This window comes from Roseateles sp. P5_E8 (genome assembly GCF_054177665.1).
This window is the reverse complement of the sequence record NZ_JBGCUM010000018.1, coordinates 1-54,063: the sequence shown is the minus strand read 5'-3', so window position 1 is coordinate 54,063 and position 54,063 is coordinate 1. Positions and strand designations below refer to the sequence as shown.

The 54,063-nt window shown below is 67.0% G+C and carries 58 protein-coding genes and 1 tRNA gene (1 of these 59 only partly in view); 13 read left to right on the top strand and 46 right to left on the bottom strand.

The window, feature by feature from the left end; translation table 11 throughout:
* The 7 genes from ACXRVZ_RS13045 to ACXRVZ_RS13015 all read right to left on the bottom strand — a co-directional run.
* Window positions 1–91, bottom strand: the 5' end (the start) of a protein-coding gene (locus ACXRVZ_RS13045) for a thiosulfate oxidation carrier protein SoxY (RefSeq protein ID WP_457427221.1). It extends 320 nt beyond the left edge of the window; the window shows 91 of its 411 coding nt (coding positions 1–91); it begins with the start codon at window positions 89–91; its stop codon lies off the left edge, out of view.
* Window positions 88–453 (bottom strand): sulfur oxidation c-type cytochrome SoxX, encoded by a 366-nt coding sequence (soxX, locus tag ACXRVZ_RS13040; RefSeq protein ID WP_457427223.1) that lies wholly within the window; start codon window positions 451–453, stop codon window positions 88–90. Before soxX ends, ACXRVZ_RS13045 begins: the two co-directional genes overlap by 4 nt.
* Complete coding sequence (locus ACXRVZ_RS13035) at window positions 453–2,606, bottom strand: molybdopterin cofactor-binding domain-containing protein (protein ID WP_457427225.1); 2,154 nt, start codon at window positions 2,604–2,606, stop codon at window positions 453–455. Before ACXRVZ_RS13035 ends, soxX begins: the two co-directional genes overlap by 1 nt.
* Window positions 2,603–3,097, bottom strand: a complete 495-nt coding sequence (locus ACXRVZ_RS13030) for a (2Fe-2S)-binding protein (protein ID WP_457427227.1) — start codon at window positions 3,095–3,097, stop codon at window positions 2,603–2,605. Before ACXRVZ_RS13030 ends, ACXRVZ_RS13035 begins: the two co-directional genes overlap by 4 nt.
* 101 nt (window positions 3,098–3,198) lie before the next feature.
* Complete coding sequence (locus ACXRVZ_RS13025; protein ID WP_457427229.1) at window positions 3,199–3,885, bottom strand: response regulator; 687 nt, start codon at window positions 3,883–3,885, stop codon at window positions 3,199–3,201.
* On the bottom strand, window positions 3,882–5,165 hold the full coding sequence (locus ACXRVZ_RS13020) for a sensor histidine kinase (protein ID WP_457427231.1): 1,284 nt from the start codon (window positions 5,163–5,165) through the stop codon (window positions 3,882–3,884). Before ACXRVZ_RS13020 ends, ACXRVZ_RS13025 begins: the two co-directional genes overlap by 4 nt.
* A gap of 12 nt (window positions 5,166–5,177) precedes the next feature.
* The gene (locus tag ACXRVZ_RS13015; RefSeq protein ID WP_457427233.1) at window positions 5,178–7,226 is read right to left on the bottom strand and encodes an SPFH domain-containing protein; all 2,049 of its coding nucleotides are present in this window, start codon (window positions 7,224–7,226) and stop codon (window positions 5,178–5,180) included.
* A gap of 126 nt (window positions 7,227–7,352) precedes the next feature.
* Here ACXRVZ_RS13015 and ACXRVZ_RS13010 point away from each other — a divergent pair, with 126 nt between their 5' ends.
* The gene (locus tag ACXRVZ_RS13010) at window positions 7,353–7,505 is read left to right on the top strand and encodes a hypothetical protein (protein WP_457427235.1); all 153 of its coding nucleotides are present in this window, start codon (window positions 7,353–7,355) and stop codon (window positions 7,503–7,505) included.
* Window positions 7,506–7,840: 335 nt separating this feature from the next.
* Window positions 7,841–8,527 (top strand): N-acyl amino acid synthase FeeM domain-containing protein, encoded by a 687-nt coding sequence (locus ACXRVZ_RS13005; protein ID WP_457427910.1) that lies wholly within the window; start codon window positions 7,841–7,843, stop codon window positions 8,525–8,527.
* 14 nt (window positions 8,528–8,541) lie between these two features.
* Here the strand turns inward: ACXRVZ_RS13005 and ACXRVZ_RS13000 are convergent, their stop codons facing one another.
* Genes ACXRVZ_RS13000 through ACXRVZ_RS12985 form a run of 4 tightly spaced genes read right to left on the bottom strand, consistent with a single transcriptional unit; the run spans window position 8,542 to window position 13,335 of the window.
* Window positions 8,542–9,585 (bottom strand): bifunctional nicotinamide-nucleotide adenylyltransferase/Nudix hydroxylase, encoded by a 1,044-nt coding sequence (locus ACXRVZ_RS13000; RefSeq protein ID WP_457427908.1) that lies wholly within the window; start codon window positions 9,583–9,585, stop codon window positions 8,542–8,544.
* Entirely contained in the window at window positions 9,582–11,294 is a 1,713-nt protein-coding gene (locus ACXRVZ_RS12995) for an NAD+ synthase (RefSeq protein ID WP_457427906.1), read from the bottom strand. The genes ACXRVZ_RS13000 and ACXRVZ_RS12995 overlap by 4 nt, the downstream gene beginning before the upstream one ends.
* Complete coding sequence (pncB, locus tag ACXRVZ_RS12990; RefSeq protein WP_457427904.1) at window positions 11,291–12,490, bottom strand: nicotinate phosphoribosyltransferase; 1,200 nt, start codon at window positions 12,488–12,490, stop codon at window positions 11,291–11,293. Before pncB ends, ACXRVZ_RS12995 begins: the two co-directional genes overlap by 4 nt.
* Window positions 12,487–13,335, bottom strand: coding sequence for a cysteine hydrolase (locus ACXRVZ_RS12985; RefSeq protein WP_457427902.1), 849 nt, complete (start codon window positions 13,333–13,335; stop codon window positions 12,487–12,489). Before ACXRVZ_RS12985 ends, pncB begins: the two co-directional genes overlap by 4 nt.
* 123 nt (window positions 13,336–13,458) lie before the next feature.
* Between ACXRVZ_RS12985 and ACXRVZ_RS12980 the strand changes: the two genes are divergently transcribed.
* A complete protein-coding gene (locus ACXRVZ_RS12980) occupies window positions 13,459–14,148 on the top strand; it encodes an NUDIX hydrolase (protein ID WP_457427900.1) in 690 nt (229 codons plus the stop codon).
* Window positions 14,149–14,432: 284 nt separating this feature from the next.
* On the opposite strand, the gene ACXRVZ_RS12975 is transcribed toward ACXRVZ_RS12980, so the two are convergent.
* From ACXRVZ_RS12975 to ACXRVZ_RS12965, 3 genes are all read right to left on the bottom strand, one after another.
* Window positions 14,433–14,509, bottom strand: a tRNA-Arg gene (locus ACXRVZ_RS12975).
* 10 nt (window positions 14,510–14,519) lie between these two features.
* Window positions 14,520–16,499, bottom strand: a complete 1,980-nt coding sequence (locus ACXRVZ_RS12970; RefSeq protein ID WP_458232449.1) for an OPT family oligopeptide transporter — start codon at window positions 16,497–16,499, stop codon at window positions 14,520–14,522.
* Between the two features lie 668 nt (window positions 16,500–17,167).
* The gene (locus tag ACXRVZ_RS12965; protein WP_457427896.1) at window positions 17,168–17,938 is read right to left on the bottom strand and encodes an SOS response-associated peptidase; all 771 of its coding nucleotides are present in this window, start codon (window positions 17,936–17,938) and stop codon (window positions 17,168–17,170) included.
* A gap of 42 nt (window positions 17,939–17,980) precedes the next feature.
* Between ACXRVZ_RS12965 and ACXRVZ_RS12960 the strand changes: the two genes are divergently transcribed.
* Together ACXRVZ_RS12960 and ACXRVZ_RS12955 are read left to right on the top strand one after the other, a co-directional pair.
* Window positions 17,981–18,304 carry a hypothetical protein gene (locus tag ACXRVZ_RS12960; RefSeq protein ID WP_457427894.1) on the top strand — a complete coding sequence of 108 codons (324 nt, stop codon included), beginning with the start codon at window positions 17,981–17,983 and terminating at the stop codon, window positions 18,302–18,304.
* Window positions 18,305–18,313: 9 nt separating this feature from the next.
* Window positions 18,314–18,628 carry a hypothetical protein gene (locus ACXRVZ_RS12955; protein ID WP_457427892.1) on the top strand — a complete coding sequence of 105 codons (315 nt, stop codon included), beginning with the start codon at window positions 18,314–18,316 and terminating at the stop codon, window positions 18,626–18,628.
* Between the two features lie 33 nt (window positions 18,629–18,661).
* On the opposite strand, the gene ACXRVZ_RS12950 is transcribed toward ACXRVZ_RS12955, so the two are convergent.
* The 17 genes from ACXRVZ_RS12950 to ACXRVZ_RS12870 form a co-directional block, all read right to left on the bottom strand.
* The gene (locus ACXRVZ_RS12950) at window positions 18,662–19,450 is read right to left on the bottom strand and encodes a DNA adenine methylase (protein WP_457427890.1); all 789 of its coding nucleotides are present in this window, start codon (window positions 19,448–19,450) and stop codon (window positions 18,662–18,664) included.
* A 211-nt stretch (window positions 19,451–19,661) separates the two neighbouring features.
* Window positions 19,662–20,030: a hypothetical protein gene (locus tag ACXRVZ_RS12945; protein ID WP_457427888.1), complete on the bottom strand. Its 369-nt coding sequence runs from the start codon at window positions 20,028–20,030 to the stop codon at window positions 19,662–19,664.
* Window positions 20,027–20,641: a glycoside hydrolase family 19 protein gene (locus tag ACXRVZ_RS12940; RefSeq protein WP_457427886.1), complete on the bottom strand. Its 615-nt coding sequence runs from the start codon at window positions 20,639–20,641 to the stop codon at window positions 20,027–20,029. The genes ACXRVZ_RS12945 and ACXRVZ_RS12940 overlap by 4 nt, the downstream gene beginning before the upstream one ends.
* Window positions 20,642–20,645: 4 nt before the next feature.
* Window positions 20,646–21,053 carry a phage holin family protein gene (locus ACXRVZ_RS12935; protein ID WP_457427884.1) on the bottom strand — a complete coding sequence of 136 codons (408 nt, stop codon included), beginning with the start codon at window positions 21,051–21,053 and terminating at the stop codon, window positions 20,646–20,648.
* Window positions 21,054–21,062: 9 nt separating this feature from the next.
* The gene (locus tag ACXRVZ_RS12930) at window positions 21,063–21,617 is read right to left on the bottom strand and encodes a DUF4376 domain-containing protein (RefSeq protein WP_458232448.1); all 555 of its coding nucleotides are present in this window, start codon (window positions 21,615–21,617) and stop codon (window positions 21,063–21,065) included.
* Window positions 21,614–26,101, bottom strand: coding sequence for a phage tail protein (locus ACXRVZ_RS12925; protein ID WP_458232447.1), 4,488 nt, complete (start codon window positions 26,099–26,101; stop codon window positions 21,614–21,616). The genes ACXRVZ_RS12930 and ACXRVZ_RS12925 overlap by 4 nt, the downstream gene beginning before the upstream one ends.
* Complete coding sequence (locus ACXRVZ_RS12920) at window positions 26,102–26,560, bottom strand: NlpC/P60 family protein (protein WP_457425683.1); 459 nt, start codon at window positions 26,558–26,560, stop codon at window positions 26,102–26,104.
* A gap of 1 nt (window position 26,561) precedes the next feature.
* Window positions 26,562–27,422, bottom strand: a complete 861-nt coding sequence (locus ACXRVZ_RS12915; RefSeq protein ID WP_457425681.1) for a DUF2163 domain-containing protein — start codon at window positions 27,420–27,422, stop codon at window positions 26,562–26,564.
* 4 nt (window positions 27,423–27,426) lie between these two features.
* Window positions 27,427–28,014: a DUF2460 domain-containing protein gene (locus ACXRVZ_RS12910; RefSeq protein ID WP_457425679.1), complete on the bottom strand. Its 588-nt coding sequence runs from the start codon at window positions 28,012–28,014 to the stop codon at window positions 27,427–27,429.
* A 1-nt stretch (window position 28,015) separates the two neighbouring features.
* Window positions 28,016–30,574, bottom strand: coding sequence for a hypothetical protein (locus tag ACXRVZ_RS12905; protein ID WP_457425677.1), 2,559 nt, complete (start codon window positions 30,572–30,574; stop codon window positions 28,016–28,018).
* 9 nt (window positions 30,575–30,583) lie between these two features.
* On the bottom strand, window positions 30,584–30,772 hold the full coding sequence (locus tag ACXRVZ_RS12900) for a hypothetical protein (RefSeq protein ID WP_457425675.1): 189 nt from the start codon (window positions 30,770–30,772) through the stop codon (window positions 30,584–30,586).
* Between the two features lie 53 nt (window positions 30,773–30,825).
* A complete protein-coding gene (locus ACXRVZ_RS12895; RefSeq protein WP_458232446.1) occupies window positions 30,826–31,158 on the bottom strand; it encodes a hypothetical protein in 333 nt (110 codons plus the stop codon).
* Window positions 31,155–31,913, bottom strand: a complete 759-nt coding sequence (locus ACXRVZ_RS12890) for a hypothetical protein (protein ID WP_457425671.1) — start codon at window positions 31,911–31,913, stop codon at window positions 31,155–31,157. Before ACXRVZ_RS12890 ends, ACXRVZ_RS12895 begins: the two co-directional genes overlap by 4 nt.
* A 23-nt stretch (window positions 31,914–31,936) precedes the next feature.
* Window positions 31,937–32,383, bottom strand: a complete 447-nt coding sequence (locus ACXRVZ_RS12885) for a hypothetical protein (RefSeq protein WP_457425669.1) — start codon at window positions 32,381–32,383, stop codon at window positions 31,937–31,939.
* 12 nt (window positions 32,384–32,395) lie between these two features.
* Window positions 32,396–32,695: a head-tail joining protein gene (locus ACXRVZ_RS12880; protein ID WP_457425667.1), complete on the bottom strand. Its 300-nt coding sequence runs from the start codon at window positions 32,693–32,695 to the stop codon at window positions 32,396–32,398.
* Between the two features lie 17 nt (window positions 32,696–32,712).
* Window positions 32,713–33,042 carry a DUF2190 family protein gene (locus ACXRVZ_RS12875; RefSeq protein WP_457425665.1) on the bottom strand — a complete coding sequence of 110 codons (330 nt, stop codon included), beginning with the start codon at window positions 33,040–33,042 and terminating at the stop codon, window positions 32,713–32,715.
* 83 nt (window positions 33,043–33,125) lie between these two features.
* Window positions 33,126–35,294 carry a prohead protease/major capsid protein fusion protein gene (locus tag ACXRVZ_RS12870; RefSeq protein WP_457425663.1) on the bottom strand — a complete coding sequence of 723 codons (2,169 nt, stop codon included), beginning with the start codon at window positions 35,292–35,294 and terminating at the stop codon, window positions 33,126–33,128.
* Window positions 35,295–35,517: 223 nt separating this feature from the next.
* Between ACXRVZ_RS12870 and ACXRVZ_RS12865 the strand changes: the two genes are divergently transcribed.
* A complete protein-coding gene (locus ACXRVZ_RS12865; RefSeq protein ID WP_457425661.1) occupies window positions 35,518–36,336 on the top strand; it encodes a hypothetical protein in 819 nt (272 codons plus the stop codon).
* Window positions 36,337–36,351: 15 nt separating this feature from the next.
* Here the strand turns inward: ACXRVZ_RS12865 and ACXRVZ_RS12860 are convergent, their stop codons facing one another.
* From ACXRVZ_RS12860 to ACXRVZ_RS12815, 10 genes are all read right to left on the bottom strand, one after another.
* Entirely contained in the window at window positions 36,352–37,974 is a 1,623-nt protein-coding gene (locus tag ACXRVZ_RS12860) for a hypothetical protein (RefSeq protein WP_457425659.1), read from the bottom strand.
* A 21-nt stretch (window positions 37,975–37,995) separates the two neighbouring features.
* On the bottom strand, window positions 37,996–39,486 hold the full coding sequence (locus tag ACXRVZ_RS12855; protein ID WP_458232445.1) for a phage portal protein: 1,491 nt from the start codon (window positions 39,484–39,486) through the stop codon (window positions 37,996–37,998).
* A 5-nt stretch (window positions 39,487–39,491) separates the two neighbouring features.
* Complete coding sequence (locus tag ACXRVZ_RS12850) at window positions 39,492–39,719, bottom strand: phage head-tail joining protein (protein ID WP_457425655.1); 228 nt, start codon at window positions 39,717–39,719, stop codon at window positions 39,492–39,494.
* Between the two features lie 2 nt (window positions 39,720–39,721).
* Complete coding sequence (locus ACXRVZ_RS12845) at window positions 39,722–41,770, bottom strand: phage terminase large subunit family protein (protein ID WP_457425653.1); 2,049 nt, start codon at window positions 41,768–41,770, stop codon at window positions 39,722–39,724.
* Complete coding sequence (locus tag ACXRVZ_RS12840; RefSeq protein WP_457425651.1) at window positions 41,767–42,462, bottom strand: hypothetical protein; 696 nt, start codon at window positions 42,460–42,462, stop codon at window positions 41,767–41,769. The genes ACXRVZ_RS12845 and ACXRVZ_RS12840 overlap by 4 nt, the downstream gene beginning before the upstream one ends.
* Window positions 42,463–42,628: 166 nt before the next feature.
* The gene (locus ACXRVZ_RS12835) at window positions 42,629–43,306 is read right to left on the bottom strand and encodes a hypothetical protein (protein WP_457425649.1); all 678 of its coding nucleotides are present in this window, start codon (window positions 43,304–43,306) and stop codon (window positions 42,629–42,631) included.
* A gap of 211 nt (window positions 43,307–43,517) precedes the next feature.
* A complete protein-coding gene (locus ACXRVZ_RS12830) occupies window positions 43,518–43,922 on the bottom strand; it encodes a hypothetical protein (protein ID WP_458232444.1) in 405 nt (134 codons plus the stop codon).
* A gap of 276 nt (window positions 43,923–44,198) precedes the next feature.
* Window positions 44,199–46,826: a DUF5906 domain-containing protein gene (locus tag ACXRVZ_RS12825; RefSeq protein ID WP_457425645.1), complete on the bottom strand. Its 2,628-nt coding sequence runs from the start codon at window positions 46,824–46,826 to the stop codon at window positions 44,199–44,201.
* A 59-nt stretch (window positions 46,827–46,885) separates the two neighbouring features.
* Window positions 46,886–47,191, bottom strand: a complete 306-nt coding sequence (locus ACXRVZ_RS12820) for a hypothetical protein (protein ID WP_457425643.1) — start codon at window positions 47,189–47,191, stop codon at window positions 46,886–46,888.
* The gene (locus ACXRVZ_RS12815) at window positions 47,191–47,700 is read right to left on the bottom strand and encodes a phage regulatory CII family protein (protein ID WP_457425641.1); all 510 of its coding nucleotides are present in this window, start codon (window positions 47,698–47,700) and stop codon (window positions 47,191–47,193) included. Before ACXRVZ_RS12815 ends, ACXRVZ_RS12820 begins: the two co-directional genes overlap by 1 nt.
* Before the next feature lie 78 nt (window positions 47,701–47,778).
* On the opposite strand from ACXRVZ_RS12815, the gene ACXRVZ_RS12810 reads away from it, so the two are divergent.
* Complete coding sequence (locus tag ACXRVZ_RS12810) at window positions 47,779–48,342, top strand: hypothetical protein (protein WP_457425639.1); 564 nt, start codon at window positions 47,779–47,781, stop codon at window positions 48,340–48,342.
* A gap of 63 nt (window positions 48,343–48,405) precedes the next feature.
* Window positions 48,406–48,627 carry a hypothetical protein gene (locus ACXRVZ_RS12805; protein WP_457425637.1) on the top strand — a complete coding sequence of 74 codons (222 nt, stop codon included), beginning with the start codon at window positions 48,406–48,408 and terminating at the stop codon, window positions 48,625–48,627.
* Here ACXRVZ_RS12805 and ACXRVZ_RS12800 read toward each other — a convergent pair.
* Entirely contained in the window at window positions 48,599–48,865 is a 267-nt protein-coding gene (locus ACXRVZ_RS12800; RefSeq protein ID WP_457425635.1) for a hypothetical protein, read from the bottom strand. The two genes, ACXRVZ_RS12805 and ACXRVZ_RS12800, sit on opposite strands and share 29 nt — an antisense overlap.
* Before the next feature lie 58 nt (window positions 48,866–48,923).
* Entirely contained in the window at window positions 48,924–49,193 is a 270-nt protein-coding gene (locus tag ACXRVZ_RS12795; protein WP_457425633.1) for a YdaS family helix-turn-helix protein, read from the bottom strand.
* A gap of 71 nt (window positions 49,194–49,264) precedes the next feature.
* Here ACXRVZ_RS12795 and ACXRVZ_RS12790 point away from each other — a divergent pair, with 71 nt between their 5' ends.
* Both ACXRVZ_RS12790 and ACXRVZ_RS12785 read left to right on the top strand, forming a co-directional pair.
* Window positions 49,265–49,687, top strand: a complete 423-nt coding sequence (locus ACXRVZ_RS12790; RefSeq protein WP_457425631.1) for a hypothetical protein — start codon at window positions 49,265–49,267, stop codon at window positions 49,685–49,687.
* Between the two features lie 32 nt (window positions 49,688–49,719).
* Window positions 49,720–50,433 carry an autoinducer binding domain-containing protein gene (locus ACXRVZ_RS12785; protein ID WP_457425629.1) on the top strand — a complete coding sequence of 238 codons (714 nt, stop codon included), beginning with the start codon at window positions 49,720–49,722 and terminating at the stop codon, window positions 50,431–50,433.
* A 162-nt stretch (window positions 50,434–50,595) separates the two neighbouring features.
* Here the strand turns inward: ACXRVZ_RS12785 and ACXRVZ_RS12780 are convergent, their stop codons facing one another.
* Window positions 50,596–51,291 (bottom strand): response regulator transcription factor, encoded by a 696-nt coding sequence (locus ACXRVZ_RS12780; protein WP_457425627.1) that lies wholly within the window; start codon window positions 51,289–51,291, stop codon window positions 50,596–50,598.
* Window positions 51,292–51,492: 201 nt separating this feature from the next.
* Between ACXRVZ_RS12780 and ACXRVZ_RS12775 the strand changes: the two genes are divergently transcribed.
* Together ACXRVZ_RS12775 and ACXRVZ_RS12770 are read left to right on the top strand one after the other, a co-directional pair.
* Complete coding sequence (locus ACXRVZ_RS12775; protein WP_457425625.1) at window positions 51,493–51,825, top strand: hypothetical protein; 333 nt, start codon at window positions 51,493–51,495, stop codon at window positions 51,823–51,825.
* A gap of 117 nt (window positions 51,826–51,942) precedes the next feature.
* On the top strand, window positions 51,943–52,443 hold the full coding sequence (locus ACXRVZ_RS12770; RefSeq protein ID WP_457425623.1) for a hypothetical protein: 501 nt from the start codon (window positions 51,943–51,945) through the stop codon (window positions 52,441–52,443).
* A 4-nt stretch (window positions 52,444–52,447) separates the two neighbouring features.
* Here ACXRVZ_RS12770 and ACXRVZ_RS12765 read toward each other — a convergent pair whose 3' ends face one another.
* Window positions 52,448–52,684 (bottom strand): hypothetical protein, encoded by a 237-nt coding sequence (locus tag ACXRVZ_RS12765; RefSeq protein WP_457425621.1) that lies wholly within the window; start codon window positions 52,682–52,684, stop codon window positions 52,448–52,450.
* Between the two features lie 60 nt (window positions 52,685–52,744).
* Between ACXRVZ_RS12765 and ACXRVZ_RS12760 the strand changes: the two genes are divergently transcribed.
* On the top strand, window positions 52,745–53,104 hold the full coding sequence (locus tag ACXRVZ_RS12760) for a hypothetical protein (protein ID WP_457425619.1): 360 nt from the start codon (window positions 52,745–52,747) through the stop codon (window positions 53,102–53,104).
* A gap of 335 nt (window positions 53,105–53,439) precedes the next feature.
* Here ACXRVZ_RS12760 and ACXRVZ_RS12755 read toward each other — a convergent pair.
* Window positions 53,440–54,063 (bottom strand): hypothetical protein (locus tag ACXRVZ_RS12755; RefSeq protein WP_458232443.1); only part of this gene is annotated, 624 nt, incomplete at its 5' end.

The following is a 54,063-nucleotide window of genomic DNA, read 5'->3' as shown; positions in this document are numbered from 1 at the left end:
GGATGGCGGCGCGCATGGCCTCGTCGCTCGCCTGCACCTCGGGCAGCAGCGCGAACGCAGACGCGGCGAGGACGAACTCGCGCCGCTTCATTTCGAGAGCGCGCCAAGGTAGGCCACGATGTCGTCGAGCTGCGCCTCGGTCAGCGCCGCCTTGCCCTGCCAGGCCGGCGCCACGTCACGCAGGCCCGCGGTGGAGCGGAAAGGCGGCATGACGGTGGCCGGGTTGAAGCGGCGCATGTCGGCGATGCGCTCGCGCAGGCCCTTGGCGTCCAGGCGCGCGGCCAGTGCATCCAGCGGCGGCGCGAGATTGCCGTGGTTGGCATCGCCCGCGCTGTGCAGCGAGTGGCAGAGCAGGCACAGGCTCTGCGTGCGGTCGGCCACCAGGGCGCGGCCGCGCTCCACGTCGCCGGCATGCGCGCTGGCCACGACGAACAAGGCCAGCAGCGCACGCATCACACGAGGGAATGCTTGCTCAAGGGCAAGTCGCGTACGCGCTTGCCCGTCGCCGCAAAGATCGCGTTGAGCACGGCCGGCGCCGCGACGGCAATCGTCGGCTCGCCCACGCCGCCCCAGAAACCGCCCGAGGGCATGCAGATCGTCTCGACGGCCGGCATGTGCTCCATCTTCATGACCGGGTAGGTGTTGAAGTTCTGCTGCTCGACGCGACCATCCTTGACCGTGATCTCGCCGAACAGCGCCGCCGACAGGCCGTAGACGAAGCTGCCCTCCACCTGCGCCGCAATCTGCTGCGGGTTGACCGCGTGGCCGGGGTCGGTGGCGGCAACGATGCGGTGGACCTTCAGCTCGCCCTTCTTGTTGACCGACACCTCGGCGCAGGCCGCCACATAGCTGCCAAAGCCCATGATCTGCGCCAGGCCCAGGTGGCGGCCCTTGGCGCGCGGCTTGCCCCAGCCGGCCTTGGCGGCCACCGCGTTCAACACGGCCAGGTGCTTGGGCGAATTGGCGAGCAGCTCGCGGCGCAGCTCCAGTGGGTCGCGCTTGGCGGCGTGCGCCACCTCGTCGACGAAGCACTCCAGGTAGACGGCGTTCTGATTCAGGTTTACGCCGCGCCAGAAGCCCGGCGGCACGGTCGGGTTGCGCATCGCGTGGTCGATGAGCAGGTGGGGCACGGCATAGCCGAACGCGCCTTCCGCGCCGCCGGCGTTCAGACCCTGGAACACGGCCGGGTCCTTCCCGTCACGGATGTTCTGCGGAAAGATGCCCGCGACGATGCTCTGGCCCGAGATGCGCATGTGCAGGGCCGTGAGCTTGCCCGCCGCGTCCAGGCCCGCCGTCAGCTTGCACTGCGTGACCGGGTGGTAGCGGCCATGCGTCATGTCCTCCTCGCGGCTCCAGATCAGCTTGACCGGCGTGCCTGGCAGTTCCTTGGCGATGGCAACGGCCTGGCGCACCCAGTCGTGCACGGCGCCGCGCCGGCCGAAGCCGCCGCCCAGGTGAAGCTTGTAGACCTCGCAGGCCGAAGGCGGCAGGCCCGAGGATTCAGCGGCGGCGGCCAGCGCGGCCTCGCCGTTCTGCGTCGGCGTCCAGACTTCGCAGCGCTCGGGCGTCCACTTTGCGGTGGCGTTCATCACCTCCATCGTCGCGTGGTTCTGGTGCGGATAGCTGTAGACGGCTTCGACCTTACGCGCCGCAGCGGCAAGCGCCGCTTTCGCATCGCCCTGGCTGCTGCCGATGGCGGCGGTGTCGGCGTCCAGCCCGGCCTTCAGCGTGGCGGCCGTGTCGGCGCTGTTCTGCGTGGCGTTGGCGCCCTCGTCCCAGACGATGGGCAGCGCGTCCAGCGCCGTCTTGGCCCGCCACCAGGTGTCGGCCACCACAGCCACGGCGGTGTCGCCCACCTTGACGACTTTCTTCACACCCAGGCGCTTCTCCACCTCGCTCGCGTCGAAGCTCTTGAGCTTGCCGCCAAAGACCGGGCAATCCTTGATGGCCGCGTTCAGCATGCCGGGCAGTTGCAGGTCCATGCCGTAGACGAGAGAGCCGTCCAGCTTGGGCTTCGTGTCCAGCCGCTTCATCGGCCGGCCGGCGAGGGTCCAGTCCTTGGCGGGCTTGAGCTGGATGTCGGCCGGCGCCGCGAGCTTGGCGGCCTCGGCGGCCAGCGAGCCATAGCTGAGCTTCTTGCCCGCATGCAGCACCCAGCCGGCCGCCGTCGTGCACTCCACGACGGACACGCTCCACCGGTTAGCGGCAGCCTGGATCAGCAGCGCCCGCGCCAGCGCGCCGCCCTTGCGCACGTACTCATGCGACTCGCGCACGCCGCGGCTGCCACCCGTGCTCATGCTGCCCCAGGCGCGGTTGCGCGCCAGGTTCTGGCCGGGCGTGGGGTATTCGGTCCTCACCTTGGCCCAGTCGCACTCCAGTTCCTCGGCCACGAGCTGGGCCAGGCCGGTCAGCGTGCCCTGCCCCATCTCCGAGCGCGCGATGCGGATGACCGTGGTCTCGTCCGGCAGGATCTGCACCCAGGCGTTCAGCTCCGGCGTGGCGGTGGCGCCCTGGGCAAGACCCGGCACATGGAAGCCCACCATCAGGCCGCCGGCGGCGGCGCTGGTTGCGCTCAGGAAGTCGCGTCGATTCAGGACGGCGCTCATGCCTTGCCCCCTTCGATGACGATGGGAATCTGCTTGCGCTGCACCTGGCCGGCGGCCAGGTGGATGGCGGCACGCACGCGGTTGTAGGTGCCGCAGCGGCAGATGTTGGTCATGGCCGCGTCGATGTCGGCGTCAGTCGGCTTGGGCTTGGTCTTCAGCAGCGCGGCCGCCGCCATCAGCATGCCGCTCTGGCAGAAGCCGCACTGCGGCACGTCCAGCGCGTCCCAGGCTTTCTGCAAGGGGTGCGAGGCGTTCGGTGCCAGGCCCTCGATGGTGGTGATCTTCTGCGCCGCCGTCAGCGCCGACGCCGGCATCACGCAGCTGCGCACCGGAGCGCCGTCGATGTGCACGGTGCAGGCGCCGCATTGGGCGACGCCGCAGCCGTACTTGGTGCCCGTGAGGCTGAGCTGCTCGCGCAGCACCCAGAGCAGCGGCGTATCGGCCTCCGCCTCGAACTGCATCTGCTTGCCGTTGACTGTCAACTCCGCCATGCCTGCTGCTCCCGTTCCGCCACCGGTGGCGGGCGCGAGGCAGCCTAGCAGGGTCGGTGGCCGCCTGCCAGCACCGTCTCAGTTCTCATGATCGACGCAAGTCAGCGCGGCTCCGCGATGCGGTAGCCCACGCCGGGCTCGGTCAGCAGCACGCAGGGCTCGCCGGGATCGGCTTCGAGTTTGGCGCGCAGCTGGCCCATATACAGGCGCAGGTAATGGGTCTGTTCGGTAGCGTCCGCGCCCCACACGTCGGCCAACAGGCGGCGGTGGGTGACGACCTGGCCGGCCTGGCGCACAAGGCGGGCCAGCAGCTTGAACTCGGTGGGCGTGAGGCGCACATCGGCGCCGTCGCGCTTCACGCGGTGGGCTTGCAGGTCCACCTCCAGGCCAGCGTGGCGGTACAGCGTGACGGCCGGCTGCGCCACGGTGCCGCGGTGGCGCAGCGCCACGCGCAGGCGCGCCAGCAGCTCACCGATGCCGAAGGGCTTGACAAGGTAGTCGTCTGCGCCGGCATCGAGCAGACGGATCTTCTGGCCCTCCACCTGGCGGGCCGAGATCACGATGAGCGGCGTGGCGCGCTCGCGGCGCAGCGCCTGCAGCAGTTCCTCGCCATCGCCATCGGGCAAGCCGAGGTCCAACAGCACGGCGTCGAGGTGGCCGGCGTGGGTGAGCTGGGCCATCGCATCGGCCAGGCTGGCGGCGGTCAGCACCTCGTAGCCTTCGACGGCCAGCGCCTCGCGCAGCGTCATGCGCAGTTCGCGGTCGTCTTCGACGAGCAGCAGCCTCATGGTGCGGCCACCGGCAACTCGGGCACGGCGCGCAGCAGCAGGCGGAACTCGAAGCTGCAGCCGCCGTGGCCACGCGGGCGCAGGCTCAGGCTCCCGACGTGTGCCTCGGCTATCGCGCGGCACACGGCCAGGCCCACGCCGGCACCAGGCGGGCGCTGCGAGAACGCGGCCAGGTCGCCGCGCTGGAAGGCGTCGAAGACGCGGTCGCGCCAAGCCGGCGCGATGCCGGCGCCACGGTCGCGCACGGCGAACAGGGCTTCGTCGCCGACGCGGCGTACCACCAGCTCGACCGCCGCCTCGGCCGGGCTGTACTTCAAGGCGTTGTCGACGAGGTTGTCCAGCAGCTGCGACATCAGGGCGGCATCACACCACAGCAGTGGCAGCGCGGGCTCGACACGCGCCTTTACTCGCTGCCCGTCGGGCCGGCGGCGCACGCGACGCAGCGCAGCGCCAACGATCTCCTCGGCCGACTCCCAGTCGCTGCGCAGCGCCACGCCGGGTGCGCCCAGCCGGGCGAGTTGCAGCGTGTTGTCTGTCAGGCGCACAAGGCGGGCCGTCTCGTCGAGGATGCGGCCGGCCAGTTCCTGTCGTTGGGTGTGCGTGAGGCGCTCGCCCTGCGTCTGCAGCGCGGAGGCCGAACCCATGATGGTGGCCAGCGGCGTGCGGTAGTCGTGCGAGATGGCGGCCAGCATGGCGTTACGGGTGGACTGCGCCTCGGCGAGTTCGCCGGCGCGGCGGGCTTCATCCTGCAGGCAGCGGCGTTGCAGGGCCAGGCCCATCTGGTCGCACAGCGCCTGGGCATGGGCCAGGTAGTCCGGCGCCAGCATCGCCGCGCCCAGGCCGCGCAGCGTGACGGCGCCCAAGGCGGTGTCCCGGCCACGCAGCGGCAGGTAGACGTCCGGCTCCCCGACATGGCGGGCGGTGCCGGGGCCGAGCGCGCGGCAGCTGTCGGCGCACAGCTGCAGGCCGGCCAGGGCGTTGGCGTCGGGGTCACCGAGCACGATGTCAGGCTCGCCGCAAGCCGGCCTCAACAACGCGGCCGTGGGCAGCCCGGCCATCTCGGACAGCGCCTGCAGCAGCTCACGCGCATGCGCCTCGGGCCGGTCAGCGTCGCGCATCTGGTCGCCGAACTCGCGCAGCGCGCGCTCCAGCCGGGCCGCACGCTGCGCCGCGCGCAAGCCCTCCCAGGCCAGCCGCAGCTTCCAGCCGGCCCAGGCGAGCGCCATCAGCGAACCGGCGGCGATCCAGGGGAGAAACTGGACGATCGAGCGAGGGATCATGCGCGAGGCAGTTTAGGTGGCGGCCCTGATGACCTCTGGCTTGGCGAAGCGGTCTTTCACCAGGCCAGCCAGCAGCACATCCACCAGCGTGCCTCCCTGCCCGGCGCCCTGCCCGCCGCCCACCACCACCTCAGGCACCAGCTGCACGCCGGCACCGGCCAGCGCCTGGGCCACCTGCACGATGGCGTAGTTGCCCGACTCCATCGAGCCGATCTTCTGGCGGATGACCTCGGCCTCGGCTTCACCGATCGCCAGCGTACGGCCGGCCTCGGCCTGGCCGGTCACGCGCGTGACTTCGGCGTCGGCCTCAGCGGTGATCTTCTTGGAGCGCGCCGAGCCGTCGGCCGTCTTCACCGCAGCCTGTGCGCTGAACTCGGCAATGGCGACCTTGCGCTCGGCGTCCACCACCTGGGCCTGCGTGCGCGCCAGGGCAGTCGCCTGCTCCAGCTGCTGGCGCACGCCCTGCGCCTCCATCTGGATCGTGAAGGTGACCTTCTCCTGCTCGGCCAGCTTGCGGTCGGTCAGCGTCTTCATCAGCTCGGCGGGCGGCACGATGTCGCCAATCAGCGTCTCCACCGCACCCACGTCGTAGGCCTTCAGCGCCGCGGCGATGGCGGCCTTGGCCTCGGCCTGACGCTCGCTGCGCTTCTTCAGGAAGTCGATGACGTCCGAGTTCTGCGCCGCATTGCGGAAGTAGTTGCCGATGGTGGGCTCCAGCACCTGCGTGACCAGCGCCTCCATGCTGCCGAAGCGGGCGATGACCTTGGGCGCGTCGTTGCGCGGGATGTGGATGATCTGGCTCACGTCCAGATTGAACGTGAAGCCGTCGGCGGAGCGCACGGTGATCGTCGAAAGATTTGCGTCCAGCTTATGAGCCTCGGTCTTGCCGGTGGCCCAGTTCAGCACCACGTTGGCCGTGGGCACGACACGCACCTTGTGGGTGTAGGTGTTGATGGCGTACTTGCCGGGGTCCAGCACGTCCACCCACACGCCTTTCTCGCCACGGCGGACCATGTTGGCGTGGCGGAAGCCCTCGCCGGTCACGTCCACGCCGGCACCGCCGACGAAGGCGACGACGACGCCCACCGACGCGATGGGCACCTCGGTCATGTCGATGATCTCGACGGTGGCGAACATCGGGTTGATGAAGTAGCGGCCGGCCAGCAGCACCTGCTCCTGCAGGCCTTTGGTGCCGCCGGCGTTGACGAAGGACAGCGGGTCCTGGAAGACGTTGTGGCCCGGCACTTCGGGGCCGGCGATCTCGCCCGTCGTCAGGGACGCACCTTCGCGGGTCGTGACGATGCCGACCTTGTTGTCGGGCACGTCGGTCACCTGCACCTGCACGACCTTGAAGAGCCCGGGGTTGACGCGGTACTTGCCTTGCGGGATGACGCTCATCTGCGGGCCACGTTCGCCGCCACCTTCCATGAAGGCGCGGGCGTCCTGGAAGCTGTCGCATGCCACGGCGCGGCCGATGACGCGGCCACCGGCGAGTGGGCGGCCGTCGCGTGCCTCGACGATGCCGATCTTGCCGGGCTCGATGACGGTCATGCGCTCCAGGCGCACGGTGAACAGCAGTGTGTTGATGCGCCAGGCGCCGGGCGGCACCACGCTCGTCTGCAGGCCGCGTTCACCGGCGGCGAGGAAGGCGCGGGCATCCTGGAAGTTGTCGCAGGCCACGTGGCGGGCCAGCACGCGGCCGTCGGGCAGCGGCAGGCCGTCGCAGGCTTCGACGACACCGATGGCGTCGTCCGGCACGACGGTGAACTTGACCAGCTCGACCTCGAACTGCCAAGGCCACAGCCCCACGTGCAGGCCGGGAGCCAGCGTGTCGGCCTGCAGGCCGGCCTCTCCGAACAGCGCGACGATGCGGCCAGGCGGCAGCTCGCGGTGGCTGCCGAACAGCACGAAGCCCTTGGTGACGGTGCCGATGGAATCGTCCGGCACGATGACGAAGCCGAACAGGCGCAGCGTGCGCTTGTAGAACACGAGAGCCAGCAGCACGACGACGGCGAGTGCCGTCAGCCAGGGGTGGGCGAGCGGGAAGAGCAGGATGTCCATGCGGAGCACCGGTGGTGAAGGTGCCCCACTGTGCTCACGGGCGCATGAGGGGCGCATAAGGATCAGCTTCTCTACGTCGCGCCACGGCACCAGCTTGAAGTTCTGCGGCCCCTGCGGCAGGCGCTTGTGGCCGTCCTGCACGACCAGCACGCCCTCGGCACAGCGCCCGCCCAGGTTGGCACGGTGGCGCAGGCGCTGGGCTATTTCGACGGCGCCAACTTCCGCCGCTCCTTCAAGCGCTGGACCGGCATGGTGCCCGGCGCCTGGGCCGTCGGCTGAGGCCGGAAAAAAAGAAACCCCGGTCCATCGGACCGGGGCTTGAAACCGTCTTCCGCTGTCACGGGAGACGCCTGCTCAGGGAGGAACAGCAGGGGGCCTAAGCCCACAGCCAATGTAGCTGCCTGCGCGGCGGTGCGGTGTAGGACTTGCGGCAGTCGTGTAAAGGCCCGGCGTGTAGGACAACGCGCCATCGCTTCAACAGGCGGGCGCACCAGCCCGTGAGAAATCGCATGGACGGCAGCGGCCCGGTGTATCGGTCTGTGAGGGGGCGGAAAAGTGCCGCCTGCCGCCCCTAGAGTCGCGCCTCGCCCAGTTGTACGCAGAGGATTCACCGCATGGTCCCTTTCTTTGAAGCGAGACACAGTTCGCCGCCCAAGCCCTTTGGCCACGAGCCCTTGGCCATGGACAGCGGCTTCGGCGGGCTCGATGGCGACGCCCTCGGCCTCGTCCAACGCCGCTACGGCGACCGCGGGCTGAGCGTGAAGCGCGAGCGCGACAGCGGCCGCAACGAGGCGGGCGATGTCGTCTGCACGGCACGCGATGGCGAGGAGCTCGTCGGCACGCTGTCCGTGCGCTTCGACGGCCCGGGCGGGCTGAACGCCGACCTGCTGTTTGGGGCCGAACTGGACGACTGGCGGGCCAACGGCACCAAGCTCTGCGAATTCGGCGGGCTGGCGATGGACAGGCATTCGCGCGACCCCCGACTCGCACTGGCCCAGCTCTTCCACCTCGGCTACCTGCACGCCCACCGCCGCGCCGGCTGCGACCGCCTCGTCATCGAGGTCAACCCGCGTCATGTGCCGTTCTACCGCCGCTGCCTGGGCCTGGTGCCCTGCACGGCGGCGCGACACAACCCGCGCGTCGACGCGCCGGCCGTGCTGATGAGCATTGACTTCGCCACCGTGCGCGAACAGATCTCGCTGTGGGGCGGCCACCCCGACTCCGTGGCGTCGGCGCGCAGCTTCTATCCGTTGTTCTGGGACGAAGCGACCGAGTCGACGATGCTGGCGCGCCTGCCGTAAGCAACTCGTCGCATTCAGGCCGCGGGCAGCAGGCCCAGGAAGCGGTCCAGCATGTGGAAGTGGTCGTCGAAGAACTGCACTTCCATGGCCGCCAGTTCGGCCACCGGCACCCAGCGCGCCTGCGCCGCGTCGTCCGCACCCTGCACTTCCGGCAGTTCGCGGTCGCCCAGGTCGAAGTGGTGGGTGTGCGAGATCGTGCGGCCGCGCTGGCTGCGGTCGGGGTGGTCGAAGACGGCCACGCCACACAACGCGCGCTCCAGCGTGTCAGGCAGCAGGCGCAACCCCGTCTCCTCCTCCAGTTCGCGCACCGCCGACTGGTAGAGGGTGTCGCGCGGCTCGACGAAGCCGCCGGGCAAGGCCCACAGGCCCTGGCCCGGGTCCTGCGCGCGCTGGATCAGCAACACATGGCCGGCGCAGCGCAGCACGAGGTCGACGGTGACGAACACCGGCGCGTAGGGCGCGCTCGACCAGGCCTGTCGGTAGCGCATCAACATTGCCCACTCGCGCCGCAGCGCGCTCAGGTAGGGCAGATGCGCCCAGGCCTGCACGAAGGACCGCGTGCCCGCAGGCACCTGGTCCACCCAGCTGGCCAGCACACCGTCCAGCGCCTCGGGCGGGGCCTCGAACAGCGCGGCGCGCAGGTCGGTGGCATCGGCGCGGTGCTGGCGCGGCAGGCTCAGCAGCTGCCAGGGCGAGAAGCGGCGCAGGTAGTCGCTGGTGGCGTCCTTGAAGTGGCCGACCAGCGTCACGTCGTCGCTGCCGACGCGCTGCTGCACGGCGGCGCGCACGGCCTGCACCCAGCGCGTCTCGTCGTAGAGGTCACGCAGCGGCACCACCTCCACCCGCTCGCGTTCGGCGGGCGTCAGCGCCAGGCTCAGCATCTCGGCGCGCTCGGTCCAGCTGAAGGGGTGGCGCGGCGAGCGCGCTTGGTGGGCCGAACCCAGCAGCACGACGACGCGCGGCGCACAGGCCAGTGCCTCGCGCAGCAGCGCGAGGTGGCCGTTGTGGACGGGCTGGAAGCGGCCTATCACCACGGCAGCGACGGCAGCGGCGGTCATGACAGCACCCCGGGAAACACCACCGCGATGGGCATCTGCCGACCCTGGCCGAAGGCCCGCGCCCGCAGCCGGATCAGCGGCGGGGCTTGGCGGCGCTTGTATTCGCTGCGCTGGATCATGCGAGCAACCTTCTCGATGAGCGCCCTGCCCTCGGCGCTTGCTCGCAACGCGGCCATGCGGGCCTCGGCGGCCTCGCGTTCCCAGCTGGCCAGGCGGTCGCCTTCGACGAGCAGCTTGAGCATTTCGTCCAGCACCGGGTAGGGCGGCAGGCTGTCGCCGTCGCGCTGGCCCGGCGCCAATTCGGCCGAGGGCTCTTTCTCGATGATGGCCAAGGGGATGAGTTCGCGCCCGGCCGCCTCGTTCAGATGCCGGGACAGCGCGAACACCTCCGTCTTGTAGAGGTCGCCGATGAGACCGAGACCGCCGTTGGTGTCGCCATACAGCGTGCAGTAGCCGACCGACACCTCGCTCTTGTTGCCCGTGGTCAGCAGCAGGTGACCATTGGCGTTGGAATAGGCCATCAGGACGGTGCCGCGCACGCGTGCCTGCAGGTTCTCCAGCGTCAGGCCCTGCATGGCCGCGCCAAAGCTCTGCGCGAACTGGGCCTTCAGCGCATCTACCGCGCCCTGGATGGGATGGTTCAGCAACTCGATGCCGAGGTTGCGGCACAGCGCCTCGGAGTCCGTCACCGAGCCGCTGGACGAGAAGCTGGAGGGCATGGTGATGCCGACGACGTTGTCTTCACCTAACGCTTCCGTTGCGAGCGCCAGCGTCAGCGCGCTGTCGATGCCGCCCGAGCTGCCCACCACCGCCCGCGTGAAGCCGCAGCGGCGTGCGTAGTCGCGCAGGCCCAGCACGATCTGCGCGCGGTAGAAGGCCATGGCGCTCAAGCCGGCCGGGTCGGGGCGGGCCGGGCGTTGCCCGTCCAGTTCGACAAAGCGGCCGTTCTCGAAGCCCAGCGTGCGCACCGATTCGACGAAGCGTTCGGCCTCGAAGACGACGCCCGCCTCGGGCTCGACGGCGAAGCTGGCACCGTCATAGACGAGTTGGTCATGGCCGCCGATGTGATTGACGTAGAGGATGGGCAGGCCGTGGCGGCGCGAGGCAGCGCCAAACACCTGGTGGCGCTGCTCGCGTTTGCCGATGTGGCTGGGGCTGGCATTGATGCTGATGACGAGGTCGGGGGCGGCGTCGCGCAGGCGCTCGAAAGGGTTGAGGCGATAGTCCGCGCCGTCGTCGTTCCAGCCGTCCTCGCAGATCAGCAGGCCCACCTGGGCAGAGCCGATGCGCAGCACCCTGGCGACGTCGGGGCCGGGTTCGAAGTGGCGGCGCTCGTCAAAGATGTTGTAGGTGGGCAGCAGCTGCTTGGCATAGCGCAGCAGCTGCTCGCCGTCCTTGAGCACCAGCAGGCCGTTCTCCAGCTTCTTGCCGGGGCCTTCGCGCACCAACGGCGCGCCGAACACCCAGGTCAGGCCGGGCAACTCGCGGGAGGCCGCACGCAGCGCTTGAAGGCCGGCCTCGACCTGACGCAGGAAGGCGGGTTCGTCCAGCAGGTCACCGGGGTAGTAGCCGCTGACAGCCAGCTCGGGGAAGACCACCAGCTGCGATCCGGCCCAGGCCGCCTGCCGCGCCGCAGCCACCATGCGGGCGACGTTGCCGGCGACGTCGCCGACCGTGAGATTGAGCTGGGCGATGCTGAGCTTGATCATGGTTTGATCCCGAAGACCTGGCGCAGATAGGCCAGGAAGGTCTCGTCGTCGCACAGCGTCTTGCCGGGGCTGTCGCTGAGCTTGGCCACCGGCTGGCCATTCGCGTGGGTCAGCTTCATGACGATGTTCAGCGGCGTGAGGCCAACGTCGTTGCTCAGGTGGGTGCCGATGCCGAAGCCGAGCTGCACGCGGTCGGCGAAGTGGCGGTACAGCGCTATGGCCTTGGTCACCGTCAGGCCGTCGCTGAACACGAGGCGCTTGGTGTGCGTGTCGATGCGCAGCTTTGCGTAGTGGGCCAGCGCCTTCTCGCCCCAGACGATCGGGTCGCCACTGTCATGGCGCAGGCCATCGAAGAGCTTGGCGAAGTAGAGGTCGAAGTCGGCCAGGAAGGCGTCCATGCCCACCACGTCGGTCAGCGCCGTGCCGAGGTCGCCGCGGTACTCCTGCACCCAGTCCTCCAACGCCGCCTTCTGGTGGTCGCGCAGGCGCACGGTGCCCAGGGCCTGGTAGGTCTGCAGGTATTCGTGGGCCATGGTGCCGATGGGCACCAGGCCCAGCTCCTTGGCCAGCAGCACGTTGGAGCTGCCCTTGAAGTGCTGGGGCAAGGCGTCGCGCAGCTGGCGCACCACCTCGCGCTGCCAGGCGCCCGAGAAGCGGCGGCGCAGACCGAAGTCGAACAGGTCGAAGGGGTGGCGCTGCTGAAGCGGCTCGGCGGCGAAGGCCTGCAGCGCGGCGATCTTGGCGTCCAGGCGGCGCTGGCCTTCGAGGCGGACCTCGGGCGTGTCCAGCCGGCGGAAGTAGAGCTCGTTGACGATGGCCAGCACCGGGATCTCGAAGCCCATCACATGCACCTGCGGGCCACGCGCCACGATGTGCAGGCTAGTCCCTTCGGTCGTTACCTCGATGAAGGCGCGCTGGAACCGGAAGATGCGCAGGAAGTCGACGAAGTCGCTTTTGATGAAGCGCAGCCCCTTCAGGTAGGCCAGCTCATCCTCGCGCAAGCTCAAGGCGCAGAGCGCGTCCAGTTCGCGCTCCACATCGGCCTTCAGCTCGCTGAGCGCGTAGCCCGGCTGGTTGCGGCAGACGAAGCGGTACTCGGACTGGGTCTGGGGGTGGCGATGCAGCAGCGTCTGCCACATCGTGAACTTGTAGAGGTCAGTGTCCAGCAGGCTGGTGATGATGGGGGCGGCGCTCATGCCTGGATCTCCGTGCTGTGGGCCAGCTGCAGGCCCGTGGCGCGCATCGCGGCCAGGAACTCGGCCTGCTGCGCCTCGAAGCCTGCCACGGGGCTGATGCAGTCGGTCAACAGCACCAGCTTGTTCAACTGGCGCGAGGGCAGATGGGCGGCCAGATGCTCGACGGTGGCGCGCACGCAGTGGCTGCCGGCCTCGCCGGCGATCAGCACGCGGTCGTAGCGGTCCAGCTCGGCCAGCAACGCCTGGTTGAGCTCGGTGCGCTCGTCGGCGGCGTCGGGCACCTCGGCCTGAAGCGCGCTGTAGTGCTCGGTCCAGGGGTTCTCACCCTTGGTGATGACGCCGACCGAGCGGCCCTGCGCGTCTGCCCAGGCATCCAGCGCCGCTTGCAGGCCGGCGTGCACGCCGTGACCCCAACTGCCCATCTGGCAGTGCACCGGCCAGACCATCAGCGTGTAGCGGCCCGTGGCCTCCAGCGCGTCCAGATAGGCCAGCGTGCGGTCGAGCCGGGCGGCATCACGCGGCAGGTAGGCGCCCGCGCGAACCTGGGCCGCCGTGATGGCCGTGAACGGCTGCGGCGCACGGCCGCTGGCGGCCTCCAGCCAGAAGCCCGGGTGGGCGATGTCGATGCGGTGGTGGGAGTCCAGCGTCACGGTGATCGCATCGAGCCTGCCGCCCAGGCGCTCCACCAGGCTCGCCGCGCGCTGCAGATCGGCATGGGCGCCGGCCACCGGCAGCGCGGGGCGGATGGCCTCGCCGGTCACCGGCGAGCGCGGCAGCCAGTCAGGCGGGAGGTCACAGAAGTCGTTCTGTGGGTCGATCAGCAGCAGATGCGTGTTCACGTTCATGTCCTCCTGTTGTGCTGGCACATGATAATCACACTTAAGTTAACAATGAAACTAAGTGGCTTGAAAACACCACGAACGCGCCGTGGGAAGGCCACCACCCAGCCAGCGTTTATCCTTGCTTAAGTGAATGATTCAACAAACTATCTGACGTCCGCCCAGTTGATCTGCACGGTCGATGTGGTGCTGCTGACGCTGCGCGACGGGCAACTCCAGGTCCTACTGCTCAAGCGCGATCGTGAGCCATTCGCTGGCGCGCTGGCGCTGCCGGGCGGCTATGTGCACACCGACGCGGACCAGGGCTGCGCGGACGCGGCGCAACGCGTGCTGCGGGACAAGGCGGCTCTGGAGAGCCCGTATCTGGAGCAACTCGCCAGCTTCAGCGGCCCGGCGCGGGACCCGCGCGGCTGGAGTGTGTCGGTCGCCTACTTTGCGCTGATCCCGGTGCCGGAGCCTGCCCTGCCTGGCCAGCACTGGCTGCCGGTGGACCGCCTGCCCCAGTTGCCGTTTGACCACGGGCGCATCGTGGCTGCGGCCGTTGAGCGCGTGCGCAGCAAGAGCCAGTATTCGTCCCTGCCCGTCTACCTGTGCGCTGAGCCCTTCTCGCTGCCCGAGTTGCACGCCATCTACGCGGCGCTGCTCGGCGAGGCCATCAACCCGGTCAGCTTTCGCCGCAAGATGGACGAGCTGGGCATGCTGGAGCCCGTGCCCGGCGCCAAGCGCGCCGACGGTGCCCATAGGCCGGCGCAGCTCTACCGGTTGAAGGACGAGTTCCGGCGCACGCTGCGCGTCGTCGGACGCGGATTGAATGCCTGAGCCTAGATCCGGCGGTTGGGCACGCCCGAGGGGCTGGCGAGGCGGGTGGCTGGCAAGCGCGACGACGCAGTGGGCCCCTGCCCACAAGGAGAAGCAACGCGACCAGCGGCCCGAAGCGCCAGACCAGCGGGCGTGCAGCGCTCATCACCGAAGTGTTGAACGTCGAGCCAGGCGCAAGGTGTTGATGCATCGAGGCTTTCGCCAAGTAGCAAGCGGTCAACTGCCGGATCTAGGCTGAAATACAAACACCCAGGCCGCAATGCGACCTGGGTGTTGTTGTTGACTGGCCCGACCGACAGGAATCGAACCTGTAACCGCCCGCTTAGAAGGCGGGTGCTCTATCCGGTTGAGCTACGGTCGGCGGGTGCGGATTAGATCAGCACATTGATGATGGCGTTGCCGATACCCATCAGCGCAGCGCCCGAGATCAGGCCGGCGCAGATCGGCTCCATGCCCTCGACCCAGATGCGGTGGCTCTTGGTGCCCGGCGCCTTGTGCTTGCGGCCCATGACCCAGAAGATCACCGCGCCGACAAACATGCCGATGACAGCCTCCGGCGGCAGCACGACACCCAGGCCGGTCGCCACGGCCGAGAGCTGGAAGCGGCCCTTGCTCTTGATGCGCGCCACCTCCATCGCCACCGCGGCAATGGCGGCAACGGCCATCGAAACCAGTGCCGAGACCGGCAGGCTCTTCAGGCCCTTGGCGATGATGTCGGCCACGCCCTTCCATTGCAGCGCGGCCGGGAAGCCGAACTGGTCCGACACGATGCCGGCCGTGGTGCGCAGGCCCGATGCGTCGGGCTGCAGGAACAGCAGGAAGAACAGCGGCACGCAGACCAGCACGCCGGCGATGTTGCCGATGAGGTGGCCGATGGCCTGGTGGCGCGGCTTGCCACCCAGCATGTAGCCGGGCTTGATGTCGGACAGCAGGTTGGCCGCGTTGGAGGCGATCTCCGCCGTCATGCCGGCCGGCAGGAGGTTGGACGCCGGGTTGCTGCGGTCCAGCGCCCCCATCGTGAACTGCGTGATCTTGGACAGCGCGCCCGTCGGCGTCCACGAGGTCAGGGCCATGGAGTTCGTGCAGATGATGCTCAGCACGAAGATCAGCGGCAGCGAGATGACGGCCATCCACAGCGGCACACCGAAGAACAGGTGGGTCACATAGGCGCCGAGCATGCCGAAGACCGGCACGCCCACATAGGACACCCACAGCGGCACCTCGATGTCCTTCAGCAGGTCGGTGCCCGCATCGGCAGGCTTGGCCGCACGCTTCTTGAACAGCCCCTTGAAGATCTCGGGCTTGGCCAGCAGGCCGACCAGCGCGCCCACGACCATCATCGTGACACCCCACCACAGCGACCACTGGTTGACGATCTCGACGCGGCTCAGCGGCACAAGCACACCGTTGGCGCCCAGGCGCGGCACGATGTCGCCCATCTGGATCATCAGCGGCGCCAGGACGACGAAGTTGATGAAGGCGCCCAGGAAGCAGCTGCCGGCGATGGCCAGGCCCATGAGGCCGCCAACGCCGATGACGGCCACGTCCAGCGTCAGGCGCAGGCCCAGCGTCTTGAAACTGGTGCCGAGGATGCTGGGGATGAGCGCGTCGGCCTTGCCGATCCAGGCGTAGTAGTAGTCGTCCAGCCGCTCGTGCAGATGCCAGGGCTCTGCCAGGCCGGCCCATTTGTCCAGCATCAGCAGCTTGAACTGCACCAGCTTCATCCAGCCGTCACTGACGACGGCCTGATAGAGCGCAGCACCGGCACTGACCCAGCCCAGCAGCTTGGCCTTGAACACGCCCTCGTCACCGCGGCCGTTGTAGAGCGAATCCAGCACGACGCCGCAGGCGCGGCCTTCGGGGAACGGTGCCTGGTCCTCGTTGATGAAGCGGCGCTTCAGCGGAAAGGCAATCAGCACGCCGATCGTCGAGACGACGACCATCCAGATCATCAACTGCCACCAGGGCGGGATGACGCCGGAGACCAGCATGTAGGCCGGCAGGCTGGAGATCAGCGCTGTGGTCACATAGCCCGCCGCCGTGGCGATGGACTGCGTGCAGTTGTTTTCCAGGATGGTGTAGTCCTGGGCCCAACCGCCGGCATGCAGCGCGCGGAACAGCGCGAACGCCAGGATCACCGAGGTCAGGCCGACGCCCAGCGAGATGCCGGTCTTGGCGCCGATGTACAGGCCCGTGGCCGACAGGATGCCGCCGAGCAGGAAGCCGGTTAAGCCAGAGCGCAGCGTCAGCTGAGCCATGTCGCCACGGAAGATGTTCTTGAACCACCATTCGTCCTTTTGGGCGCGGGTCCAGGTGGCGATCTGCTCGTCGGTCAGGTGTTGGAGTGCCATGGGTCTCTCGGGCTCGGCTTGTGGCCATGCCAGGGTTGCAGCGAAGTGCGAGGGATTGTCCCGGCCGACCGCTCGGTCGGACTTTGGGGGATGCCCTCGGGTGGACGCCCCGGATGCGGGGGCCTCACAAAAGAAAACCCGCCGTGGCCGGAGCCAGGGCGGGTTGTCAAAAAGGTTTGGTCGGGGCGGCGGGATTCGAACTCGCGACCCTCTGCTCCCAAAGCTGGACGACATTCTAGCAACCATCGGCAGCGCTTCCAGAATGCTCTAACGGCGCCGGGTCGATTTCGCTCAAATTCTCCCCGGGCGCAAAGGCGCCGTTAGAGGACTCACAAGACGCTCGCAGGCATATTTACTGTATAAACACACAGCTATGTTTGTGGATGTGATCGAGCTGAACTACAGGGGTGGGCGCATCCCCAAGCATGAACGAGGCGGTCTGCCGGTCACGCGTGGCACCATCCATATCGACAAACTCTGGACGCACGACAGGCTAGAGAAGGCCCCGGTGCATGCCTACCTCACTCCGCCCAGTCTTGAGCCGCTGTATGGGGCGAAGGTCCGCTACTGGCGCGGCCGCACGGTGGTGCTTGTCGGGCAGCAGCGTTTGGGGAACGCTAAGCGAAAGTCCGAGACTTCGTACGAGCAGGTCTGGCTATGCCGGATCCTCACAGAAGCTCAAGTTGCGGAGGAGGCTCGGGCCTCTCGTCCGGGCCAACCGGAGCCGATGCGCTGGCCAGCGCTTGATCAGTCATAGCCGCGTCGCTCATGTCGAACGCCTCGACCGGAGGTGGCACCAGAAGCCGCACAGCGTCCTCCTCGCTGCCCTGCAGCCAGGTGTGCCAATCGGCCGGTCGAATGTGGGCCTCGCCGCGTTTGTCCTGTAGCTCGGGAGGCAGCTGGATCTTGGTGACTGGGTCGACCACCGGCTTGTGCAGGCGCCGCAGCAGCGGGTGGCTGTCCACATTGAACGTCACCATTGCGAAGCTGGGCAACACCTCGCCGGTCTCCGGGTCCGTCCAATCGGCCCAGATGCCCGCCACCATCCAAGGCAGACCGTCAGCACGGCGCAGGTTCCACCAGATGTTGCGTCCGGTCTCCCAGTTCGGCTCCCTCAGCCACTGAGCCGGGATCAGGCAGCGCTGACCGCGCTTCCATGCCAGGCTGTACGACGGCTTGTCACCGATGGTCTCAAAGCGCGCGTTGTTGGTGAGGTTCTTCTGCCCGTCGACCTGCTTGCGGGTCCTCATGAAGGGCGCGATCAGCCCCCAGCGACCAACGAAGCCGAGGATGCGCGGCCCGTGCGCGCGGATGAACACGCCTTGATCGAACGGCCCGACGTGGGTCATGTCGTAGTCGGGAAGTTCAATCTGATAGGCGGCCTCGCCGATGTAGCGCTCGGCGTCACCCTTTGGGCTGACGTGGTACAGGTTGCACATGTTGAATGCGACGATATCGCACCCACCCTGGAGACGCCCACGATGAAGGCAAAACGCACCAACCAGTCAATGCTTGGCTATAACGGCTGTGAAATCATGACCGACGAGGTGCCCGGCCCGGACGGCGAACCTATGACGGCCTACCTCATGCGGATCCACACCGTCCAAGCCGCCCCGGGTGGCAAGAGTACCCAAGGTGTCGGTCCATGGATTTTCCTCACCGTGGAAGCTCTCGATGGCCTGGCCGTGCAATTGACGGACATCGTTGCTTCCATCAAGAAGTTGGAAGCCGGGGCCGATCCAGACACAGTTGCAACCGCTGATGGAGTCACGGTGACGCGGCTTCCCGATGGGCCAGCACACTAAAGTCTGCTCATGGCAAAGTCTTCAAAGTCCTCACCGATTCGCATGTACCGCGAGGCCCAGCTTCGCGTCGACGCCACGCCTACCAAAGACGGCGGATTCGAAAAGATTTTGTACCTACGGTTCGCCACCGTCGACCACGACCGGGGAAAGAAGACCGACGGCACGACACCTTGGGTGCTTTTCAACCTAGCGATGGTCGACGGCCTGGCGCTGCAGTTAGCGTCGCTTGCTGAATCGTTGAAGCACTGGGAACCCGGCAGCGCCTTTGAGCCTGCCGGATCAAACCTCGGTGTGGCGCTGCTTGACAAGCCACACGACGGTTGAGGTCGCCGGCTTCGATGGCAGGCGCTGGCGGCCCTAAAACAAACCGGCTGGCTCGGCGGCCTGGTCCCAGCTCCAGATCACCAGCTCGCGGCGGTCGGCCGGCTTGCCGCCGCCGCCCACGGTGTAGGTAATCTCGAGGCTCTCCATGTGGAAGCCGGCGAAGCACTCCCGGATAGCAGGGTGGTCGTTGATGCTGACCATCATCTTGCCTTTGAGCCGGCGCATGGCTGCGGCCATGGCCTCGTACTCGCTGAAGGGGAAGCCGACGCCGTAGCCCTCGGTCTGCCAGTAGGGTGGATCGGCGTACAGAAAGGTGTGCGGCCGGTCGTAGCGCTCCAGGCAGGCGAGCCAGTGCAAGTTCTCGATGTAGGCGTTGGTCAGCCTCAGATGGGCCGCGCTGAGCGTCTCCTCGAGGCGCAGCAGGTTGACCGGCGGCGTGGTGGTGGCGGTGCCCCAGGTCTGGCCCTGAACCTTGCCGCCGAAGGCATGGTGCTGCAGGTAGAAGAACCTGGCCGCGCGCTGCACGTCGGTCAGGGTCTCGGGGCGCGTTTCCTGCTGCCATTTGAAAACGTCGCGGCTGCTGAGTTGCCACTTGAACTGGCGCACGAACTCTTCGAGGTGGTGCTTCACCACGCGGTAGAGGTTGGTCAGCTCGCCGTTGATGTCGTTGATGACCTCGACGTCCGCCGGCGGCCGCAGGAAGTAGAGCGCAGCGCCGCCGGCGAACAGCTCGACGTAGCAGCTGTGCGGCGGAAAGCGCGGGATGAGCTGGTCGGCAAGACGGCGCTTGCCCCCTACCCAGGGGATGATCGGTTGGGCCATGTGACTCCAGGGGGGATACATTGCGCCCGCCTCCCGGGAGGTGGCGGGGCCTTGGCTGGTCACAGGCGCGTTCTGTGGGTGGCGGCTGTCGCCGGCGCTCCAACGCCGGCGGCGGTCGCCTCGTCTTTACTCGCCGAGCGCCGCAGTGCGGCACTTGTCGTAGACCTCGGCCAGCTCGTGCGCCTTGCGCTCCCAGCCGGCCAGCGTTGAGTCAGTGGCCGGCGTCAGAGGCGGGCACAGCGCCTGAACGAGGTATCGCTGCGGCCGTGGCGCCGATGGCGGCATTGAAGCGCTGCAGGCTGTCAGGGCCAGTGTCGCAATCAGGGTTGCGATAGACCTCGCGTGTCTGGATCTCACGTTCTAGCTCCTGGCGCACGGTCTGGTGGCGCACGGTGATCTTTGGGATGGCCGCCGCGATGGCGCTGGCGGCCGCGTCAGCAGCTACTGCTGCTGCCTTGTCTTCACGGGCCTGGGCGGCCGTCTCGGCATCGAGGCCGGCGCCGTAGGCAAGGTGGGCAGCGGCCGCGAGGCTGGCCAGCCAGGCGCCGCCAGCGGCCAGCAACACATACGGCGAGATCATGCAAACGCCCTCACCGCCTGCTCGAAGCGCTGGCGGCGATCAGCCAGTCCAGCAAGGGCCGGGCCGTTGATGGCCTTGGTCATGGCCTCGACGTTGGACGCGTCGGCCATGGTGTTGCAGCCAGCGGCGGCCCAGTACCACCCGGCCGTCATCGCGGCGTGGATGGGCTGGGTGACGAGATCCGGCGAGGCCTTGTAGGGCTGGTTGATGGCCGCCTCGGCCGCCAGGTAGTTGGCACGGCCGGTGAGCTGAATCAGGCCTCGGCCGCGATAGGTCCAGCCGTCGCCGCTCGCCTCGTCGCCATTGCCGTTGCGGTTCGCGTAGACCCGGTTGGCCAGCACCTGCGGTTTGCGCAGCAGCTGGGCGGCGTCGCCGAGGCTGGGCACGCGTCGAGGCCACATCGCGCGCACGCGCTCGGCCGTCGTGTAGTAAAGGTCCTCTTCGAGGTCAACGAAGCCGCCGCTCTCATGCGCGCACTGGCTGACCCAGCCGGCCTCGCGGACGGGCGTGTTGATGCTGAAGTGGCGCGCGGCCGTCGACAGCGCCTCGGCGAACAGCCGGGCTTGTGTCGGCGCGATGCCGGCGGCGATCAGGGTGGCGATGGTGATCATGGGCTTAGCCCTCCTTTTTGTCGGCTTCGGGAACGGGCGCGCCTGGCGCCCAACGGCGCATCGCGAACGCTTCAAACGCAGCGATAGCGCGCGTGCCCATGTGGCCGCACATGCTCACCAGGCACGCAGTGAGCAAGGGCGGCGCGTTGGACAACTCGCAAAGCCAGAAGCACAAGAGACCGGCGAATGCGCTGGTGGTCAACTCACCGATCAACTGGGTAACGTTCAGTGCCATCACTTCGCCCTTGCGGACGCGTGCGTAGAAGCTGACAAGGCCGCCGACCATCGACAGGCCTAGCACCAGCGCGTACTGCTTGGCTGGGTAGCTGAGCGGGTCTTTTGGTTCGGCGGCATCGGCCACCACCGGCAGCAGCAGGCCGATGGCGGTGGCGATGAGGGAACGGATGCGCATGGGTGCCTTTCAGGGGTTGGGCCAGACGACGGCCGCCACGGTGGCGGTGTCCTCGGCGGCGTAGATCTCGGCGCGCAGCACCTGGCTGGTGGCCCACAGTCCGGCGATGAAGGCCTTGCACGCGCGGCCCACCGCGATCTGCTCGGCCGCGTTGAGGGTGATGACGGTGTTGTCGGCAAGCACCCAGTACTGCGCGTATGTTTCGCCGGCCAGCTGGGCAGCCATGGCGTCAACGGCCGCGCCGGTCAGGCGCGTTTGGTCGACGTCGAAGCTGTGGCCACTCCAAGAGAAGGTGCCCAGCTCGCGGGCGTCGCGCTCGGCCTTGATGTCGGTCCACTTGCGCGCCTGCACGTCGGCCAGATCGGAGGGGCGAGGGTCATGCCAGAAGGGGGCACCCTCGTCCCACGTCCAGACGGCCTCGGGGAACGGCGCAACAGGCCAGGCATCCACGGGCGGCACCATCGCGCAGTACCTCATGCCGTTGCCATCGGTAGGCGCCTGTTCGGCGTCGARGAGGCCGACGATCTCGTTGGTGCCGTCGTTGACGACTGCGTATTGGGTCATGGTGGGTCGTAGATCCCGTGAAGCACTTCGACCGAGCCGACGGCGCGAACGCTGAGGCCGTTGGCGTCGGTAATGACGCACTCGATGTACAAGCGGATGTAGGCGTTGGCAGCCGTACCGCGGAAGTAGGCGGTGTTCGTCGACACGCTGGATATCCCCACGGTCGGGATGCCCTCTGTGCCAGTCCCGTTGTCCATCTCCGCACTGACGATGGCCCAGGAATAGCTGTAGGGGGATGTGCCGCCAGATGCTGTGGCCGTGGCATAGCCGTAGTCCCGCTGACCATTGCTCACGTTGGTGTAGGTCGTCGATGTGTCGATGGACCCGCTGGCTGGCGCGTCCGGGCGCACCAGGGCCCAGACGTAGGCGCTGACGCTCATGCTGTCCGTCGGGTTGGAGTCGCTGTAGGTGCCGATGTAGCGCCCCGGCGTCTCGCCGCTGGAGGCCGTGAAAGTGCTGCCGCCGTCGTCGCTCCATTTGATGTGCAGGTAGCTGGATGCCCCGTCGTCGCCATCGGACCCGTCCGCCCCCTTGACGAGCGCCCAGGTGTACGCGCCCACGCTGGTGCTGTCGGCCAGCGTCGAGTCGGTGTAGGTGCCGATGTAGCGGCCCGGCGTTTCGCCGCTGGAAGCGGTGAAGGTGCTGCCACCGTCGTCGCTCCACTTGATGTGCAGATAGCTTGGCGTCCCGTCGGAACCTGCCGTGCCAGGCGTGCCGTTGGTCCCATCGGCGCCCTTGATGAGCGCCCAGGTGTAGCTACCCACGCTCGTGCTGTCGGCCGCGGTGAAGTCGGTATAGGTGCCGATATAGGCTCCCGGCGTCTCGCCGCTCGACGCGGTGAACGTGCTGCCGCCGTCGTTGCTCCACTTGATGTGGAGGTAGCTGGTCTGGCCATCAGATCCGGCGGCGCCAGGCGTGCCGTTGGTGCCGTCGGCACCCTTCACGAGGGCCCAGGTGTAGCTGCCCACGCTGGTGCTGTCCGCCGCCGTGAAGTCGGTGTACGTGCCGATATAGGCGCCCGGCGTCTCGCCGCTCGATGCGGTGAAAGTGCTGCCGCCGTCGTTGCTCCACTTGATGTGGAGATAGCTGGTCTGGCCATCGGCGCCGGCGGCGCCGGGCGTGCCGTTGGTGCCGTCGGCGCCCTTGATGAGGGCCCAGGTGTACGCGCCAACGCTGGTGCTGTCGGCCGCCGTGAAGTCGGTGTACGTGCCGATGTAAGCGCCCGGCGTCTCGCCGCTGCTGGCGGTGAAAGTGCTGCCGCCGTCGTTGCTCCACTTGATGTGGAGGTAGCTGGTCTGGCCATCAGCGCCGGCGGCGCCGGGCGTGCCGTTGGTGCCGTCGGCGCCCTTAATGAGGGCCCAGGTGTAGCTGCCGACGCTGGTGCTGTCGGCCAGGGTGAAGTCGGTGTACGTGCCGATGTACGCGCCCGGGGTTTCGCCGCTGCTGGCCGTGAACGTGCTGCCGCCGTCGTTGGAGTACTTGATGTGCAGGTAGCTCGTCTGGCCGTTCGCGCCAGGTGCGCCTGGCGTGCCGTCGGTGCCATCAGTGCCATCGACCCCGTCGACGCCGGCCGCGCCGTTCTTCACGATGCTGGACACGGTGTAGTAGGCCTGCTGGCTCACCACGCCGCTAGCGTCGCTGGCCGAGGAACTGGCGGCGTAGGCCTGGCCAGGCGCCAGGCCGCGCTGGCCGATGAAGACGTGCGAGACACGGGCGGGCGTCCAGAGTGGGAACGTGAGCCCACCCCCGAACGCCTGCAGGGCGGTGCGAAGCGCCGCGTCATGCGTCGTCGCGTCGCTGCTGTAGAGCGCCACAAGTTGCCCGGCAGGCACGCTGGCCAGGGCTGTGACGAGGCTTGCCGTGCTGACGTAGGTGTCGAACGTGGCCGGCGCGGCACCGAGCGCATCGGTGGCGAGGTTCCATAGCACCAGCGTGTGACCACGCGTGCCGGCGTTGTGCAAGTAGCCGGTGCTGAGGATCTCAACGCCTCGTCCGACGTGGCCCAGGTCGACGGCGTTCTGGTTGTCGCCGGTGACGCGGATCGATGGCGGCACCGAGCTGGCCACCTGCGCATCGAGCGTGGCCGCGTGGGCCCACATGACCGCAGCAGTGACGCCCGGCGGGCTGCCAGGGAAGCCGGCGTCGGGCGCCCCCGTTTCCACAGTGCCGATAAGGATGTGCGAGGCTGTCGCCGTGAACGCGGTCCAGGCGCTGTTGTTGTCGTACTGCCATTGCCCGCCGTACTTGCGGGCCGCCACGTAGGGATAGCCAGCCGCGCCACCCGAGATGGTGAAGGTGGAGGCTGACCTGTCAAAGACGATGTGAAACGCCCCCGGCCCCTGGCTGCCGTAGAGCAACCCGTTAGGGATGCTCACCGTCTGGCCGTTCACCAGGATCTTGCCGGGCGCGTCGATGGCCACGCCACTGGCATCGTGGCCGTGAATCCAGCATTCGTTGTAGTTGAGCGTACCGGCGAAGTCGGCCACGTTGCGCTTGATCGCAAGCGTCGCCGACGGGCTCACGAAGTGTTTGCCAGTGATCGTGTACGTCGTGGCGCTGACGTCGGCCAGGCTCTGCGTGGCAGCACTGAAGACGTTGAAGCTCAGCAGCTTGATGTGGATCGTCTCGCCGATCAGGGCCGGGTCCAGCGGGCCGCTGCGGGCGATGGCGTCGTCGACGCGGGCCCAGGGGGCGCCGGCGTCGTGCGTGACGCTGGCGGTGGCGTAGGCCGCGCGGACCATGCCAGCCAGCGTATAGGCGTTGGGGCCGGTGAGCGTGGCGGTCTCGTAGGCCATGAACTCGCCGGTGTCGCTGCCTGACGGCGCGACGTAGAGCAGCGTTGCGAGGTTGGCGGCGTCGGCGGTGGTGCCGCTGTGCAGCTGCTGGCCGGCGTTGGTGAGGAGGTCGACGGTGCTGCCACCATCCGTCTGCACCGTGCCGTAGCGGCTGTTGGTGCGCAGCTCGGTGAGCTGGCGGTAGTTGTCGCCGTCATAGCTCACCCAGACCTGGCAGCCGCCCCACATCGGGTTGGTGCTGGCGGTGGCGATGGCCAGCTCGAGGCCGGTGGTGGTGAGGGCGCCGGGCAGCTCGAAGATGAGCGGCGCGAGGGCGCTGCCCGGCGAGGCGTTGTAGTCGGGCGCGTAGCCGCTGCCGGCCTGGGCGCCATAGCGGGGCGCGGTGGCGGAGCCGATGGGGGCGTCTTCGGCCACGATGGAGATGCGGCGGTCATCCAGCTCTTCGACCTCGAGGACGCGCACGGGCAGGCGGTCGAGGCCAAGGCTGGGCACGGTGAGCGTGAGCAGGCGCAGGGGCTTTTGCAGGCAGAAACGCCATGAGAGGTTGAACTCGTAGCGGTTGCGCTTTGCAAGGCCGTCTTGCAGCAGCTGCTGGGCGACCTGGGCGCCGATGGCGGCATCCTTGATCTCGGGCGCCGAGATGGCTTCCTTCTCGCGGCGGCCGAACTGCTCGATGCTGGCCAGGTCGTCTCGGCTGATGGGCTGCTCAACGTAGCCGGAGGCACGGTTCTCGATCTTGAGCGTGACGACGTTGAAGCCGACGTCGTCGCTGCTAGCCAGCTCGGCGTCGGTGCCGAGGCCGACGTGGCGGCGGATGCGCACGGGCGGGTCGCCCTTGTCAGGCACGAAGTGATCGAGTGTGAGATCGAAGTCGGGCGTCACCTCGGCCGTGAAGGTGGCGCCGTGGGCGCCGAGGTCCTCGTCACCCAGGGGCACCAGCTCGAGCGCGCTGCCCGTGTAAGCCGCCTTGGTGTTGGTGAGCATCAGCAACTGCTTGAGCCAGTCGATGGCGCTGCGCTGCTCGGACAGCACGGGGCTCAGCCAGAGGCCGGCGGCGCGGCAATAGGCCTGGTAGCGGTCCAGGCCGAGCAGGCGACCGCCGGGCCATCCACCGCCGGAGCGCGTGTCGGTCAGAAGGCGCTCGACGGCCAGGCGCGGGTCGCCGTCGAGCACGGTGCCGGCGCCGGGCACTGAGCCGAGGCCGCCGGCATCGATCTCGAAATTGTGGTTGGGCAGGCTGGCGCTGCCGTCCAGCTCATAGGCCTGGGCGTAGGCGTAGGCCATGCCGCTGTAGCCCAGGGCTTTGGCCGGCGCGTTGGTGGACAGCCAGCTCCAAACGGACTGGCCGAGGTTGCCGAGTTGGAGCGAGAGGCCGCCGGCCGCGAAGCTGGCGAACTGGCTCTTGCCGCGCCACATTGCGCCAGCGCCGACGAGCGGGCCCCTGGCCAGGCCGATGAGTACTGCGGCCTGGTAGGTGTAGCTCACCGTCGTTTGCTTGCCCCCGCCACCCTTGCCGCCGCTCTGGGTCTCGCTGTGCTTGATGGCCTTGAAGCCGTCGTAATCGAGCATGTTGCCGGCGACGCGGCCGCGGCCGGTGAGCAGCCAGGGAATGGTCTTGCCGTACTCGCTGCCCTGGATGCGGACGCCGCCTAGGCTGGGCTGTTCATTGGTGAAGTTGTTGCCGCCCATTCAGGCCACCTCGGCGAAGAGTGAAAACGCGCGCATCTCGCGCTCTTGGAAGACGGCGGCGTCGAGCCGGTCCTGCGTGACTTCGCCGGCTTGAGCGAGCGCATGCACGACCTCGAGGTGGCCGCCGCACTGCACGACGAGGCCGGCGTGGCTGAAGGTGCGACCGAAGCGCCAGACGAGGACGTCACCGGCTTGGAGGGGCTCGTCCGCAGCCATGGGCCGGAGCCAGGCATCGAGCCCCGCGAGATAGACCTCCTCACTGCGGTGCAGGTGCCACTGGGGCGAGTAGGGACGCGGGTCGAAGGCGACGGGCAGCACGCCGGCGGCCTTGAAGGCAGCGACCAGCAGCATCAGGCAGTCGACGCCGGCGCCGTGCACGCAGGCCTGGTGGTGATAGGGCGTGCTGATCCAGCGCTTGGCTTCGTCCTGAAGCAGCGCGCGAAGGTCGAGAGGGGTCATGTCAGATGGCCGTCTCGGGCGCGGGGATGTGGGGCTCGCCGCGGAAGTTCAGCAAGTTGCCCAGCGCGGTGCAGCGGGCCTTGGTGCGGTCGCAGCCAGGCCGGATGGAGAAGGTGTCGCCGATCTCCGGCTGCTGAGGCCATGGCAGCACCGTTTGCACGCCGCCGGCCGCGAAGGCGCGGACGGTGCGCTGCTCGCCCGTCAGCTGGCCGCTCGTGAAGCGGATGGCGCCGAGGTCGAAGAAGCCGGCCGCCTGGCCGAGGCCGGAGGCGATGTAGTCAAGCCGGCCGCCGGAGAGTCCGGTGACCGTGCTGGTGACGGCCGCCGTGACGGGGTTCAGCGTGCAGCGCGCGTCGTAGATGGTGTTGCGGCAGCCGGGCTGGTAGATCTCGGCAGGCACGAGGCGATTGAGCATCGCGAGCAGGCTGCGGATGGATACCTCGACAGTGCCGAGGCCCGTCTCGGCTGGGCCGGTCTTGCCCTCGAACCGGGTGACGTAGCCCTTTTGACCGCCCGCCACGTCGAGGAACAGCCACTCCAGCAGGACGGTGGCGCCGTCGAGCCCACCACGGGCCGCGAAGTGCAGCATGGGCACGCCGGCGACAGCGTCGACGGTGTCGACGTTCAGGGTGAGCTGGACGTCGTCGATCTGGAGGTTGGCGTTGACCTTGAGGCGGTCGCGCTCGTAGGAGGCGGGCACGAAGGTGCGGTCGTCGGGCGTGGTGAGCGGCACATCGCAGTTCGTCCAGCGCAGCGCGAGGCCGGTACGCGTGGTGATGGTGAGCAGGTCGAAGCGCTTGCCCTCGTCGGTGCCAGCCAGCCAGGCTTGCAGCGCCGCGATTTCGGGGTCGGTCATCGGCATGGCGTCAGCTGAACTGGTTGACGGTTTCGAGGGCGAGACCGTCGGCGCTGGCGAGCTGGTACATGAACCGCTTCAGGTCGAGGTTGTCGTCGGCGAAAGCGACGTGATAGAAAAAGCTGCCCGTCCAGGCAACGGTGGCGCCAGTGGCTGCGTCGGCGCTCAGCGTCAGCGTGTCACGACCAAAAGTCGCTGCGACTGGACTGCCGTTGACCAGGGCGACTGGGGCGGTGCCGGTCGTGTCGACGGCGCCGACGCGATCGACGGCGCCGCCTTCGTTGTAGGCAAGGGGGAAGGTGCGCAGGCCTGGGGCACCGAGGCCGACGGTTTGGGCGATGACAGCATGGTTGGTTTCGTCGCGGAAGTAGAAGGGGTCGAGCGCACCCTGGCGCGCCCGAAAGAAGCCGCGCAGCGAGGCCACGTCGGCCACGCGCAAAAAGTTGTAGCGAAGCTGGAAGCGCCACACGGGGAATAGGCGCTCGCCCATCGCCGAGCGGCGGCCGCTGACGGCGCGGTGAACACGCGTGCTGTAGGCGGCGCCGATGCTGCGCTCGGCGGACAGGCCCGCCAGCTTGGGAAAGATGGCTGTGCTCATGTCAGTACCGGTTGCGGGCCCGCTGGGCGAGCGCACGCACAAGCATGTCGCCTTGCGGGCCGCGCAGCATGCGCTCGAAGCTCTTGGCGTCGAGCGCGTTGAAGGTCATGCTGCCGACGCCAGCGCCGCCGGCCAGCTGCCCGCTCATGGCAAGGTCGCCCATCATGCGGATGGTGTCGGCGTGCTTGGAGGGCAGGATCATCTCGTTGCTGTGGGTCTGCACGATGGGGTTCATGCCCTTGGGGATGTCGAAGCCGCCCTCGGCGCTGAAGATGTTCTTCGCGAAGGCCAGCGCGCCAGCCAGGGCGACGCCGGCGGCGATGGGGGCCAATACCGGGCCGACGTAGGGAATTGCGGCGATGGCCGCGTAGGCGCCGGCGGCCGCCTGGTAGGCGCGCATGGCGATGACGCTGAGGCTGACCGAGCCCTCGACGGCCAGCTTCTCGGCGCCGGCGGCCGCCGTGGCCGCGACCTCTTGCTGGCCAAAGATCCACGACATGGCGACCTTGCGCGCGCCGCCCACGATCCAGGCGGCCAGGGGCTTGGTGACCAGCTCGGAGATGAGGCTGCCGCCGATCTGGCGGGCGGTGTCGCGGATGCCGCCGGCGGTGATGCGCCAACGGGCGGCGATGTTGTCGAAGCCCTGCTGCAGCGCCTGCTGGCTGGTGCCCAGGACGCTGCGCAACGGGTCGGCCTGCTCGACGGTCTGCTGGCCCTTGTTCTCGTCGGTGAGGCCCTTGTAGCGACGCTTGATGGCGGCGATCTCGGCCTGGATGCGCTCGACGGCGACGGGGTCGTTGATGCCGCCCTTCTCGGCCTCCAGCTCGGCCTGCTTGGCCAGCAGCTCGATCTCACGGCGTTGCTCGATTGCGCGGGCGCGGATCTCGAGCAGCTGGGCCTGGGTGATGAGGCCCAGGGAGCGGCGCAACTCGGCCTGCTGCTGCTCGGAGGCGATGTCGTCGAGGCGATCAGCCATCTGGGCTTCACGCCGGATGTTGGCGATCTCGCGCAGCTTGGTTTCGTGGTCGCGCGTCATCTGCAGCTTGCGGCGCAGGGCTTCTTGATACTCGCGGCTGTCGACGCCGTAGAGCTGGCCGACCGAGGCGACGTAGTTCTCCATCAGCCGCATTTGCTCGGTGTACTGGCCGGCGGCGGCGTCGATCTCGACCTGCTTAGTGGCCAGGTCGGCGGCGGCCGCCTGTTTGCGCAGGCCACGCTCGGCCGTGAGGTGGCGCTGCGTGGCGCCAAGCTTCTCGGCCTGGCTGAGGTCGGCGCGGGACAGGATCATCTGCCAGAAGCGGCTCTCTTCGGCGAGGCCCCACTCGCTGAACTGCCCTTGCATGGCCATGCCGTCGGCGTAGGCCTTTTTCTGCTCCTCGAGCAGCGCGGCCCACTCAGCGGTGCGGTTCTTCTCGGGCTCTTTGGTCTTGAACGTGTCGCCGAGGGTGCTGCCGTCGCTGCCCTTGGGCTTGGGCGGGGGCGGCGGGCCCTTGGCGTCTTCCTCGAGCTTGGCGATACCTGCCTGCGTGGTGGCCGCCTGGCGCGCGAGATCGGCCAGCTTGTTGGTCAGGAAGGCCATGCGGCGCGCGGCGGACTGGTTGCCCGGGTCGCGGTCGAGCGTGTTCTGCAAGCCGATTTGCAACAACTTGACCCGCTCCATCTCGGAGCCGAGATCCTTCAGCTTCGTGCGCAGCAGGCCGACGTCGTCGGTGCCGGTAATGCGCGCCACGCCCTTGCCAAAAGTCAGGAAGGCGGCCTCGAGAGTGCCAACGTCCTTTGCAGCCTGGACGAAGAAGTTGCTGAACTCCACCAGCGTGGGCATGACCGCGTTGGTAATGGTGGCCCGCACGCCTTGCGAAGCGGTGTTGATGCGGTCCATGTTGTCGTTGAACTGCGCTGCGGCCTGGGCCGAGTCGTCAGTCATGACGCCATGCAACTTGCGGAACTCCTCACGCAGCTCCGTTATGCCGGCGCGGCCGCTGTTCAGCAGCGGCACCAGGCCGGGGCCGATGCGCTCGCCGAACATCTTCACCGCCAGGGCGGTCTTCTCCGGGCCAGCCGGGAGCTTCGCGAAGATGTCGGCCAGGTCGTTGAGCACGGCGTCGGAGCTGCGCAGCTTGCCCTCGGCGTCCTTCGCGTCGATGCCGAGCTGCTTGAAGAGCTTGCGCATGTCGGCGTCGCCGCCGGCGGCCTTGACGGTGGCGTCGCTGATCTTGACCAGCGCCTTGCTGAGCGCCTCGGAATCGGAGCCGCTCATCTTGGCGGCGAAGCCCAGCTCGGAGTAGGTCTGCACGCTGACACCGGCCGCTTCGGCCGCGTCGTTGGTGGCGTCCATCAGGTCGATCTGACCCTTGACGCCGGCGACGAGCAGGCCGCCGCCTAATAGCAGGCCCAACGAAGCCATGCGTGAATGCAGCGACAGCACCGAGCCGGTGATGCCGCTGATGGCGCTCTTCACCTTGTCGGCCGTGCCGCCCACCACGCCGCCAAAAACCGTGAACTCGCGAGTCGCCTGGTTGGCGTTCGCGAGGATCTCTACCCGTGCTACTTGGTCAGCCATGGTGGTGGGTCAGTGAACGGCGCCGCCGGCGGCGGCAAACATCGAAGCGAAGTCGCGGATGGCGTCGTCTTCGTTCTCGGGCGTAACTGGGACAGGGTCTTCCTGCGGCTCGATGCCGAGGTAGGCCTGCACCATGGCCTGCAGCGGCGGAGAGCGTCGCCAGTGCCGACAGAAGGCGGCATGGCGGTGCAGGTCCATCTGGTTCTCAACTTCATCCCACGTCCAGCCGGTGAAGTCGATTGCCTCGACGATCAGGGTGTCCCAGTCRACAAGCCAGATGGGCTCTCCGCCGCCATCTCCCCCGCTGGGGTCTGAGGGAACGACAGGCGAATGACCTCGTTGGCCAGCGCGACGGCGGTTGGCTGGTCGAGCGCCTCGTCGACCTCTTCCAGCGTCAGCTCCGGCACCGTGCGTTGCAGCGATGCGTGGATAACCGGGGCCAACGTGTCGAAGATTTGGTAGGCGTCGGTGAAGCCGCCCACCGTCATGAGGCGGATGTTTTCCTTCTGCGCCTTCAACTGCTTGAAGTTGAGCGGCAGCAGCGGGATGACCCGCCCGCCGACGGTGAGGGTCAGGCCGCTCATTCGAAGCTCGTCAGGCTCAGCTCGCCCACCAGGCCGTTGCCGTCGGCCTGGGCGGCGAACGAGAAGTCGGGCATGGAGAAGTCCTCGGCCTTGAAGCCGAAGGCCAGGCTCTCGGCCACCAGCGCGTTGAGCGTCAGCGTGAGGGTCTTGCCCTGGAACTTCTGGCTGAAGATGGCGCGGAAGGTGGGAGCCTCGCCGGCGGGCTGGTTGTTGATCTGCAACGTCTTGGCGCCGGTGGCCACCGTCTTGTAGAGGTAGGAGAAGGTCAGCGCGTTGGTGTTCTCAGTGGCGTTGAACGTGTAGACGCCGGTGGTCTCGTTGACCGAGTACTGCTTGGCCGCCGGCGCGGAGGCCACGCGGGCGTACGTCTCGCCCGTGGCGGGGTTTTGCACGCCGAGGTCCTCGAGCATGTTGGCGCCGTTGGTCACCGTGACGGCAGCAGCAGTGACCGTGCCAGCTTCGTCCAGCGCCAGCAGCTTGGCCTGGGCCAGCAACGAGCTGCTCGGCTGCTGGAAGAACACCTGGTTCATCAGCGCGCCGTTGAAGCGACCGGTCTTGGCCTTGCCGCTGATCTTGACGTTGCCGCGACCGATGGCCTCGGCGAACTGGTTCTCGCCGAAGAGTTCCTTGTTCGACGCCTTGAAGTCGAAGCTCGTCTCTTGCAGGGTGGCCACGCGGATGGAGGCCGCGAGGGCTGCGCTGCTCTTCGCGAAGAGCACGCCGGAGTGAAAAGAAATTTGACCGCGACCAGCCATGATGGGCTCCTAGGTTGTTGGGTTCAGTGGGTGAAGATGGATAGGTCGCTCTCGCGCACTGCGCAGCGAGCCCGGTAGGTGAGTTCGGCGATGCCGACCTCGCCGACTGCCGCCTGGCGCGGCTGGACGGTGTAGAGGCCCAGCTGGGTGGCCAGGCCGCCGAGGGACGGGTCGCGCATGAGCGCGCCGTTGACGGCGTCGACAAAGGGATCGGCGACGCGTGTGCGCGGCACGCCACGGGTGTGGATGCTCAGCACCACGTCGACTTCCATGTCGAGCAGGTCGTAGCCACCCTCGCTGCCCAGCACGCTCAGCTTGCGCGCCTGGCCGATGGCGATGACAAGTGCGGGGCACTCTTCATCGGTGACCGGCGCCATGCGCTCGAGGTGGATGCTGTTTGCCGGGATGGCCAGCTGGGTGGACTGGCTGGCCTCGACGGCGTCGAGCAGCTGCTGGGCAAAGGTGGGCATGGCTGGGCTGGGCTACGTGCGCTTGAGGGCGACGGTGCTGAAGAAGCCGTCGCGCCCCTTCTGGGCGGGCGCGCGCACGATGTAGGCGACACCGTCGACAGTGATGGGGTCACCGATGCGGAGCGTGGGCAGGTCGGCGGTTTGGAACTCGAGCAGGTAGTCAGTGGCCTGGGCCTCGTCGGCCATCAGCAGCACGTCGGGGCGCTGCCAGCCAGCATCGAAGCCCTTCTCGTCGATGGTGCCGGGCTTGTAGAAGCAAGGGTCCAGCATGCCGGCCGACTTGAAGGCCGCGAAGAAGATCGAGTTGTCCATTGCCGCCCTGCCCTGACTCAGAACGCGGCGTTGAGGCGAATGCGCGCGGTGAGCTCGCCGTTGAGCTTGGCCTTGACGGCCACGCCGACCTTGGTGTTGCCGCCGGCCGTGGTGGTGAGGCGCTTGTTGGTGTTGTCCCAGTACAGGGCAGCGCCTTGAGCGGGCACGTCGGTGCCGAGGGCTGTGACGTCGTAGACGCCTTCGAGCGTGGTCTCGACGTCGGCGCCGCTGAGGGCAGCGTTGGTGGCGATGCCGAAGACGGTGCCGACGAGCAGACCGGCGCCGCTGGCGACGTCGTAAGGGGCCGTCAACGTGATGGTGTTGCCGGGTTGGACAAAGTTCTTCATTGCAGACCTTTCGGGGATGCAGGGAGGTGGGGAGAACTGCGCGGCGGCGAGGCGCCGCGCTGGTCAGGACAGGCGGGCGGCGATCAGGCGCCCGGGTTCTTGAAGAGGCCGCGGTGATCGGTAGCCTTGGCGGCGAAGTCGAGGCGCGCCTTGACTTCCAGACCATCGACATCGAAGCCCATGCGCTGCTCGGTGTAGAGGCCTTCTTCGCCTTCAAGGTAGGCGTACTCGATGGTGTCGATCTGGCCGGAGTCCGCCGCCAGGAACCATTCGAGCGGGTTGACCGCATCGAGGCGGGGCTCTACGACCAGCTCGTAGGCGTTGGCGTAGATGTTCACGTCGCCGGTCTTGCCGGGCACCACCAACGCGCTCAGCAGCTTGCGGGCCTGCACCTCGCGGGCCGCGCTGACGATGAGGTGACGCGCGGTCAAGTTCAGCGGCTGAGCGTTGCCGCCGAAGTCGGTCTGCTTGCGCATGGCCTGGGTGGCTTCGTCGAGCGCGGCCTCGGTGATCCCGGCGCCGGTGCCCAGGTTCTTGTGGTTGGCGTGGAACAGCGTGACGCCGTCGGCCATGACCGGGTTGCCCTTGAGCACCGAGTAGACGGTGTCGCTCTCGAAGTCGGCAGCGGCGCGCCCGAACATCGCCGGCAGGCGGCCGAGGAAGTCGAGGTCGTCGTTGATGATGGCCTGGCGGGACACGCCGACGACCTTGCCGTAGGTGGCCAGGCGGATCTGCTCGCCAGCGTCGCTGATGGTGCCGCGCTTGAACTCGCCCAGCTCGCCGACCTTCTCCAGCGCCAGGTTGGCCGCGACCGCGACGCGCGTGGCAGCGCGGAAGTCGCTGAGGGTGCCCTTGCGCGCCCAGGCCTTGAAGGTCTGGTTGGCGCTGGTGTACGCGTCGCGCAAGCTGCGGTTGACGGTGCTGGTCAGGGCGATAGCGAAGTCGCTGTTGCCGTGCATCGTGCGGAAGCCCATCTCGTCGCTGTTGCCCATGGCGAGCGACACGAGGGCGTTGCGGCTCATGCCTTCGGTGTTGACGCCCTGCAGCTCGAGGCCACGGCGGGCCAGCTCGAGCAGGGACAGGCCACGGAAGCGGCGAGCGGTTTCGGGCAGCGCGACGCTGGGGTTGGCGCGGTGTGCGACGGCGGCCGACATGTCGGCGCGGCGCTGGACCTGCTCGTCCTGAGTGGTGGTGATGGCGGCGGCGCTGCGGGTCGGGCCGGTGCTGTTGGAGCGGGTCTCCAGCAGGCCGAACATCTCGGCGCGCGCGGCGTCGACGGTGATGCCACGCTCGATCATGGCGTCGACCTGCGCGTCGGTGATCAGCTCGCCTTGCACGGTGCGGCGGAAGGCGCCAACGGCGGCGCGGATGGCAGCGGAGCGCGTGCGCTCGGCTTGCACGGCAGCCTCGGTGGCCGCAGCTGCGGCCTGTGCCTGGGCGCGGGTGGCGGCGGCCTCGGCAGCCGCTTGCGCTTGGAGTTCTTCGGGGGTCATGGAACGCTCCTGTGGAGTGGTGGGTGTGACAACAGCGGCTGCTGCTGGGTTGGGGGAAACGTTGGCGGCGAGCGCCGGCTGGGGCGCATCGCGGGTGACGAACTCGCAGGGGAAGCTGCGGCCACCGACGGCACGGGAGGCCAGCTCGCGCAGCTGCTCGAGGGTGTGATCAGCGCCCTCCCCCATTGCCCGCACGCCGGCCAGCGGGTCGGCACCGATGGGCACGAAGGACTGCTCGACGGGCTCCCAGTCGATGGCCTTCCAGATGGGTAGGCCGCCCTCGACTTCGGCGTCGAGCTTCATGAAGCGGTGGACGATGTAGCCGACCGAGATGTGCCGGACGATCTTGTTGACGACGTCGCGCCAGATGGCGTTGACCTTGTCGTCACGGTCGCTGAAGCGGCAGATGCTGCGGCCCTCGGTGGGCTCCATCCAGGCCTTCTCGGTGATGCCGAGGACGCTGGACAGGTCCCACTGCTGGTGGCTGTTGAGCAGCGGCGCGCCGCCGTTCATGCGGTCCAGGCGGACGTGCGCGTGATCGAGGCTCAGCTCCTCGAGGTAGTAGGTGCCGGTCCACCAGTCATAGCGGCGCACGCGCGCGCCGGTGGTCCAGACGGTCTCAAAGGTGCGGGCGTCGGCGTCGACGGTGGCGACAGGCACGGCGCGCGTTTGCAGGGGCAGGCTGCGCTGCTCGGCGGCGGGGGCGCCGAGGGTCAGTGCTGCTGCCAGGGCGATGGCGGTGGCGGTGGGTTGGGGCATTCAGGGCTCCAGAAACGACAAAGCCCGCCGGGGTGGGCGGGCTTTGAGCTGTGGTGGTGGGTCGGTTTGCAGGGTGTACCGGCAGGGGCTGGGTTGGGCTCGCGGAGGGGTGGGAAAGTGGGTGGGGCAAAGAAAGCTGCTTGGCGGGCAATTGAAGTTCCGCAGGGAGTTCTAGGATCGGTGTGTTCGCTGTTTGTAGCGACGATCAGGGAATGGATGACAAATGTCTAAAAAATCAAAAGCACCTGCTAGATGCGTTTTCTGTGGCGCGTTTGGGGTAACCAAACAGCACGTCTGGGCTGATTGGATGAATGATCTAACCGACGAACTGGAAACCGGATCAGCTCAAAACCTAATACGCAGTGATTTCCTGCCAGGCGGAAGAGTCGCCATATTCGCTCCGCAATTACGTTTCCCTCGCGGCCCATTCAGAACAAAAAAAATCAGACGAATGTGCGGGAAATGCAATGGCGGGTGGATGAGTGAGATTGAAAACAATGCCAAGCCATACATTACTAAGCTGGTTTTGGGAGAGTCGCTTACGCTAAATCAAGATACCTGCACAGCGCTAGCGGCATGGTCGTGCTTGTTTTCGATAGTTGCGGAATACACCGACGAAAGAACGCAGGCCATTCCGCATTCAGATTGCCTTCATCTGATGAAATTTAGGACTGCCCCTGCCGGCTGGCACATATGGGCGGCCTCATATGTAGGTGAAATGTGGAAGCGACGGTATAAGCACGCTTCCATTTGCATGCGCGACCTACATACTGGCATTACCGAGTGGAATACCCAGTTCTCAACATTTGCCTACGGCCAGATGTTCATTCATGCCGCCAGCAGCACTCGGGGGTTGATCGACGATCAACTCACACATGAAGGCGCCGCAGTTCACAGAATTTGGCCTTTCGTGGGAATTGACACACTGCCTGTTCTTTCAAGCTCGGAGCCTGTAAGGGATGTGCTTGCAGAAAATATATCTCTCCAAAAATATTTTGAATTGCAGCGTATCAACACCATGAATATGCAAGGCCGCCGGTAGTGCAGCAGACTCGGCTCAAGCCACTTTTCGAATGTCCGGGTCATATACGCGGAGCGAGCCCGCGCCGGTTGCATTGCTGCGCACGAACACATGAATGGCGCAACCCTTGCCGACAGCCGGAGCTTCGATCCCGGTGGAACCCACGTCGAGCTGGAATTTCGGCGAGACCGGCGTGAACGTCTCGCCCGACGGCAAGCCGCCGTCGGATACATAACCCGCATCACCCCAGTCCGCAAAGAGGCTTCCGCCGGCCTGCTTGTAGACGCGATGACGAGTCATGGCATTGGCCACGTTCTGCCCGATCACCAAAGTGGCCCGATGACGCAGCCAATCCCCGTTGGCGACTGTCGCGTCCGGCACTGTGCTGTTGTAGCTACCCACCGAAGCATGGATCTCGAAGCGGATCTGGGCGTCGGTGCCGCTGTCGAGCGCGCTAACCGTCCAAGCGAGGTCCACGTACGGCCTGCCGTTCTCGGAGCCGGCAGTCATCGTGATGCCGGAAAAAGTGCCGCGCACAACCGCATTGGTCAGAAGCGAAGGCACAGGCCAGATCAGATTGGGCCGCGTCGGCAACTCCGCATAAGTGCGCGCACCACGATCAGGGAACAGCCTGCGCATAGCCGCTGCGCGGCCCTTGCCAACGATACGGCCGCCGTGCTGATTGAGGTGAACGCCGTCGAGGAACTTGGACGCGTCACCGTATCCCTGGGCATCGACAAGCAACGCGTTGGCGTTGAAGTACCCGACTCGATCCGCCGGCAGAGTGGCGATCCAGGCTTCCACCTGGGCGTTGATCTCGTTCGTCAGATCCCGCTTGGACGCAGCGTCAGTGCCGTAGCCGGCCTGGGAGCAGTGATAAGTGCTCTCGTGCAGATGCTTGCAGCCCAAGAACAGCTTTGACCTGATGAAGGCCTTGATATCGCTGACCGCCTGATCGCGTTTCGCAGCGTAGGTCGCCGGAACATCGTTGGCGGTGTAGTAGTTGTTGATCCCGTACTGACTTGTGGATCCCTGAGGCGCTGCTGCTGCAAACGCAGCCTGCGTCTTTCCTTGGCTTCGCGCCGGGTTGTTCCAGCCAGACCCCACACCCACCGTGTTGGTGGTGTCGCCGGACACGCCGCAGTTGACGGCTTGCACAAAGTCACCGAGGTAGGCCAGCATCCAGGTGTCGGCCTTGTTCATGGTGAACAGTGAGCCGGTCCCGTCTGGCGTCGGCGATGCCGACTGCGTGCCACCAACGTCGTTCGCGCGGCTGTCACCGTCGCTTCCGAACGTGTACGGCACCAGCGTCGAATTCCCATACTGTGACACCGGGGCTGCTGACTGGCCCGCAGCTTCTGTGGCCACCACGCTCGACACCTGGGAACCCGTGAGCGCGCTGACCAACTGCCGCCAATAGCGATATGAGCTGGTGGTGCTGGCCTGGGCTGCGCCGACGGCTGTGCCGGACGGGGTCAGCGTGGCAATGGTGACCCAGCCGACGCCGTCGTTGCTGCCCTGCCAGGCCACGGTGGCGCTGACGGCGCCGGCGCCCGTGACGGTAGTGGTGAGGGTGTGGTCGCCCTCAGCCGCAAAGACCGGCCCGCCTGCGACGGCGGCGGCCAGGGCGCCGAGGTTGGTGGTGGTGATGTCACTCATGGATTGGGTCTCCGGGAGGGGTCAGTCGGCGCCCTTGCCCGCGACTGCATTGAGCAGGTCGCCGGGCGTGAGCTTGAGGTTGGTGACAGTGGCGTCCGTGTCGAAGACCAAGCCCAGCACGGCGAGGGCGTCGCGCTCGGTCTTGATCTCGGCGAAGACGGTCTCGGGGTCCATGCCGCGCTCGCGCAGGGCCTCGCTGAGGGACTTGAGCCCGGCGCGGATCTCTTCCTTGTCGGCCAGCGTGTCCTTCAGCGGGTCGACGACGGGCTTCTTCGGCGTGGTGATGCGGTCGGGGTTCTTACCGACCTTGATGCCGTTGAGCTGCGCGGCCTCCCGCCACCAGCGGCGGATGGGCTTGATGAACATGGGGACAAAGGCGAGCCACTGCTCGGCTTCGATCAGTTGGTTGAAGGTGACCAGCGCGGCGCGGTGAGACGTGTAGTTGGCACGGGAGGTGTCGCCGGTGAGCTGGTGGTAGGTGACCCCAGCCCCCACGGCGATGGCGTGTAGCTGCGTGGCGGTGTATTCCCCGTACCCCCCCGATGCCTGCGGCGAGCCAAAGGTGACGGTCTCGCCCTGGGTGAGGTATTTGATGAGACCGGGGCTGACCTTCTCGGTGACGCGTGGTGCCGAGGCCGGCGCGCCCTCTTCCTTCTTCAGGTCGCCGATGTGCATACGCGGCGAATCGGTCGTGACGAAGGCGGTGAAGCAGGCCTCGATCTTCTTGCGCACCAGCTCCGCTTCCTCGTAGCCATCGAGGTCGCGCATGCGCATCAGGCTGACGGCCAGGGCGGAGACGCCGCGCACCTGGCTGATGCGGTCCTTGCTGTAGACGTGGAGGATCTCGGTGGCGGGGACGAGCTTGCTTTGCAGTGAGCGGGCCGCCGAAGCAACCTCGCCGGGGTGGTCACTGAAGAGCCAGTAGCCGGTGCGAGCGCCGAGCTTGTTGAACTGGACGCCGGCGATGTTGACGAAGTCGCCGTCGATGCTTGTCTTTCCGTGGTCGAGGTGGTCGGGCTCGAGCAGTTGGATCTGCAGGGGCACCGTGAGGCCGTCGGTGGGCTTGCGCCAGCGCCGGCGCGCGAGGACCTCGCCGCTTTCCTTCCACGTCTTCGCGGCTAGCAGCTGGAGACCGGCGAAGTCGAGCTGGCCGTCGGCGTCGCACACGTCGATCCATTCGGTCCACAGGCGGCGCTCGGCCTTGTTCTCCGGGATGACGTTGATGCCGGTGCTGCCGACGATGCTTGTGGCCAGGGTGCGGACGGCGGCCTTGGCGTACTCGTTGTCGCGCACCAYCTGGCGGCAGCGGTTGCGCACGGTCGCCAGGCCGGGGATGACTTCAGCGTTGGCGCTACCGCTGCCAGCCTTCCAGCCGCTCTGCCGGCGGCCGGTCTCGGCGGCCTCGTACTTGCGCAGCACGTCGAGCTGCATGCGGGCCATGCCGCGTTCGACGGCCCAGGCCGGGGCCACAGCTTCAATCGAACGATCCAGCCAGTTGAGATGCATTGCCATGGTGGTCAGTCCGGGCAGTAAGCCGCGTAGGTGGTGCCGCCGCGCTCGACGCCGCCGGACTGGGGTGCGGCCATCAGGCCGTTGGCGATCAGCTCGCCCTCGATGACGGCCTTGGCCTGGAGCAGCTCGGCCATGGAGCGGTACTGCACTCGCTTGTCGGCGTACTGGACCGAGAGCTGGCCCATCGCGATGGCGGCACAGATGGCCTTGTGGTCGATGAGGGTGAAGGACATGGTCAGTTGAGCCAGTCGTCGGTGCCGTCGAGCCAGCCAGGGGCGGCAGGCTCGGGGGCGGGTTGCTGGTGCGGCGCTGGCACAGGGGACGGTGCCAGCGCTGGGGCCGCTATTGCCGGCTCATCGCCATCAGGACCGGGATCAGCTGGCGCGGCGGCCTGGCTGAAAAGGTCGTGATTGAGAGGCTCGAGGTGCTGCGCGTAGAGAGCCCAGTCGGTGGCGGTGAGCTTGTCGACGCGGACGTGGGGATGGCAGACGGCGGCGTGGCCGTAGACGAGCAGGTCGAGCGCTTCATTGCGGGCGCGGATCTTGTCCCACAGACCGGTCTGCTGGTTGTAGACCTCGGCGGTGACTTCACGGAAGAACTCTGGGCCGAGCTGCTGAGTGAGCCGCACAAGGCGCTGCTCGACGGTGGGGCTGCCCAACGGGTGGTCGGCCCAGTCGGCCAGGCGGAGGAAGAGCGCTTCCTTGGCCGTGTCAGTGCCGACCATCCAGATGGAGAGGCCGTACTTGGCGGCGATGCCGTGGCCGTTCTTCGCTTCCTTCTTGGACGGCTTGCCGAGGATGGGCTGCTTGCGCAGGCTGTGGCCCTTGACGCCGATGACGTTGTCGTTGCGGTTCTGCTGCAGGTACTTGTAGACGCGCTGCGTGTGGTCGCCGCCGGTGTCGATGGCGGTCATAACGATGCGCAGATGGAAGCCGGCGCAGTTCGGGAAGGTCTCGTGGCGGAGCTTGGTGAGCTTTGCCCAGGGCTCTTCGCTTTCCAGATCGCCGTAGATCTTGACGCGGTCGACAACATGGTTGCGCTCGTTCGGTCCCCAGGCGCGGACCATGAAGTCCAGGTGATCGGTCTGGACGTCGACCGAGCCGCCAAGGATGAAGTAACCCGGCAGCACCTGGCGCAGCGGAAAGTTCTCGGCGGCCTGTTCCATGTCCTTCTCGCTGAGCCGGTCAGCGTGGTCATCGAACGGCAGGCCGAGGATGAGGTTCCAGAAGGTCATCAGCTTGCTGCGGTCGCGGCAGGCTTCAAGCCATTCCTTGGCGATCTCGGACCAGCTGCGGCCAAGGCCGAAGGGGGTGTAGAGCGCGTTCCAGTGGTAGCTGAGGTGGTCGGTGATCCAAGGGCGCTCATGGACCCAGCGCGCGGTGCCGCCCATCGCGGCGTCAGCCAGCATGGCGGTCTTGTGGTGCTCCTCGATGGCCAGGCCGCAGCCGTCGGCCTGGCACATGTAGACGGCCGTCTCGGGCTTGTGGCGCTTCACGCCCTTGGCGTCGATTTCCTTTTCCCAGCGGAGGTGCTGGAAGAGCAGTTCCTGCAACTGGTGGCAGTGCGGGCACGGGACGTTGTAGTGGGCCCGGCTGCCGGCCTGGTAAAGGCGCCAGATCTCGGAGCCGCCGACGGCGTCTTCGTCGTCGAGTGGCAGCTTGATGGGCGTGCTGCTGTAGTACTTCTTCGAGCGAACGTAAGTGACCGAGCGCTGCTCAGCCTGCTTGCGGGCCGACCCCTGCCCCTGCACGTTGACTGGGAACTTGTCGATCTCGTCGAGAGCCAGGCGCTCGATGGGGGTTGACGCCAGCGCAGACGCCGAGCCGGCGCCGGCCAGCATGATGAAGCCGCCGGGGAAATACTTGTCGAGGACTTCGTTGGCCGTGAGGATGTTCTTCAGCACGTCGCTGAGGTCGAACATCGGGGCGATGCGCTTCTTGCTGTAGCGCTCGGCGGCCTTCTCGTCGGGCTGCACCACCAGCATGCTGGCGGGAGAGTGGTGCGCGGTGTAGCCGGCCCAGTTGTTGAGGATCTCGCTCTTGCCGTTCTGCGAGCACGCCATGGTCGTAACGCTGCTGGCGGGATGGTGGTCGCTGAGCGCGTCCATCGGCTCACGCAGCAGTGGGTTGCGCGAGGTGCGCCACTGGCCGGGCTCGGCGGAGTCGTCGGGCAACACGCGGTTGCCCTCGGTGTCGGCCCACTCGCTGACGGTAAGCGGCAGCGGCAGCGTCCAGGCCAGCGCGACCGCTGCCATGACTGCGAGGTAGCCGTCACGCATGGTCATGCGGGCACCTCGGCGGGCTGGGCCTCGTTGGCCGGCGCGGCGGCGTTGGCCTGGGCGATCTGCTCGGCGTTGGCCAGGCCACGGGCGGCGTCGACCATGCGCTTGCAGGCCCGCTCGCACTCGACGCGGATCAGCTCGAAGCAGGCGCGTGGGTTGCTCTGCGCGGCGACCAGCTGGGCCAGGCGGTCGGGCAGCTTCATGATCTCGGCTCGGGCGGCGACGTGGGCATCCATGACGGCGCGCAGCGTGGTCTCCGCATCGAGCACGGTGCCGAGCTGCTTGCCCAGCTCAATTTGCGCCATCTGGGCCTGGGCCTGCTCGCGCATGGTCCGGGCGTCGTGGTACGCGGTGTTGCGCGGCGCCTCGGCCGGGCCCGCCGCCGAGACGGCCGCGGGCTGGTCATCGAGCGTGAGTTGACCCGCGTCTGCCAGCGCGACGGGCGGTGCCGGCGGCGCTCCTGCGGCGGTGGCGGTGCCGGCGGATTCCGAGCCAGCCCGGTACGCGGCCCAGCGCTCGCGGACGCCGGCCTTGCTGGGGTCGCTGGTGACGCCGAGCAGCTCGAAGCTCTTCTCTACGTCGACCAGGCGGCCGTCGTCGACCAGCACCAAGCGGCTGTCCTTCACGAGCTGGCTGACGTAGGACTTGCCGCAGCCGTACAGCTCGGCGAAGTCCTTCTTGCTGACGGCCGTCACAACTGAACTCCCGCGCGTTGGGGCTGAACTGAACCGCTGAACTGCGCCGGTTCAGTAACTTCCAGAGGCCATAAGCGCAGAAAGCACGAGGCCCGAATTACCCGCAGGGGGCGGGGGGTGGGGGAGGACCCGCGCGAATCGATGTGGTGCATGAGGGCAGGCATGCTCATGGCCGGCGGGCGGTGGCGAGGGCCTGCTGCCAGGCCGAGGCGAAGTTGCCGGGCAAGCGCAGGTCGATGACGCGACGTGCGATCTCATCCACAGGCAGGCGCACCTTGTAGGTGGCGCTGCGCACGAACAGGAAGACCGGGGTGATGTTGCGGCCCAGCAGCTCACGCTGGTAGACACCGGCATGCAGGCCCGACCCTGGGCGTGCAACGAAGAAGCGGCCACCGGCGCGCTTCTGTGCACGGATGGACGCACGGGCATCGTGGCTCATGTTGCGCGAGTAGCCTGCGGTCATGGTGATCCGCAGCTGCGACAACACTTGCACGATCTGACCTCGGTCCACGTTGCCGTAGCGGTCTAGGCGAGCGCCTTGTGCAGGCACGGCCATCATGCCGGGCGGCAGCGCCTTGGTGGCCTGAAGCGCACGCTCAAGCGCCTTCATGCTGCGTTGGCCACCTGTGACCTGCGCATTGAGGAAGTGCCGGGCGTCTTCCCGAAAAATCACCAGCGCACGCAGGTTGCGCTTGTTGGCCGGGTACAGGCGAAAGCCCGCCCGCGTGTACGCCGTGGGGTTGTCGAAGACCTGAGGCAACTGCCGGTCAATCTCCGCCTTCACGTCCTGCCCCGTGCGTGTCAGCGTCAGCGCAGTTGCAAACGGCACCTGGTCTTCAGCCATGACCCCTGCCCAGCGCACGAGCTGGTCAAAGTTGTGCTGAATTGAGATGCCGGGAAACACGCGCGCTCCAATGCAAAAAGCCCGCTGGCGTGAGGCCTAGCGGGCTTGTTTCTGAATCTCATCCGTGCGGCAGCCGCCAATTGGCAGCTGTCACTCCGAAGAGGTAAGGGATAAGTTGTGAGATCGAATGGTACGAATGTCCATCGCAATGTCAACGCGTCGTTGCGATGGACAGCGGCTGCGCGCTCTGGTGCAAACAGCCATGCGCGTAATACGTCGCATCGTGGATCTGATGGTCATAGTCGTCACGCCGAATCGACAGTGAGCGACACGTCGCCGTCGGGTTGCAGCCCAGCGCGTAGTGAGCCACCAGCAGCTGCCGCCACACCGGAAGGAACGTCGTGCTGCAAATCACCTTCTCCATTGCCCAGGCTTGATCGACGTCCACGGGCGCCTGCGGCACCACCGGTGCATTCATGCCGAGGATCTCGCCCCGCGACCCGGACTGCGCCCCACGGAACATGAAGTGCGTGCGGCGCGAGACGCCAAACCGGGGGGCAGCCCAGCGGCCCCAATTCAACAGCGGCGCCTCAACCGCACCGTCAATTGCAAACAAGTCGATCCGCTGGCTCGCTTCTCTCAAAGTTCCCGTAATCCTTCCCATCTCTAACCTCTCTTTTGTTTCTCTCGTTTCACTACTTGTTTCAGCTCTAAGCCCCGTCGTTGCTTGGTTTCAGCCGTTTCAGCAATTCGGCACACGGGAGCCATTCACTGCGCCGACGAATGAGGGGAGGACCACGACACGCGCACACAGGCGGGTGAGGTGAAACAGCTGAAACGGCGAAACGACAGGGACTTAGCGCGCAACGGCTGGTGAAACCGCTGCAACGCCTCACGGCGCACCGTCCCCGTCGTCGTCAGCGCCGCGATTGCGACCGGAGAAGGCGTACATGTGCTTCCCGAAGTCCTTCACGACCTCAGCCGCCCAGTGGCCTTCCGTCTCCCACGTCAGGCCCCGCCCGACGCACTCTTCCTTCGGCCCACAGCCGCGAGGCAGCCAGATCCGCCAGCTCTTGCGCCGCAGGGGGTCGTCGGGGTGCGGGCCAGTGAAGTCCTTCAGCGTCAGCGGCGACGGCTTCTCTTTGCCCTCGGCATCCACCTCAACCTGCTTGGATGCAAACGCCTTCACCGTCGACGTGAACTTAGAGCGGTTGTCAGCGAAGCGCTCTCCCGAGCGGTCGCACCACAGCCGGTAAACGCGGTACAGCTGCTCAGTGCTGCACGCCACCATCGGCAGGTCCACATAGCCGCCCAACCACTCATGCACGAAGCGTTCAGACGCCCGGTAGCCCAGCTCGATCAGGTCCTGCTTGGCCCGCGTCAGCGGCGGCACGTCGCCTGGGTCAAAGTCTTGCAGTGGGATGTTCTGCAAGAAGTGCAGCCACTTGCGCGCCCCGTCGTCGGCCAGGAAGTCGCGCACCCGTTGATACAGGTCGCCGCGTTCCTTGTTCGGCGTGTAGACCACCAGGAAGCGCCGGTCGCCCTCTTCCAGGGCCAGCGGCATCACCTCGTTCGACAGGAAGATCAGGTTCGCGTGGTTGCTCTCCCAGCGCGTGTCCATGTGCATCGCACGGATGGGGATCTTCGTCGTCTGCGTGATGATCCACTTCAGCCGATTCTTGGCGTGGAACATCTCGCCGCTGCTGACCACCTCGTCGCCAATGATCAGCATCTTTCCCGAGAGCCAGGTGTTGTACTTGTCCTCGATCTCGGTCTGACCCACCATCACGCCGTAGTCGCCGAACAGGTCGCGCAGCACGTCGAAGAACAGGTTTTTGCCCGTCCCGTGCGGCCCGTGGAACACCAGCGCCGACTTCATCTTCACGCCAGGCTGCTGGACCAGCAGCCCGCACCAGCGCAGCACCCAGTCGGCAATGTCCTTCGCCTCCAGGCCTGGCGCTTCCGACGTGGCGCACAGCCACTGGAGCAATTCCAGCATCGGCCCCACGCTGCCTTCCAGCGGTGTCAGCGGCATGCCCGCATACAGGTTGATGTAGTCGGGCCCCAGCTCCACGCCGGGCTCAAACACGACGTGCTCTTCCTCCACCATGCGGCGGTCGTCGTGCGCCATCCACACGCGCACCGCATCGCTGCCGAAGGTGTGCCGCAGGTTGCCGATCTTCACCGGCTTGAGCCGGCTGACGCACCACGCGATGTCTGACCCGTACTGATAGGCGTAGTCGGTGAACAGCGCGTCCAGCTTCGCCGGGTCCACCGGCTTCTGTTTCTTGCCCTTCGCCTTCACCAGCGCGGCGCCGCCCCTACCCTCGGGCGGGGGAGAGTCGGCGTTTTCAGCAGCGCCCTCCCCTCCGTCGCCATCGCCGCCGGCGGGCGAGCCAGCAGCCTCAACAACGCGTCGCGCGCCCTCGCCCGGAGGTTCAGGCCTGCGGCCATCGCCGGCGGAGCCTGCGCCGTTCTGGCGCTTCGGCGGCGTCAGCGTCACACCCACTAGCGGTGCCAACCAGTGCAATGCATCCCGCGCCGTGCAGCCGCGCTCGCGCATCACCAGGTCGACGGCCGTCAGCTTCTCTTCGGTGCCGAAGTCGTTGATGCCGGTCGCCATGATGGCCAGGTCTTCCTGGAGGTCGCGCCCGAGGTCGCGACTGGTGACCCTGTAGCCATCGCCGCCGGCGGCGTTGCGGTAGGGCCGAGCCGCAGGCAGCAGCGTCGTCACCCAGGCGCCTAGGTGCTGCAACGCCGCATCGTTCACCGCGCGAAAGTCCGCCTTGCCGCTGGCTGGCCCAGACGACTGACCTGCCGGGGGAACGGGGCGCGGTGCCGGCGCCGACGGCGGGGCAGCAGCTGCGCGCACCGCATCCTTCTCGGCCTGCTGCTGCGCCTTGCTTTGCTCGACCCACTCGCGCATCGTCTGCAACGCCTCGGGATCAGCGGAGGCTACTTCTGGCACCGGGCCGCACGCCGCGCCGCTGCACGTGAAGAACTGCCGGCCGCAGTACACCTCCAAGCCGATGGGGTCATCCTTGAAGCCCTCGACCTCGCCCGCCAGGATGACGTGAATGCCCGTGCCCGACACGCTCACCTCGGTGAAGCTCGGGCACAGCGCCATCACGTCTTGGCACAGCTGCGACATCTCGCCGCTCTCCGGGTCGATAGCGCCGTCAATGTCAACACCGATCAGGCCATCACCGGGCAGGAAAGCGAAGCCGATGCCCGCATAGGCCGGCTTGCGCTTGAACGCCTCGAAGGCCACGTCAAACGACACCAGTGCTGCGCGGTCCAGTTCGTCACCCTGCGCGACGTTGGGGTGCTCCGGCGTTGGCAGCACCTTGCCGTTCGTGTAGATGATCCGGCCGCTCTCGTCACGCGGCTGCCCGTTGGGCCAGCCGCGCGGCTCACCGTTCACGTAGTACGGCAGCTTGCCCTGCTTGCTGCCGGGTACCCGTGGCGGCGTCAGCTTCCAGAGCAGCCAGTGAGGCCGCACCCGCATCGCCTCGGGCAATGAATCAACTCGCGATACCAGCGCCGACCGCAGCGCCGATGCAGACAGGACAACAACGCTCACCGGGCCAGCCCCTGCCGCCGCAGCGTTTGCACTCGGTCTTCATGGTCCTCGCGGCAGTCGTCGTCGCAATACACGGCCCGGGGCAGGCACTCGCCGCCGCAGTTCGTGCAAACGCCCGGCACGCTGGCCAGCGCGGCCTCGGCGGTGCGCTGATGGGCCAGCTTCGCCACATTGAGCAGCTGCTCGGCATGCAGCGCCGCCATGTCCTCGGCGCCCAAGCGCTCGGTCGCGTCGTGGTCCGTCAGCGGCGGTCTCTCCGGAAGCGTGCGTGCGTCTGGCCAGCTACCGAGGGCGCGACCCATCACGACGCCGCACCCGGGGCTTCAGCCACCCGGTGCTCGGCGTTCATCGCGGCGAGCTGGCGCATCAGCCGCTGAACCGCAGCCACCAGCGCGCCGGCCTGCCGGACCGCTGCGGCGTACTCGGGGTTGGTCACCTTGCCGTCCGCCGTGTCGCGGGCGACCTCTTCCATCAGCACGCCGACCGCGCAGCACACCTCGCCCATGTTCTGCATGCACGGCATGCCTGCATCCAGATCGTTGGGCATCGGCATCGGCGGGAAGTGCCCAAGCTCACCCGCCATCGCGTACAGCACGCGGTAGTCACCCGTCATCTGCATGATGCGCACCGCGTCCAGCACGCCAAGCTTCGCCTGCGACCGTTTGGGGTCCGACGAGAACGCGCCGCCAGGCGGCACCATGCGCACCTCAGCGCTCAGCGACGTGCCGAGCTTGCCAAGGCGCGGGCCGAGGGCTTCGGCACCACCTGGGTAGTCGTGGACGGTGGAGAAGCAGGCATCAGCGACGTTCATCGCAATTCCCTCGTGACGTTGTGATGGTTTGAAATGACCCCGGCCGCGAGACTGCGGGCATGGGAGAAAGACAACTCAATGGGCGAGCGCACTGCCTCGGATACGCTGCGGCTGACACCAACGATCAGTCCAGGGACGGCGGCAATGACTTCAAGCTCGAAGCGGCTGGACCGCGAACTCCAGCGGTCCCTGCTGAACCGTCTCGCCGACGCATACCCAGATCGCATCCTTGGGCCGCAGTTGCTGGACGAGAGCAGCGACGTCGAAGCGATAGTCCGCAACCTCGCGTATCTCCAGGAACATGGGTTGGCGTCGTTGGAAACGGTGAAGCCACTGTTCGGTGGGCTGGCGATCAACACGGCCACCATCACCGCTCGTGGCATGGACTTCCTCGAGGAAGACGGCGGTCTGAGCGCCATCCTCGGCACGGTCACGGTTCGCTTCGAAGCAGACACGCTGCGCGCGTTGATCGAGGCTCGTATCGACGCATCGGACGCCGACCCGTCGCTCAAGCAGAAACTGAAGGAAGGCTTGCAGGACCTCGGTGTCGAGGGCCTCAAAGATGCATCGAAATCGCTAATAGCGCTGGCCTGGCAAAACGCCCCGGCCGCACTGCAAGCGCTGCAAGCGCTGCTGCCGTAAGGCGGGCGCCCCGCCTCGGATACGCTTGCTGTCACCACAACCGCAAGCCCGAGGGGGGCACCCATGAACGAACCGAAGCGCCGAGGTCCGAAGACCATCACGCTGGGCGCGCTGCGCGCGCATATGGCTTTCATGAAAGACATGCCCGAGGACACGCCCATCTTTTTTGGCGGCGGGAACTTAAGCCTGTATCGGCTCAAGAACCGTGGAGGCGGCGAGGACCTCATCCAGTTCGAGTTCAACGAGCTGTACGAAGTCACGATGGATCCGGACGATCTCGACTAGTTCGCTCGGCCGCTTCACGCAGCAGCTCCGGCAGCACGCGCTGCAACAGTCGGCCGGCGCTCATCGGCGCGTATGACGAGTCGAAGCGTCCAGCGACGGTCGAGCTGACCGACATAAGTCCGTCATTGCCGACGGCGATGACGATGCGCACCCCGTCCGGGAAGAACGGTAGGCGCACCAAGTCGCTGCGGCTGACCCCTTGCACGTCGATGCGCACTTCGTCCCGGATCTCTGCCATAACGCTCTCGGCGTCAGTGCCACGCACTGACGGAACGACCATCGGCGGGTGCCATGGCTCACGCGGCATGGCGCACCTGCTGCGTCGGGCCCATCACGTCGATGCACGGGCGCCCCTCCGGGTGCGGCCACAGCGGGTCCGCCACACGCACCCAGCGCACATCGGTTCGCAGCCGCTCCACGGGCACGCGAGCCGAGGTCCCAAGCTCGATCTCCGGGCAACGCTCCTTCGGTATCCGGCCGTTCCAGCCGATGACGCTCGGAGGCTTGATGCCACACATCCGGGCCACTGAGGCCGGCCCGCCAAGTTCGTCGATCAACGTAGACATGCTGATCATCGTAAGGCATGCCTAGCGCTACAGCAAGCCATGCCTAGCGACAATTTCGATAGCCTCGCCTAATGCTGTTAGCCGCCCGCATCGCCGCTTTGATCGCCCGTCGCCCTGGGACGCGGCCTGCCGACATCTCGCGTATATCCGGGGTGTCCACCGCTAGCGTGTCGGACTGGATCCATGGCGTGACAAAGTCGATGAAGCCGGAGCCAGCCCGCAAGCTCAGCGCTGAGTTCGGCTGTGATCAGAATTGGCTGATGACGGGCATCGGCTCACCGAACTGGCGGGACAACCCCAAGCAAGCCGCGCCAGCCCCGCGCGCGGAGCCGGTGACGGTGCGGCAGGCGGTGCTTGTGATCCGCAACGCGCTGCTTTCCGGCGACGACACGAAGAACGAGAAGGTCGGCGACGCACTGAAGCGATTGGCACTTGGACCCGACAGTGACCGAACGTTTGAGCAAGTCGTGTCGCAGCTGAGTGCGCTCAAGTAGCCGGGCAGCTTCCGTCGCTTTAAAGTCCCGCAATGCTCGGCTATCAGGATCTCCTCGACATCGGCCTCTCGCCCGACGCGGAGACACTACAGGGACGCCTTGTTGCCGCGGTGAGGCACTTGGGCTTCGGGCTCTCAGGTGGCACGCTTATTCGGGGCCGCCTGTCATCAGGTGGACTTTGCGCGAGCTTCGGGAATCCGCCGGACGGCTTCTATGAGGTCTTCAAATCGCGGGATTTGGCCATCCGCGACCCGCTGCTGAACGCCATGCAGGGTCAACAGGGCTGCTTTGTCTACGACCAGGATTTCTATGTGCGGGCCGGCGCTGGCGAGTTGTGGGAGCTGCAATCGCCCTTCGGCTATCGGCATGGAATGGCCATCTCGATTCACGAATTTAGCCACGCCGAGATGTTCTGTTTCGGTGTCGACAGCCCTGACCCCATCACCACGAACAAGGGCGAACGCCTGAAGCTGCACGCCCATCTCGGGCTCATCGCCCAGCACGCTCAAGCCGCCGCGACGCGAATTCACACGCCAGCGCCGGTGGTCGACCTGAACGCGGTTAGTCGCGAGGACATCGAGGCGTTGCGCTGGGCGGCCGACGCTCAGTCGATCTCGCTACATCTCGGGAAGGTTGTCATCACCAATCGCGGCGCAACATCGCGCCGGATGTTGTCGAAGCTCGGTGCGACCTCTGCACCGATGGCGGTTCTGCGAGCCATCGAAGGCGGCTTGATCGACGGGTAGGAGCGCCACAACTGGTCAGATTGCCAGCTAGTAGATTTACGCGAGTAGGGCGACAGTGGGGACAGGTCGAAGTGACCTGTCAACAACACCACTGGAGTGAATATGTCCCTGATCGAACTGTTCTACGAAGTCCTCGGCATCCCATACGGCGGCAGCAAGTAATCAACCGGCGCCTTCAAGCCGCCTGACCTCCGAGGGCTCAAGCCAGCCCTCGCTCAAGGCCATCAGCGCAGCCGCAAGGGTCGTGTCGACGCCACAACGCAGCCTGGCCCGGTCGAAGTGACCCTCGACGGTGCGAGCACTGATGCCAAGCGCTTGCGCCGTCTCCTTCGTGCCGTAGCCGTTGACGAAGTAGCGCAGGCAGTTCAGTTCTCTGCTGCTTATCGGGCAAGGTTTGAGCGGAGTGGTGGCGAAACCAGCGAGCGCCAGCTGAGCGGCCAATGACGCGCACGACAACAACTGCATGCGCTCCGCGTCCGCAATGGCCGGCGCCCGCCTGGCAAACAGCACCAGGCAGCCAAAACGCTTATCGCGGGCAAGGGCAGCTGCACCATGGGAATAACCGTCGACCTTCACCTCGTGCTCAGTGCCTGCGCCGACAAACACCGATCGCAACGGAGCGTTGCACAGCATCACGACGAGGTGATCAAAAGCCAGATGCCTCGGCGGCCCGAGCATTTCTTCAACCCTTGGGCCGCCACTGTGGAAGACTTGCACCACCTCCCGCTGTCCAAGGCCCCGTAGCTTCAGCGCAATGAAGCGCTCGGCGCCGGCCTCGACGCAGATGGCCTGCATGGCATGCGAGAACTGCTCCAAAGAGGCGGCAGTCGTTAGCGCCTCGTAGTGGTCCGAAAACATCGACTACCCCGTTTACTCGCGAAAATCTTCCAGGTTGTTTGCGGGGCGTGGCCCGGTCAAACTCGCCGCTAGCGCTGCACCTTGATGGTACGAGCCGCAACCCCCTAGAGAAGCGAACAAGAGGCTGCCAAGCCCCATCGCTTCAAGGGGGTGCCACCTTCGCCCCGCCCTGGGCCGGTGTAGCGCCAGGAGAGGTTAAAAGTGTCAAAAGAAGACAGCGCGGCAGGGCGCGCAACAGCAACCCAAGCCACGCAACTCAAGGGCGCGGTGCTCGCAATGGCCACCTTCGCCGCCGAGGAATTCGAACGCATCTCGGCGCTCAGTCAGACCCTACAGGTGCTGATGAGAAGCCCACGGTTTTACAGCTCGCCGGCTCTCGCTGAAGCCCAGCTCACGTCCATCGCCGAACTAGCGGAGGCTGCGTGCGCCAGCGTCGACCAGATCGCCGAGGGCGTGGGCATCGCCAGAGACCGCACCGAATCGGAAGCCCGTAATGAGGCTCTGGTCGAGTTCAGGCGCAGCCTGGCCAGCTGATCGGGATCTCTTCTTCGCGTCGGTGTTTTTACGCATTCTGAATTTTAGCTAGGCACGCCTATTGACCCAAAAGCTAGGCGCGCCTAGTATTGCCTCCGTACCCAGCCCGGAGGCCACATGCGCCAGCAGACCAGTTCAACCGCCGCGGCGCGCCAGCGCCTTTTCCTGGGCATGGGCCTGATCGGCCTGCACCGGGCCTTCGTCTCGCTGCCAGACGCACTCACCTCGCGCGACCGCCCGCTGCGCGACCGCAAGGTGTTCTTCGAAGCGCCGCTGAACGCCGACCGCCACGCCTACCTTGAGCAGTTGCTGGCCAGCGCCTGGTGCACCGACACCACCGACTGGGCGGACCGGGGCTACATCTACAACTGCGAGAGCGCCTACGACATGGCGAGCGCAAGCTTTGCAGCCGGCGACGACGTGGGCGACCTGTGCCTCTTCGAGACGGGCGCAGGAGGCGACATGGGCGTAGGCCCGGAGCGCATTCACTACGCGCGCGCCGCCGACGTTGACCTCTTCGTGCCACCGCTCACGGCAGACCGCCTGCGCAGCACGCTCGAGATCATCGAGCGCATGTACGCGGCCGAAGCCTTCCGCGCCGAGGTCTGCCGTGCTTAAAGGGTCACTTCAACCAGGAGGGCATCACGGCGCCGCCACGGTCCCCGGGCTCGCCGCGTGGCTCCGAGCTGCCGTCCCGCACGCGCAGCGCGTCGATGACGCCGCGCCCGACCAGTGCGACGACCGCCATGAGCAACCAGATGGCGCACAGCACGCTGGCCACTGCGGTGTTGCCGAACAAGCCGTAGCCGGCGCCCATGGCGCATGCCACGAGGAAGATCAAGAACAGAGCGAATCGCATGCGCGCCTCCCAGCCGCTGACGTAGAGCTTCACGCTAGCACGGCCGCCTTTTGTGCGCGGTTGCGACAACCCCTGATTGGCGAGCTGGACGCCTTCGCGGGGTTCTACTCGTCTGCCGCTGATGGGTTGCCCTGTGTGCCGATGCCGGCCGAGGCCTGCACGAAGCTGGGCGCCAACCTGCCGCCCATTGGCCGTCCGCCGGCGGCCTACCTGCTGGCGCCCTTCTTTGACCGCTGGCCGCGCTTCGCCGTGCTCGCTTGCTTGATCGTGCTCGTGGCGCTGCTCGGCCTGGCCGGGGAGCCGCCGCCGGACGAGCACGACGACACATCCGCCAGCCAGGGCCTGCCGCTCGAGCTGCTGCTGGCTGAAGAGCCCGGCCCGCAAGCGTCAGCGCCTGCGCAACCGGCCGTGCTGCCATGACCACGCACGTCTCCGCCATCGACCCCATCGCCGGGCACGTCGACGGCTGCTCCTGCCCGCGCTGCGTGGACCTGGGCGCGTGCCCCGCGTGCGAACGCCTGAAGCTCGACATCGACTGGTGTTGGGCCTGCTGCCGCCTCGTCTTCCTGCCCATCCCGACCCAGCCCCAGGGCCGCCCTACTTCGCCAACTACACGGAGGCGCAGCAATGAAGCGCACCCTGGTGACCACCCTCATCGCGCTGTGCGGCGTTGCCGCGCTGGTTTTCACCGCATGTGTGGGGGTGTGCAAGTGAGCACCGCGTCCAGCCCCGTAGGGAACTGCGAAACGGCCCGCTCACACCATGATGTTCAGCGTCCTTTCCCAAGCGGAAAGGGGCTCAGCGTATTGGGGATAGCTCTGCCCAATGACCACAGCGTTGTAGGCCGGTTGCGCGAGCCCCGAAAACCCGCCTGGGCTGTCTCGCTCCAACTTCGCAATCGCCTTGTCCACTTCAGCCAAGGTCTTGCTCGGCGCATCCTCGAGAAGTTGGCTGTATGCCTTTCTCGCGAAAAGGTGCCGTTCCGCCTTGCGACCCGCACCCCACAGGCGACTTGCGATGCTCAGCGAGCCGAACACGCATGCCGCCACAACAAGAAATTCGGGCCGATTCTTCAGCGCCGCCGCGATGGCTGCGCTGCCACCAGCGAGCGTTGCCACGCCAATGGTGAAGTCGGTGCGCTCATAGAGGCGCTCATTCATCAAGTGGAACGTGCAACCGTATCTCGCTTCCATGATCGCCTCTTGCATCGTGCGCGGCGCCCCGGACGGCACGACGGCAGGAGAACTGGCACTGTGAGTCTCGATCACCTGAGCGGGCGTGTTCATTTCGGCAAAGGTCCCGGCGGAAAGCGCTTTGGAGGGGACTTCTGGTCTACAGGCCGTTCTTCGCGCGGGGGGGGATTCGACATAGCGACGCTC

Excerpts from the sequence above, each read along its gene's own strand:
- soxX (WP_457427223.1), bottom strand. The coding sequence starts at position 453 with ATGCGTGCGCTGCTGGCCTTGTTCGTCGTGGCCAGCGCGCATGCCGGC.
- ACXRVZ_RS13035 (WP_457427225.1), bottom strand. The coding sequence starts at position 2,606 with ATGAGCGCCGTCCTGAATCGACGCGACTTCCTGAGCGCAACCAGCGCC.
- ACXRVZ_RS13030 (WP_457427227.1), bottom strand. The coding sequence starts at position 3,097 with ATGGCGGAGTTGACAGTCAACGGCAAGCAGATGCAGTTCGAGGCGGAG.
- ACXRVZ_RS13025 (WP_457427229.1), bottom strand. The coding sequence starts at position 3,885 with ATGAGGCTGCTGCTCGTCGAAGACGACCGCGAACTGCGCATGACGCTG.
- ACXRVZ_RS13020 (WP_457427231.1), bottom strand. The coding sequence starts at position 5,165 with ATGATCCCTCGCTCGATCGTCCAGTTTCTCCCCTGGATCGCCGCCGGT.
- ACXRVZ_RS13015 (WP_457427233.1), bottom strand. The coding sequence starts at position 7,226 with ATGGACATCCTGCTCTTCCCGCTCGCCCACCCCTGGCTGACGGCACTC.
- ACXRVZ_RS13005 (WP_457427910.1), top strand. The coding sequence starts at position 7,841 with ATGGTCCCTTTCTTTGAAGCGAGACACAGTTCGCCGCCCAAGCCCTTT.
- ACXRVZ_RS13000 (WP_457427908.1), bottom strand. The coding sequence starts at position 9,585 with ATGACCGCCGCTGCCGTCGCTGCCGTGGTGATAGGCCGCTTCCAGCCC.
- ACXRVZ_RS12995 (WP_457427906.1), bottom strand. The coding sequence starts at position 11,294 with ATGATCAAGCTCAGCATCGCCCAGCTCAATCTCACGGTCGGCGACGTC.
- pncB (WP_457427904.1), bottom strand. The coding sequence starts at position 12,490 with ATGAGCGCCGCCCCCATCATCACCAGCCTGCTGGACACTGACCTCTAC.
- ACXRVZ_RS12985 (WP_457427902.1), bottom strand. The coding sequence starts at position 13,335 with ATGAACGTGAACACGCATCTGCTGCTGATCGACCCACAGAACGACTTC.
- ACXRVZ_RS12970 (WP_458232449.1), bottom strand. The coding sequence starts at position 16,499 with ATGGCACTCCAACACCTGACCGACGAGCAGATCGCCACCTGGACCCGC.
- ACXRVZ_RS12965 (WP_457427896.1), bottom strand. The coding sequence starts at position 17,938 with ATGTGCAACCTGTACCACGTCAGCCCAAAGGGTGACGCCGAGCGCTAC.
- ACXRVZ_RS12960 (WP_457427894.1), top strand. The coding sequence starts at position 17,981 with ATGAAGGCAAAACGCACCAACCAGTCAATGCTTGGCTATAACGGCTGT.
- ACXRVZ_RS12955 (WP_457427892.1), top strand. The coding sequence starts at position 18,314 with ATGGCAAAGTCTTCAAAGTCCTCACCGATTCGCATGTACCGCGAGGCC.
- ACXRVZ_RS12950 (WP_457427890.1), bottom strand. The coding sequence starts at position 19,450 with ATGGCCCAACCGATCATCCCCTGGGTAGGGGGCAAGCGCCGTCTTGCC.
- ACXRVZ_RS12945 (WP_457427888.1), bottom strand. The coding sequence starts at position 20,030 with ATGATCTCGCCGTATGTGTTGCTGGCCGCTGGCGGCGCCTGGCTGGCC.
- ACXRVZ_RS12940 (WP_457427886.1), bottom strand. The coding sequence starts at position 20,641 with ATGATCACCATCGCCACCCTGATCGCCGCCGGCATCGCGCCGACACAA.
- ACXRVZ_RS12935 (WP_457427884.1), bottom strand. The coding sequence starts at position 21,053 with ATGCGCATCCGTTCCCTCATCGCCACCGCCATCGGCCTGCTGCTGCCG.
- ACXRVZ_RS12925 (WP_458232447.1), bottom strand. The coding sequence starts at position 26,101 with ATGGGCGGCAACAACTTCACCAATGAACAGCCCAGCCTAGGCGGCGTC.
- ACXRVZ_RS12920 (WP_457425683.1), bottom strand. The coding sequence starts at position 26,560 with ATGACCCCTCTCGACCTTCGCGCGCTGCTTCAGGACGAAGCCAAGCGC.
- ACXRVZ_RS12915 (WP_457425681.1), bottom strand. The coding sequence starts at position 27,422 with ATGCCGATGACCGACCCCGAAATCGCGGCGCTGCAAGCCTGGCTGGCT.
- ACXRVZ_RS12910 (WP_457425679.1), bottom strand. The coding sequence starts at position 28,014 with ATGAGCACAGCCATCTTTCCCAAGCTGGCGGGCCTGTCCGCCGAGCGC.
- ACXRVZ_RS12905 (WP_457425677.1), bottom strand. The coding sequence starts at position 30,574 with ATGGCTGACCAAGTAGCACGGGTAGAGATCCTCGCGAACGCCAACCAG.
- ACXRVZ_RS12900 (WP_457425675.1), bottom strand. The coding sequence starts at position 30,772 with ATGGACCTGCACCGCCATGCCGCCTTCTGTCGGCACTGGCGACGCTCT.
- ACXRVZ_RS12890 (WP_457425671.1), bottom strand. The coding sequence starts at position 31,913 with ATGGCTGGTCGCGGTCAAATTTCTTTTCACTCCGGCGTGCTCTTCGCG.
- ACXRVZ_RS12885 (WP_457425669.1), bottom strand. The coding sequence starts at position 32,383 with ATGCCCACCTTTGCCCAGCAGCTGCTCGACGCCGTCGAGGCCAGCCAG.
- ACXRVZ_RS12880 (WP_457425667.1), bottom strand. The coding sequence starts at position 32,695 with ATGGACAACTCGATCTTCTTCGCGGCCTTCAAGTCGGCCGGCATGCTG.
- ACXRVZ_RS12875 (WP_457425665.1), bottom strand. The coding sequence starts at position 33,042 with ATGAAGAACTTTGTCCAACCCGGCAACACCATCACGTTGACGGCCCCT.
- ACXRVZ_RS12870 (WP_457425663.1), bottom strand. The coding sequence starts at position 35,294 with ATGCCCCAACCCACCGCCACCGCCATCGCCCTGGCAGCAGCACTGACC.
- ACXRVZ_RS12865 (WP_457425661.1), top strand. The coding sequence starts at position 35,518 with ATGTCTAAAAAATCAAAAGCACCTGCTAGATGCGTTTTCTGTGGCGCG.
- ACXRVZ_RS12860 (WP_457425659.1), bottom strand. The coding sequence starts at position 37,974 with ATGAGTGACATCACCACCACCAACCTCGGCGCCCTGGCCGCCGCCGTC.
- ACXRVZ_RS12850 (WP_457425655.1), bottom strand. The coding sequence starts at position 39,719 with ATGTCCTTCACCCTCATCGACCACAAGGCCATCTGTGCCGCCATCGCG.
- ACXRVZ_RS12845 (WP_457425653.1), bottom strand. The coding sequence starts at position 41,770 with ATGACCATGCGTGACGGCTACCTCGCAGTCATGGCAGCGGTCGCGCTG.
- ACXRVZ_RS12835 (WP_457425649.1), bottom strand. The coding sequence starts at position 43,306 with ATGGCTGAAGACCAGGTGCCGTTTGCAACTGCGCTGACGCTGACACGC.
- ACXRVZ_RS12820 (WP_457425643.1), bottom strand. The coding sequence starts at position 47,191 with ATGGGTCGCGCCCTCGGTAGCTGGCCAGACGCACGCACGCTTCCGGAG.
- ACXRVZ_RS12815 (WP_457425641.1), bottom strand. The coding sequence starts at position 47,700 with ATGAACGTCGCTGATGCCTGCTTCTCCACCGTCCACGACTACCCAGGT.
- ACXRVZ_RS12810 (WP_457425639.1), top strand. The coding sequence starts at position 47,779 with ATGGGCGAGCGCACTGCCTCGGATACGCTGCGGCTGACACCAACGATC.
- ACXRVZ_RS12805 (WP_457425637.1), top strand. The coding sequence starts at position 48,406 with ATGAACGAACCGAAGCGCCGAGGTCCGAAGACCATCACGCTGGGCGCG.
- ACXRVZ_RS12800 (WP_457425635.1), bottom strand. The coding sequence starts at position 48,865 with ATGGCAGAGATCCGGGACGAAGTGCGCATCGACGTGCAAGGGGTCAGC.
- ACXRVZ_RS12795 (WP_457425633.1), bottom strand. The coding sequence starts at position 49,193 with ATGTCTACGTTGATCGACGAACTTGGCGGGCCGGCCTCAGTGGCCCGG.
- ACXRVZ_RS12790 (WP_457425631.1), top strand. The coding sequence starts at position 49,265 with ATGCTGTTAGCCGCCCGCATCGCCGCTTTGATCGCCCGTCGCCCTGGG.
- ACXRVZ_RS12785 (WP_457425629.1), top strand. The coding sequence starts at position 49,720 with ATGCTCGGCTATCAGGATCTCCTCGACATCGGCCTCTCGCCCGACGCG.
- ACXRVZ_RS12780 (WP_457425627.1), bottom strand. The coding sequence starts at position 51,291 with ATGTTTTCGGACCACTACGAGGCGCTAACGACTGCCGCCTCTTTGGAG.
- ACXRVZ_RS12770 (WP_457425623.1), top strand. The coding sequence starts at position 51,943 with ATGCGCCAGCAGACCAGTTCAACCGCCGCGGCGCGCCAGCGCCTTTTC.
- ACXRVZ_RS12765 (WP_457425621.1), bottom strand. The coding sequence starts at position 52,684 with ATGCGATTCGCTCTGTTCTTGATCTTCCTCGTGGCATGCGCCATGGGC.